A 44,294-nucleotide genomic window follows, 5' to 3' on the forward strand; every position below is an offset into this window, starting at 1 on the left:
CCACCATTGGGCCGCCCCGAAAGCAACTCGTCCGCCACCGGGATGACGTGGCCAGGCAGCGGGATGCGGCCTTCCATGCCAGTCTTGAACGTGACAGTCCGGTCCTGGTTGTTGCTCAGCAACGCCCACTTGCCGCGGCGCTGGGCCTCGCTGGCCCTGGTGCAGCCGATGGCCGAGATCTCGATGGGTCGATCCTGGTACCGACGCTGCAGCGCCAGGTCGGTGACCGGGATCACGTCGGTGTCGTAGTTGTTCCCCGGGTTGTCATAGCTCACCAGGGCACGGCTGTAGTGCGTGCTGCGCTCGGCGCCGCCGTAGGTGAACTCGCCGTCGATGACGTTCGCCCGGGTGAACACGTAGTCAAAGTCCTGCGCCCGGGGCATATCGGCCTGCATGAACAGCGCGCCCTGCGCCCAGTACACCATGCCCCGGTAGATGGCCGACAGGTCGCGCAGCAGCGTCCAGGCCTCCGCCTTGGCCTGCAGGTTCATGTCGCACAGGAACCGCGGCTCCTGGCTCCCTACCCCGTCCGGCACCAGCTGGTCGCAGTACTGGGCGATGCGGTACATCTCCCACTTGTCGACCATCCACGACTTAATGCGCTTGCCCAGGCCGAACCGGTCTTCGACGCACAGGCCATAGGTGACGAAAGCCGGGTTGTTGGTCCAGGCCTGCTTGAAGGTACCGTCCCAGGTGCCGCTGTAGGTGCGGGTGATCGGGTCGTAGTTGGTCGGCACCGGCCAGCGCCGGGCCTTGCACTTCACGGTCACCGACGGGATGTTCTGGAACTGCTCGGCGTCGAACTCAATGTAGAGCAGCGCGGTGTTCGGGTACCGCAGCTTCTGGTCGATAATCTCGGTGTAGGCCGCGATGGTCATCGTGTCGGCGATGGTGCCGGTGTTGGCGTTCGGCGTGAGGCGCCGGGCGCGGATCACCCAGCCCGAGGTCGCCGCCGGCAGGTCGACGCGCACAGAGCGCTGATAGCCGTTGCTAGTCTTGCCGCTGACCGCGTTCCGGTGTGCCTCGACGAAGGCGCCGCCGTCGGTGGCGATGTCGATCGCGTACTCGATGGTGTAGCCGGTCGTGTCGCCATTGGTTGGGTTTTGCTGGAGCAAGCGTGGCCAGCTGAAGCGCAGGCGCACAGCCGACAACTTGGTGTTGCTCAACGCACGCGTCCACGGCTGATCACTGCGCATCTCCACGCCGACAGATGTCTCGCTCTCGATAGATGGAATGCCCTGTATGTAGTCCTGCTCGACTGAGCCGCGGCGAAACTCCCACTTCACACCCGGGAAGTTCACGTTGCCGCTGACGTCCATGATTGGGGTGTTGTCGAGGTAGATATCGCGGTCAGTCGGGGTACCGTCGAACTCGCCCTCACCAACGGCCAGCAGAATCTTGGCGATGTTGGTCGACCGTAGGTTGTCCGGGGCCTCGTAGGGCGCCTTGGGCTTCTTCTCGCCGCCCTTGGCGCCAGTGACGGCAGGTTGAAGTGCTGCGCCCATGCTTTCCTCCGGGCAAAAAAAAGCCCGCAATCTGCGGGCTTGATTTAGTTTGTAATCGATATTTTGACTGATGATTCCGGAACCCCATAACTTGAGGCCAATCGGAGAGTTGCCTCTTTCAGGCTCAGGAAACCTGGCGACTCGCTGGGTGGGTTGCCCTCAGGAGAAGGAGCTCCGGCTTTTTGCCAGATTTCCTCCTTAAGCGTGGCGTAATACTTAGAGCCGACATAATCCAGCTCAATCAAAGACTGGAGTTCACGCGAAGTGCCAGTAAGTGCCCAATACCCATCTAGCTGAACCTCAACGGCCTCCACCCCTGGTTTTATACTGCAGCTGCTTACCCTCGCCAGCCACTTAAAGCGTTTCGGCGCTTCAAAAGGGTCAATGTCGGCCAAGAGCAGGAATGGAAAGTCCAATTTCTGCGGGACATAATCCAGCCTGACTATGCCAGACTTTACGTAGGACGCTGGAAATCCTTCATCTGATAGTACTATCGCGCGCATACTGCCTCCTTTTTAGAGCGCAACAGTACCTAGCTTTTATCCTCCGCGTAAATCGACGCCGAGATAATCGCCCCACCCCAGCGGCGCTCGCCAATGCAGATCGGCACCGGGTTGCCGGATGCCGTGGTGTTATTCGCGCTGCCGAAGGCATAGGACGGCCTGTTCTCCGGCGCTGCGCTCTGCGACAGCCCCTTAGCTTGCGGGCTGAGCATCTGGATGACGCCACCAAGCGCCATGGCCGCACCGATCTGCATCGCCCACGCCTGGCCGGTGACAGCGCCGGCAACCACCATGACCACGCCGACGATTGTCTGCAGCAGGCCGCCGCGCTTGCTTCCACCGATCACCGGCACGATCCGCAGCTCGCGGACACCGCCGCGCTCGAAGTCCTCTAGACCGACATTCTGCCGGTTCCGGAAGACCGCGAAGCGCAGGCCCATCCCGTCGAGACGACGTATCTCGTCTTCAAAGCCAGGTAACGTGGCCTTCAATGCGCTGAACGCCTCCCATGTGTCACGGCTCTCAAGTTGCCGGTGATGAGTGCGGCCAAATTTCTGTGCTAGGGAGCCCGAAAGTTTGATGATGGTCATTGGGGCATGCATGATTGACAACCCAGCCATGATTTTCTCCTGGCAATAAAAAACCGCCCTGAGGCGGTTTGGTTATAGGCAGCCTTTCACTGCCTCAATTCTTCGGTTCTTCCGCCATTCCATCAAACCTGACTGAAAGTACAAGCTGACTTTTGTTGCCCCCGCTGCCGCATTGAAGTCGGCGAACTCAATCTCGCCTGCGCTGATGACTGTCCTCCCGCCACCGGCTAAAGGCTGGATTGCGGCACCATAGTGAGCGCCAGCAAGCGATTGGTTCTGCCAAGCGAACAGGACGCACTCAGAAACCTGCTCAACAGATTTCGGGGTGCTGGCAGAAAAAGCCGGACCGTTAGCACGCTTTTCGTTCATCGAAGCGCATCCAGCAAGCAGCGCAAGACCCAACATCGCGAGCTTGAAACGCATGCCATTCCCTCCATTGAAATGACCGAATGTATCAGCCCATCTGGCCAGGCATCCAGTCTGGATGGAAAGCCAGTACCGGGCCAAGGCCTTGGCGTAGTAGCGTTGTGCCTTGAATGAACCGCTCGGCTTGGAGCCACTATGACTTCATTGCTTTTCTATACGGATGACAACGAAGCCACTGTCGTAACTGACACCCTGATAGCTACAAAGACGGAAGAATTGCTCGGGTTTGCGAACAAGGCTATTTACATTGAAAAGCTCAGACTAATCTGCGCGGGAACCGGCGCCGCAGAACTTTTCACTCGCTGGATCTCGTTCATGAATAAAGAGAGTCGTGCCTTTGATGTAGATTCTCTCAACCATCAAGCCACCAAGCGACTTCAATCCATCTGGAGCGAAATGCAGCGCGAGACCCCCGCCTTCGCGAATTACACAGCAACGGTCTACCTGTTCGGGCTGTCCAACGATACTGGCCTTATTCATAGTTATGTCTACCGATCTGAGAGTGGTTTCGTTTCATCCCGGCTAGCCCACGGCCTAGCAATGAAACCTGCAATCACGCCAGACCAGCTAGAAGGCGTGGAGTACAGAAATTTTCCAGCGTCTAGCAAAGAGATTATGCGTAGGCAGGCCGAGCTTGAATGCTTGAAGCCCAAAGGCGATCGGGTTCTCATAGGAGGTGACGCAAATGTCATCACTCTGACCCAAGCCGGATGTCAATTTTCTCATCTAGGGCCGCTGGGCATCGATTTGCCACATTGAAGAATGCGCACATGAAGCAGCAATGTCACCTCGCATCGCGATGACGCAGCACCAGGCGGCCCCGGTCATGCCATGGGCCGCCGTAGATGATGATCTCGGACGGCCTGCCGTACAGGTGGTGTAGCAGGAACGGGCCGGGGCCGTACAGGTCTGCTTGCTCGCCGGGCATCTTGGGATCGCCGCCGAGGTAGATGCCAGCATGGTTCGGGTGCACCGTCCGGCCAACGGCCATGACGATCATGTCGCCGCGCTCTGGCCGGTCGACCTGGTAGAACCCGGCAGCCTCGTAGGCCTGTTCGTACAAGCTTGGGCCGGCGGCCTGCTCCCACCAGCCGTCCTCGCGGGTGTAGGCCGGGAACTCCAGCCCCCACTCGCGCTGGTACCAATCGGCGCAGACCTGCCAGCAGTCCCAGGCACCGTGCACGAAGGGCCGGCCCAGCAGCGGCGTTTCGCCGGTCGGCGTGATCGTGCGCAGGTCACCCTCCGGCCAGGACAGGATGTGCCATGGCAGTCCGGTGGCTTCACACATGGCCAGGTCACGCGGCGAAGGCCTGCTGGTGGCGTCCGGGTGCGAGTGCACGATGCCGATCACCTGGCCCTTGTCTTCCGCCTCGGCGTACTGCTCCGGCGCGATGCGGAATTCCTCGGTCGGTTCGGTGGCCACGTTGATGCAGGGGAAGTACACCTGCTTGCGGCCCACGGCCAATATCAGCCCGCAACACTCGCGTGGGTACTCCGCCGCGGCGTGCTGCTGCACGGCGGCGAGGATATGTTTCAGCATGATCAGCTCCTGGCGATCAGGGAGACGGCTGGGAAGCCGCCGAAAGGCAGCTGGTTGCCCTGGCCAAAGCGCGCAACACACCCGGTATCCAGGCAGCCGTTGCACTGGTCCTTTGCGGGGTCGTCCGTGGGGTTGCCGTCGAAGTCGAAGTACGGCCCCATGTACTGGCAATTCCCGCCCCTATAACCGCCTGTCATGGCCCAATGGCACAACTGGGTCATCTGGCGGCCGATACTCTCGCCGCCGACGTCGCCCGGGCTGGCCAGCTCCCACGACACCGTCGCGCCGTTCTCCGACACCTTCTGGTCGATGTACCAGACCTCTGTGCTCTCCTGGGTAGGATCAGCCTCAGGGTTGCCGGCGGGGAAGTTCACCGGGTCCAGGTACCGCTTCAGGGTCTGCCGGATCGTCAGCTTGAACTCGAGCAGGTTGTCGAAGGCCAGGCAGAGGGCGGTGATCCGGCCATTGACGTTGCCGACCGAGATCGTCGGCCGCACTGCGGTACCGTCCGAGTTCGCCTCGATGCCCTCGATCTGCATCGGCCAGGCGTCGTACTCGTTGCCCTGCCACCAGATCGACTTGGCCGACAGCTGGTCGGCATCCACGCCGGCCGCTGCCAGCTCTGCGGGCGAGTGTGGGATCGCGTGCCCGTGGAAGCGCAGGATGTCGGCGCCCCAGTCCGAGCCGTCGAGCTCGAACAGCAGCACCTCGCTGCCCGGCTGGAGCAGCTGGATGTCTTTGATCAGGGTCATGGTGATTCCTTACGGGTGGAAGGCCCGCTGGAAGGTGGCGGTGACCTTGAACTGCTCGCCGCCCATCGGGGTCGGCTTGGGATCGACGCAGGTGAACAGGCCAAGCTCGCCGAGCGGGGTGCTCCAGAGGAACGCCTTCGCGCCGGCGTGCCGGTCGAAGAAGGCCATGACCTCCAGCACCCGCGACTTCCTGCCAGTGATGGTCACCGGGTAGCTGTCTTCCTTGTTGTTCGGGCCGTCGCCAACGACCTGGCGGTATCCACCGCCGAAGCGAGACTCCCGCACCCGGTACTGGATATCGGGGGTCTCGCCGCGTTCAGTAGCCCAGCGAAAGGTTTCAATCGACATAGAGATCTCGGTAAGATTCTGACTTTCAGCCAAGGAATGAGGTGCTACATGAAACTGACGCTTAAGAGCTTCAGCCTCTACGACGTCGATTCACCGAACGAACCGACCAAGATTGGAGCGGAGCTTGATGTGAACTTCGACCGCAGCCACGGTCAGATAGGCGGCCGAATCGGCCTCACTTTCCCCCATGAAGGCGCTGAGCTCTTGACCTTCAAAGAGGTGGAAAAGCTGGCAACGGAAAAGGTGCTGGCCGCACTCTGACATTATCGACGCTGCATGGTCCTGCCAATGGCGCCATCAGGACGCAGGTCCATGCTCAAGAGCTTCCGGTACTTTGCCTCTACGAGTGCGCCGATCTCCTTGCCAAACTGGTCCATCATCGGCGCCTTCGATTCGACCTGAGTAGATCCGTCACTGTTGATCGTGATCGATACGCTGACCGGCGCCGCTACAGCGGCCGCTGAGTCGCCACCAGCTCTTCCCAGGGCGCGCACCCCAAGGTTTCCATCCGGCGCCCGGGTCAGCGGCATGATCGCCTCCGGCCCCGCTTCACCGAACACGCCTGCCCCCTTCGCGAACGCGAAGAACTGAGGCGTGCTGTGCACCTGGTTGCTGAAGTGCGACAGGCTCGGCGAGTCGTACACCCCGCCCTTGGCATTGGGCACAAAGGAGCCCTCGCTGAATCCGGTCATGGTCCCCTCACCCACCGCCGAAGCCCCACCGCCGAAGAACCCGCCAATGGCCGACCCAAACAGGCTGCCGGCAATGCCGGTGATCGCCTGCCTCGTCGCAATCCTGGCCATGTCCGCCAGCACCGACTTGGTGAAGTCGGAGAACGACAGCTTGCCGGTGATGGCGAAGTTCGCCACCGCGTCCTCCATGCTGGAGAAAGCGTTGCTGAACAGCGTGCGGGTTTGGCCGGCGACATCTCGGGCCTGTTCCAGGTAACTGCTGAACGCAGACGATGCCCCGTTGCGCCAGTCACCCTGCGCCGCCGTCATGGCGTCGTAGTTGGCGACTGTAGTTTCCTGTAGTTCCCGCTCAGTCTTCTTCAGGGCTGCCAGCTTCTGGTTGTACTCGTCGAGGCTCATTCCGCGTGAGCCGTCGCCGTACTGGTTGGCCAGGTCCAGGCGCTGCTGGTTCATGCGGTCGGTGATGCCGTTCTGCTGGTCCTGCAAGGCGCGCTGGCGGTCGCCAAGGCCCAGGCCATCGGCAGCTCGCTGCCCTTGAAGCCTCAGGGCCTTGACCTGCTGATCAAGGGCATCGGTATAGGTCTGCACCGCCCTCGCCTGCTTGGCCAGGCGGCCCTGCTCATTGGTGGCGAGCACGGCTAATTCCGAATCCGCATCCTTCTGCGCCTTGACCATGGCGGCCCGGGCATCGGCGATCTTCTGGTCAAGCTGAATGCGCTGCTGAGCGTTGGTGCTGCTCCGACCTTTGGCGTTCTCCAGGGCCTTGATTTCAGATTCGTAGGCGTTGGTGATCTCGGCCTTCTGCTGCTCGATGATCGCGGCGCGCTGAGAGGCGTACGACTCCTGCGAGATGATCCCGGCCTTCTGCGCCGCATCCAGCTCCTTCTGGTGGTTCTTGTACTCAGCCAGGATGGCGCTCAGCGCGTTTTTCTGGTCGTTGAACCCGGAAAGGTCGAGCGATGCTGTTCGGCCGGCAGGGTCCTTGAACTGCTTGGCAATGTTCGCTTCCGTCCTAGCGATCCGGTCAGGTGCGAGCCTTTCATCGTCAGGATGTTTTTTGCGGATGTCGTCGAGTTCTTTCCTGTACTCCTTGAGGGCATCGGCGCGCTTCTCAGCGTTGGTTCTGGAGGACTTCTCCCTAGCATCGACCTTGTCCATGGCAAGTGTTGCCGCCCTCTGTTGCCTGACGTCCAGCTCACGGGCCTTCGCAATCGCATCCAGGGTGTCCCGCTGCTGAATCAGCCCTTTCAGCTCAAGGCTGGCGTTAGTGAGTTTCTTCTGGGCATCGGTATCGTCAGCGTCGGCATTCACAGCGCTCTGCGCTGCAGCGACCCGTCGCTGCATGTCGACGATCCGACTCGCGATGTCCTGATCCCGGCCAACATCTCTGAGCGCGTCGACAGTTGCGGCGACCTCGCCTTTCAGCGACTTCCACCCGCGCTCCCACAGAGACAGGCTCTCTGTGACCTCTTTGCTGCGGTTCTTGATGGTGTCGACGTAGGTGTCGGTCAGCAGCTTGGCTGCCCCAATGGTGTCGCCTTGCTCTTTCAATGCCAGGATCTGCGAGTAAGTCGCCGCAGTCAGGAAGCTGTATTGGTCGTTTAGATCCTTCGCGGCGGCCACTGGGTCCTTGCCGATTTTGACGAACTCAGCGACGGTTTCCTCGACCGCCCGACCAGTCGCCGAACGCCACTCGAGAGCGGCCTCTGTGATCCCGACGAAACTCTCGGAAGCGACTTTGCCGCTGTCCGCCAGCTTGGTAAGCACTTCGGACGCAGCAGCAGTGGTTCCAACAGTCGCCGCAACCTCGCGTGCCATGCCGGAAAGCCGGTCGGAGGTTGTGCCAGCGGCATTACCGGTCGTGATCAGCGCTTTCTGGAACCTGACAGCCTCCTCACTCCCCGAGTAATAAGCGTATCCCAGTGCACCAGCCGCTGCTGCTGCTACGGTGAACGGGTTCACCAATCCCAAGACATAGCCGCCGAGAGCTTTAACGGCGGGACCAATGCCGCCAAAGCTGTCCCGCAATTGGCTACCCTGCTGAAGCAAAACCTGCATGGGCGCCTGGCCGGCCTGCAATGACACCACGATGTCACTGAACTGCATCGGGACCATGCGCAGTGCTGCAGCGGTCTGCTTGGCCGTCATGCCGGTTCTGTTCAGTGCAGCATCAGCGCCGCCCAAGGCTGTGCGCGCCTGATCGATCTTCGCCTGGTACTCGCCGAACGTCTCCGCATCAAGCGCACCACTGGTGCGGAAGCCCTTCAGCTTCTGCTCCATCTGGTCCAGCCGGCTCATGGCAGCCACGGTCGGGTCGATCTTGCCGAGCAGTTCCTCAAGCGCCTGGCCTTCTTCCCGATGCGCGCCAGCGGCCTTCTTCGCCGCCTCCGCCTGGCGCTCCTCCGTGGCGATGAGGGCCTGGGACCGGCTGTTGATGGCTGCCTGACGGCTGGCACTGTCCGACAGCACAGCATTCGCCTTGGCGGTGACTTCGGCGCTTTGCTCGGTCGCCCGGTTAAGTGACTGGACGTATTGGCTGGCCTCCAGCGAGGCCTTGGCCACGGATAAAATCCTAGCCTGCTGCTCATCGGCAGACTCGGCGGCGCGCCGACCAGCCTGGGCGCCGGCATCCGTTGCACTGGTGAGCGCCTCCTGCACCTTGCCCGCCTGCGCGGCCTCGGTCCGGAACGACCCCATGTTCGCTGCGGCACTGCTGAACGCCGTGGAGGCGCTGGTGACAGCGCGCCCCACGGTGGCCATCTGCTGCGCCAGTTCGGTCTGCTTGGCGTTAAGAGCCTGCAGCTCCTGAACGATCTGCCGGGTGTCACCCTGCAGACTGCCGAGCGCTGCCTCCCAGGCGCGCCCAGTTCGTCCAGCTGACTCCTCGCTGCGCTTGCCGGCGTCCGTTAGCTGATCGAGGTTGTCTTTCGCCTCAACGGCATCGCCGGAGTCGATCTGTAGGCCAAGGGAGGCGATGGTGGTCATGTTTTTCTCCGGGCAACAAAAAACCGCCCGAAGGCGGTTTAATTATTCATGCTGCACTCTGCTACCCCGTCTGGAGGTCGCTGCCGCAGTGCTTGCATTTGATGGCAACTGCCAAGATTTCTTCGCCGCAGAGCGGGCAATCTTTTTTAGGTTTCGTCCCGCTCAAGCTCTCTGAAGCCGTTACAGATTCTGACCGAGGAAAACCTGAAGCTTCAGCACGCTCTAAAGGAGTGGGTCTCTTGAACGCCCATACCAGAGCAGCTACCCAGCCGAGCAAGCTCCATCCCAAAAAGAAATTTAATGCAGCGATGGCTGGTAGATTGTTGCTTTTGCGCAGCCAGGCCTCGATCGTCGGAAGCATATAGAAAGCGGGTATGAACACCGCTCCACTGAACGCCACGAGAGTACCAAAAGCATTCAATCCTCCACGCTCCGTTCCCATTGCGTAGCTATAGAAGGCTAGAAAGCCCAGAACGAGTAGTCGGACGACAAACATTCGAACCCCTTATACGCTGACCATGGCCTATCCATGGCTAATGACAGGATGCTATCACCATCCGCATGACCTAGGACAAGCCAGCACCAAAACCCCGCGCTGGCGGGGTTCGGCTTTGATCGAATGATTACCGCGAGAGACCGTGCGCCACGACCTCTGGCATTTCAGCCTGGAGCTTCTCGGCCAAGCGCTTCAGCGGCTTTGCCACTGACTCCTTCCAGAGGATCTGCTGCACAGGCTTGCCGTCGCTGTGCTTCTTGCCAGTGTCGGTGATGACGGCGTGCTCCTTGCCATCCGGCGTGACCTCCCAGCGTTTCTTTCCGGGCTTGTAGATCACATGATACTGCAACCCACACTGCGCCAGCAGCTTGTTCATGCTGGCAGCGCTCATGCCGAACTTCGCGCCAAGTTCGGTCGGGGTGTAGTTCAGTTCCTGGGTTTCGTTGACCAGGCGCTTCACACCGGCCATTTCCATCAGGTCCACCCCAATAGCGGCGCGCACCATGCTGTTGGCGCTCAGAATTGCCTGGTTGCCCTCAAGGCCCAGGCTCTCGGCGATACGCTTGGCGGCGTCAAAGTTGTCAGCAGCGACCGGAAGGCGCCGCTCCTGAGGAATCTCGGCATCATTGGCGGCAACAGAGTCGAATGTGCGAATCACGCGCAGGCTGAATGTTGGGCTGACCCACATTGCGTAGGCGTAAACCAGCTCCTTGCAAGCATACGTTCCTGGCGACCGCCCGCCCCGGACAATCCTCAAAGCAGGAATTCCTGCTTTGCCAATTTCCTCAATCAGCTCTTGAGCCTGCTGGTTCTCGGTCCACAGCGATGGCTTGTGCCGATTCTCGCCGCCGGCCGCCCGATGGAAGTCGTTCAGGCTGAATCGGCCATCATAGTCTTGGTGAATCTCGATACCCGCGATCATCAGCGCGCTCATGCTGCAGCCCTCCCTTTCGGCGCATCCACCGCGTAACGCTGAGGCTCTTCCATCACCCGGCCCAGGCCTTTCACAAACGAGGTGATCTCCCGCAGCTTGTTGCGGTAGGTGCGAAACTCCCACCAGGCGCCACGGATGTCGAAGCCTGCCTTCTCCAGATCCCACAACAGGCTCTCAAGAGGCGTGGTGCCGTCACGCGTATCGCGGATGTCGTCGAGTATCACGTTCAGCCATGCCTGCTTTTCGTTGCGAACGGTCAGCATGCCATCGCGCAAAGCTGCCAGGGCCTCGATTGGGTAATGGATGTTTAGCGGCAGCTGGAGCTGGGGTGGCTCCTTGGCGATAAACTCGCCCTCCAGCACGTTGTAAGCCGCTATGAAGTTACAGGCAGCCTCGAACTGTCCAGCCGGGATCAACTCGGTGCGCGGCACGTTGAAGCGGGTGTGCAATCGGTTATGCATGGTCAGCGCGAAGCTTTGACGCTTGTCTGCGGCGATCGCTTTGCCCTTGTCCCTGATGAGGCCCTTAATGACGCTCAGTTCGCTCATGCCGATCAGCTCGTCAATGAGGGTTGGCATCTTGGCCTGGGCGTCTTCGTAGCGGCCAGTCTTACGGATAGCTGGCAGCACATCACCGGCAAGCCAGATCTGGAAAGGGAGGGCTTTGGGCTTGTCGGATCGCCCAAGCACAAAATACAGGCCTTGCTCGGAAATCATCAGTGTTTGCTGAGTGCCGCCAGGGGTGTGCAACCGATGAACACCCTTCCAGGCATCAGGTACGTGCGACATAGCACGAGAAGGCTTGTAGGTTTCTGCATACTCCAAGGAGTCGAGAACATCCTGCGCGGCAAACCAAGGCTCGCCGGCGATCAGTAGCGTGCGAACCTGATGCTTGCCGAAATTGAACGGGACCACGTTTGTGCTATTATTCGCCATGACGATTTCTTCTCCGAAGTTGATCTCGTTTACCGAAGCCCTGACGACTCTCACCTCGTCGGGGCTTCTTCGTTTCAGGCTGCTGCCTGCTTGCTCTGCATTTCTCGCCACCTCAGCCCCTCCTCTATCAACAAGCCCAGCTCAGCATTGAGACTTCGGCGATTTGCTCCAGCCTCCCGCTTTGCCTTTTCTTTGAGCTCATCCGCAATCCGCAAGCTGTATGGTGCGACCTGGTGTGCGTCTCTCATGATCTCCTCCTTGGTATGTGGATTCATGTTGACGTCACAGAAAGATGACGTCAAGTGGATTCTTGAATCTTTTTGAATGCACGAACAGAATCTCTGTTCAAATCATTGCGCCTTGGAAAACCATGACTGACCGCCACATCCTTCCCCCATACTCATTGCGGATGCCGGCAGACCTGCGTGAAAAGCTGGAATCCTCCGCATCAGAGGGCAAGCGCAGCCTTAACGCAGAGATCGTCGCTCGACTGGAGGCGAGCTACGAGTACGTGCCGCATTCTCGCGCTATCTCACTGGAAGATGGGGTGAGCGAATTACAGGCTATGGACCACCAGCGGGTGATTCTTGGCCAAATGAAACTGGCAAAATTCCAAGTCAGATCCACTCTGCTGAATGAGATTGAAATCGCTGAGAGCCCCGAGGACAAAACCGCTCTCCAAGCCGCACTAACTGCTACAAAGGCCGAGCTGGATGCGATATGGGAGCAGGAGCGCGAACTTGCAGAGAAATATTATGAGCTGCGAGCCCAGCTAACTATGAATTCTAAGGCCCCGAAAGACGAGTAACCCCAAGCCCGGCCAAGCGCCGGGCTTTTCGTTTCCGCTCTCCGACAAGCGCCACCGGCCCCCATTTGGTCTACCCTTACCCTCCCCAACCACTCACATGAAGGGTGCGAAGATGCCCGACGATGAGAAGCGGAGATTTGCCGAGGCGCTGGAGCACTGGGCGGAAGCTGTGGATGCGATCCGCGCCCGGGATCGGGCCGAGGCCATTGCCAAGATCGAAGAGCTACGGAGCATGCATCTGATGCGGGCTTTCCACACCAGCGCGCTATGGGAGCACTATGCGTGGAAGCGCCGGGGCCCGGGGTGACCACAAACACGGACCGAAGCCAAGCGCCAGCCGTCGGGCATTTGTTTTCCCTTCCGCACCACCTGCAGGGCGTATAGTCCCCAGAGATATGGGGCGCAGTAACGTGCTTCGTAAAAGGAAGGAGTACGAAGCATGAGCGCCGAGTCCAAGCGTATCGCCGCCTTAGAACAAGCGTTGTATGCCGCACTCTCAGCATCTGAACAATACGGGATCAGCGCTGACGATATGCGCCTGAAAGCAATTGCGGGGCTGTCACTGAGCCCAACCTGGGGTTGGGTAGCCGATGACTCCACGGCCGATGCCGAGGTAGAGCTCACCAGCGCAGTCAGAATGGTCCGTGAAAAAAACAGTGGCCCAAATTAAAAGCTCTGTACATGGCAGTGCATCGCTGATGACCCAAACAATGAAGCGGACTGTCAAGCTTTGCCTAAGCGGCAATTTCGCGAATGCGCGATAATGCTTCTGTGGCAGGTGGGATAACGGCCAAATAGCCACAGCGGCGGACGGTAAACGACGACTGTCTCTACCCAAAGGTGACTTCCAGGGCGCCGAAACGCCCCGGCGTCGTCAGCCCGAACTTCAATCAGCGCTGCTGAATTTTTTCGTATCGATAGCGGGTGCGACAAACTCCGGGCCATCACCAGCTGCCCGCCACCGCACATTAGTAATTCCGTAACGCTCAGCCATAGGACGGCTGACCTTCTTGATCTTGTGCTGACCAAAGCGCGGGATTATACCCACTCCAGCATCACAGCTCGCCCAGTGCCACGCCTCAACATTGTCCATCCGTTCAAGTCGGATTATGAAGGTGCGGTACTCACCGCGGATCTCATACTCGATCACATACAACTGCTGCCCTGCCATCAAGCCATCTCCTTTCTCAGTCCACGGCTGATGGAGTACAAATTGAACCAAAAAATTCATTCGGAATTGGTGATCCCTGGGGGGTGAAACAGCGGCACCGATTAGCTATACGCTGGCGTGCTAAACCGTGATCTGTCACAGCAATCATTCGTAGAGGATGGGCACATCCATAATGAGCAATTTTGTCATCATTTCCGGCTGCTCAGGCGGAGGCAAATCCACGCTTCTCTCCGAGCTTCAGCGACGCGGATACGCCGTGATCGAAGAGCCGGGGCGGCGCGTCGTGCAAGAGCAAATACATACTGGAGGACAAGCGTTGCCATGGCTCGACATGGAGGCCTTTTTGCGGCGCGCAATCAATGTAGCTCTGGATGACTATGCCAATGCACCAGCCTGCGGTTCTCACTGGGTGTTCTTCGATCGGGGTCTAGTTGATGCAGCTGCGGCCCTTCAAGCGCTGACCGATGAGCCCCTACTCGACAAATTACGTCAGCAGAATCGCTACCATCCACACGTTTTCCTGACGCCGCCATGGCCCGAAATCTACGTGCAGGACGATGAGCGTCGCCACGACATGACTGCCGCTCTGCGTGAATATGAACGGCTCCAGACAACTTATCCTTCTCTAGGCTATTCGGTATCGCTGGTGCCCAAAGTTTGCGTGGCCGAGCGTGCTGACTTCGTGTTGGCCTCTTTAGGGCTCACTGACCAGCCGGCTGGCTACTGACTACCTTCGGACGTGAAAAGCCCAGCGCATGGCTGGGCTTAATTTCTTGCCCTCGGCTGTCAAACACAGGCCGCGACTTTCTTAGTCGGACCTTCAACGGCGATCTGCCTGGCGCGACCTACGCCCCAGGCAAGAGCTCGAGTCATAGTCTCACCAGGTCGAGAATCAAAGGCTTCCTCGTGCACCGCTTGCCCGGTGGGGCCATAAACTCCGAAAAACAACTGTGTGCTACCCGTTCGCGACAGCCGTACCTCAACTTCTATTGAGGTTCCATCGTCGAGCGTTTCATCGTGATCCCGGTGGTGCAAGGTGGGATCAGCCCATTTCCAAAACACGTCCCCACGTATCTTCATGCCGTCCTCCTTTGACTTTGGTCTATGCGTGAGTGCTCTCCCACCATAGCGGTGTGAGGTACGTACACAAGACTTTGGCGCCAAAAAATCTCAGCAACCCGACAGTCGGAACGGCTTCCTCTAGTGCTGCTCATGCTTCCACTGGAGGCCGCTAATGCAAGCGAAGCGGATTGTTCCTGTCCGCCGTCCGCTCTGCAAAGGACGCCTAGTCCGGATCTTTAGCGCCTCCTCTGGAGGTTTTTGCATTGTTGCTCTGGATAAGGTTCCCGCCCACATGGTTTTGGTGTTCACGACTGATCGCCGAGATCTTTCAGTGAAGGTCGGGCCGAGAAGTTGGTCAATTGACCAAGTTGGTGGCACAATGTCGCGGAGCACGTCTACTTCGCGTGCTTCGCGTCACTTTGAAGAAACGCTAGTTGTCTCCCGTAATGGTCGTAATGGCGCGCCTCCCTGCTCCTCTTAGGGCGTCTACTGATCGTCCTTGCGTTCCCGCTACCGGTAGTTCGTGTGACTGTTGTGATGCTCCGTCGTCGCGATAAAAAACGCAAAATCGCTTCGACTAAGGGGCTGGGGAATCTGGGGGTTGCTTTCTGAAACTAGATGGTGCTTTCGAATACAGCATGCACAGTACTAACTGATGAGGAGTCGAATTTTGACCATCCAACCCGTAAACGTACAAGCCAGCTACACGCCTGCCATCACTTTGACCGCTTGCTCGGGGCCTTTCGGTATCTTTTGGGAGGTCAAGGGACCTAGCCATCAAGGCCATATCGTGATCGAGACGTGGGCTCATGATGATGGGATGCCACCTCGCGGCAATGCACTGGCTCACCTCAACCGTTTCATGAATCTGCATCGGGAGGACTTTGGGCACGGGGAGGCTTGGGCAATGGTCCCCTTCGACTATCAAGACAACGCTTTCGTAGCCGTGAGAACGGATGATGATCTTGGGCCAATACTCGGGCTGTGATAACCAGCGGTGGTACGGGCCATCATCTTTGATGGCTGCCAGCCCACTGCGCAGCGCTTGAGCAATAGGGTTGCTGAGCTTATTGGCTTCATAGCGAAATGTCCTGCAGATGGACGGCAGGATCTCTTCTGTGACCTGTCGGAAGAGACAGGGTGACGGAGCGTAGCCGGTGCACTTGCAACTCAGTGAACAGCCACGAGTTGAATTCTAGAGTGAGCCCCTTCCTTAAACGATATCCAAGAAACGCTTCACAAATTCCATGGTCCTCCGAAGCACCCACACTCAGTGAGGCCTGAGGATCTTCCAGGCCAGCGGCCTTAGCGGCCTCAGCTACCGAACCACCAAGATCAGCTTCATGCTCAGCGTGCCTAGCCAGAACATCTAGCTCGGCGCCCATGAACTCGTTCTTTTCAAACTTCATTTCAGCGGTAAATGGATCGCCCTACGAACACAAGGCAATTATGACAATTATCACCAGCACCTCTGACCTTGCCCGAGCGATCCCGGGAAGGCGACACAATGAGCTGCGTTCTACCTTCGTTAAGGTGTTTTCCGACTTGGTCGCTAAGGGCGTTTTGAGGATAGACCGCAACGGACCTGACGCTTTGGCTAACTGGCATAGCATCATTCCCCCAGGCGAAGTGTTGGCACAGGAGACTGCCTACCGTGACGGCAAGGGTCGCCCAGGGGTTCACATTGAACTGACGTACTTGGCATGTCTGATCCTACTGGCCCGCTCACAGTCCCCAACGGATAGCGAAGCGTTGGCTGAGGCGGTTTCCCAAGCGAAGGAGGCCGCGATATAGCTACACGAGAGCTCCAGACCTGGGAGTCGCCGCTGAGCGGGACGCGATCAACCTCCTTGTCGGCCACCCATGATGGGGATTATCGCCTCACCGCCATACCCACCTTGCACACAAGTGGCGCTGCTTCATACTGTTTTCATGCGGATGAACGTGGCAGTCTTTGCCCTAATCCGCCGCTTCAGCCATCACGGCCAGTGCTTCGTGTTCCATGATGCGGAGATCGGGAAAAATGTCAGTGAGTTCCCGGCGCTTGATTCCAAGCATCGACGCGACCGCGGGGATGGCTGTGTAGTCCAGACCCGAAGGCCCGCCCTGACCCAGGCGCCACTGTGTGCCCAGTGCCTCGAATACTCGGATGGCCGGCCAGGCATCTGACCAAACCTCCAACTCTTCCTCGGGGAGGTCGGCCAGGGTCAGGCCAATGGCCGCCAGCTGCTCGGCGGACGGGCCGCGCTCATACAGCGCCCGAGCCGCCGCCCTCAGTTTCCCAAGCGGGCCGGGTTGTAGGCCGCCTGGTAGGCATCGGTCACTGCCTTAGGCGCGCCGGTGCAGGTGCGCACCAGTTCGACGATCGCCTCCTGGCTGAACTCGTCCTCCAGATCCCACCCGGTGATGATCTCGCCCAGCTGCTCGGCCTGCAGGGTGATTTCACCAGCGGTGACTTCCTCCCAGCTCGCACCATCCTTCTGGGCCTTTTCTGCCCAGGTGTCGCGCGCTTTGTTCCAGCGGTCGAACATGCTGGCCAGGGTGACGCGATCCATGTAGCGGAACTGAAACTCCACTGGCGCCGGCTCGCCTCCAATGCGCGGAACCTGAACCACGGCGGTGAACGTCGGATTCTGCGCGATCTTGATCTTCGACATGGGCTCTCCTTAGGCGCTGTAACGGGTCGGACGGCCAGACAGGCCGACGCTGATGGTGCGGGTCATCAGCTGGTTGCGCTCCATGGTCGGGGTGCTGGTGATGCTGACGTAGCCAGGCATCAGGATCTGACCGCCGCCGGGAAGCTTGAGGCGGATCACCGTCAGTTCCTTGGAGTCGTCGTAGCCCTCCACCACCGGCACGTACAGCGCAGTCGGCTGGTCCTCGACCGTCACCGACACACTGATCGGGTTGCGGTTGGTCGGGAACTGCAGGTCATCGTCGTTCTCGAGGTATCCGACCGTGAGGAACTGCTGCTCGCCGCCGGATACGGTGAAGCCGGTCACTTTCGAGATCTGCGTCCAGCCCGACACCGGGACAACCGAGCCAACGCCGGCACCAGCGGTGTACCGGTCGGTGTTGGTGGTGTCCAGACCAGCCAGCGAGAACGCGTCGGTAGTGACGTTGGTGGCCTTGGCGGTCCGGTCGTTGATGAGGGCCCAGCCGGAGCTGATCAGCAGAATGTCGTCGGCAACGATGCTGTGACCTACCGCGCTCGCCACTGGCGGCTTGGTATTGGTCAGAGCAGTGAAAGGCACGGCGGTGCCCAGGGTGCTGGCAATCTCCAGCACAGAACCGTTCGGCAGCGGGATGCGTGCGGCCATGTGTATTTCCTCTTGGTAGCCCGCCGTGCGGCGGTGTTATGCCCCAGCGGGCGGTTGGTCCGCGATGCCGCGGTAGGTGAAGCTGACCGGGACTGTGTAAGTCGCCGGCTCGGGGATGGTGGGGCCCTGCTCTACCGGCTCGACGACCAAGCCTTCGAAGCCGTTGCGGCTCAGCTCGCTGTCGACACGGAAGACACTACTGAGCTCGTCAATCACGGCCTCGGCAGTCGCCAGCGCCTGTCCGGCCGGAGACACGATGCTGACCTGGTAGATCCCGGCGTACTCGTAGGCCTCACCGCCCAAGTAGCGGCAGGTGGCGCTGGCCGGGAGCAGAAAGGCGCGCAGGTAGGTTTCGTCGGGGCCTGGCTCGAAAGCCTGCTCGAAGTTCGCCACCCTTATGGGTCGGGCAAAAGCCCAGGCCGCCAGTTTGATCTCGATGGCCTGACGGGCACGTGCATGGCTCATACGCTGTTGTTCCTGATGGCTTCGTCAACGATCCGTTGGAAGTTGGCCAGGGTAACCCTGACCATGCCGGCCGGGGCCTGGGTTGAGTGGCCGTATTCCAGCGGCACCGCGTACGCCAGGTTGTTCACGATGTAGGCGGTCTGGCCGATGGTTAGCGCCTGCACCTGAGTGATGAGCGCGGTAATGGCTTCACTGCCCGATGGGTCGATACGGTCTAGCTCTTCGGTCGCAGGCGAGTCGATGGAGAACTGCCAGTTACCCCGGAACCGCCCACCGACATAGCCCTGGCCTGCTACCAGGCCATTGGTGGCGAAGTTCTGCTCGCGCTCGGTCTTGGTGAGGGGCTTGGCATACTTCACGCCTTTGCGCAGATTGCCGGCCTTGGTGAAGTTTTCCTGGTTCAAGTTGATCAGTGTGTTGCGTACCGCGACCTTGAAGTCGTAGTCATCGGCAGCCCTAGTCGCCTTTGCCCGGTGTGCAACGTTGGCCGCCCAGAGCTCGGGATTGCCTACCGGCGACATGCGGATGACGCTACTGCCGATTTCGATCACGATCTCGCGGAAGGTGGCGTCCAAGGCTTGCTCCGCCTGCTCGGCGAATGCCCGAATTGCCTCAGCGAAGACACCCTGCTGGCCACCGTATCGCTGGGCCATATGTGAGCCGCGCGCCATATCATTTCCTCAGCTGGACGGTCCAAGTCGCTTGGGCAGGGTCCTGAGACACGTTAAGTGCGCGGTAGCCGCTCACCTGGTCGCCGATCTTGGGCAGCGCTGGGACATCGGTTACAGCGCCTGCCTGGACCTCGAACAGTTCGTTCTGGAGGACCAGGAGCTTCACGTCCTCGGTCTGGATGCGCGTGCCATCGATTTCCTTGGCCAGGTAGCTGCCGAACACGGCTCGACCGGCGTAGTAAGTGGTAGAGGCCGGGACGGTGCCGCCGATCTCGGGGTCATATCCGCCCTTAACCGTGCGGCTCCCGGCTACGGGCTTCACCGCGTCGGCAAGGCCGTCTGGATCATCGAACGCTTCCGCCAGCTCGGTCTGAAGTTCTTCACGCATGCCCATGGGTCAGATCCTCTTGAGCATTATGGTGCCGGCGCGACGAGTCCATGGTGCGATGAGGTCGAGAGCGAAGTTCTCGCCGGTCGAGCGATCGACAGACCCCGCAACGTAGGTCTTGCTGGTCGAAGTACCTGACTGGGCCGACACGGTCTTGCTCTGCACCTCGCGTTGGGTGTCCTTGTAGAGCTGGCCAGCCGCAGCCAGCTTGGCCACCTGCGCGCCGGCACTCACGATGGCGTCAGGCACCGGGCTGGGCACCGGCCGCTTGATCTTGGCCGTGAGCCAGGCGTTGGCCATGGCCACAGCAAGGACCGCATCACCGGCATCAGCCCAGCCCTGGCCAAGCTTTTCGTCAACGTCAGCGACAGTGATGAAGTCGGTCATCGGCTATTCCTGCGGGATCAGGGCTTGCAGGTCGGGCTTCTTCGCGCTTGCATCGAAGTCGATGCCCTTGGCGGTGAGCCAATTCTTCAGTTCTGGCACGTTCATCTTGTGAGGGTCAGTCTCGGGGTCACCGCCGCCCTCCTCCTCGATCGCCTTGTCGATCTCCGCTTGGCTGCTGACCGAGACGTAGCCGTTCGGCGGATAGGCCGACGCCTTGTAACCCTCTGCCACCCACTGGGAGATGGTCGGCCCGTCCAGGCGCAGACCTTCCTCGATCTCACTCACGCTGATGCCCTGGCGCTGGTAGGCCTCGCTGATGTGTGGGGCATCGCCCTGCACTGACACCGAGGTAGCGCCGTCGATCACGCCGAAGAATTGGTCCAGGCGGCGATAGCAGGTGCCTCGCTCGCTGCCCGGGGTGTTGGTGTAGATGACTTTCATGCTGATCTCCTGCGCAGGGCGCCAGGCCGGCGCCCCGCATCATGGGGTCAAGGGGTGGCGGTGCCGCTGATGACCGCAGCGAACGGAACCTGCTTACGGTCGAAGACGCGCTTCCAGTTCGCTGCTGCGGCGTACTGGGCGGCGGTCGGGCTGAGGTTGCGGTTCTCGCTGCCCTGCCAGCTGAAGCCGGCCGGCTGGAGGATGTAGGTCTTGCGCTCCCACAGTACTTCGGCACCGCCACCGTTGCCGCCATCGGCTTTGCGCTGCATCTCGACCGGCATGTGCGGGTCGCCCTCGCCGTAGCCGAAGGCGCCTTGGCCGAAGAACAGCGAGAGGTACTGGCCCGGGGCGTAGGTCAGTGCGTCATCCATGAACACCGGCTTGCCCAAGTAGGTGGCCAGGATGATCTTGCCCTGCGAGTCGCGCAGGTACTCGATCATGTCCTGCTTGACCATCTGGTTCATGACGACCGAGTGCACGCCGATGGCGCCGAACATGTCGGCGGCGTCGCCGGCGGTGAAGGCGGCATCTTGGAAGGCGTTAGCACTGATCGAGGCGCCCGCATCCTTGACCATGTCGCCACCGTTCTGGGCGATGTTGGCAGCGATGATGCCTCGACCCGCGCCCATCAGGTAACGCTGCCACTGGCGGGTCCAGTAGGTGCCGAAGCGGTTGCGGATGTGCTGCATCGGCTCGGAGTTGGCCAGCTCAGCAGTCAGGTCGGAGACTCCGTAGCCTTTGTTGAGGTACAGGGTCCGGGCGCGCATGCTGCCCTGCTCGGCCTTGCCGACGGCGCCAAGATCGTCAGGGTCATCGTTGGAAATGTTCGGCGCCTCGTCGGCGTCGAGATCCTGCCAGTAGCTGATCTCAGAGGTGCCCTGGCCGTTCTTGGCGATGTTGTCCAGGGTGGCTGAGCGGGTGATGATGCCCGACTCGTAGACGGCGGTCTTTTCTGGAGAGTTCACCGGCTCCAGAGTGCCGTAGTAGTCGGCGACAAAGATGTCCGACAGTTGGGTAGATGCCATGGGTTAGGTTCCTCGGGTGGCTTGGAGTTTCTTGAACGCTTCGGGGTTGTCACGAGCCATCGCTGCACGCTCGGTCTCGGTGTACTCGCCCCATTTCTTCGTGGCCTTGCCACCGTTGTCGCCGGTCTGCCCGGCACCCTGAGCCCTTGGCCACAGGTGAGTAGCGGTTTCGCGCAGCGATTCCGCCCATTCGAGAGGAGACAGCGGGGTCTTGCCGTCCTTCCCGTACACGACTTCGCCGGCACGGTCAGTGGCGACAGGCTCGCCGTCTTCGCTCAGTTTGAAGGTGCCGCGGGCGCGAAGAATGATGTCCTCAGCGGCCTCGGGCAGCGCACCGGCCTTGATGGCGGCAGCACGGATGGAGTCAGCCAGCACCTTGTCGCTGTACTTGGCAGCGAAGGCCTCGGCCTTCTCCGCGCGCTCGTTGGCGGCCTTGACCTGCTTATCCAGGTCGGTGCGCAGGCGCTCGGTACGTCGGCTGATGACCTCGTCCAGCTTGCCCTCGGCGATCAGCTTGGTCTCTTCGTCCTGGCCAACCTTTGCCAGCAGGCCCTTGACGGCTTCGATATCCAGGCCTTCGAATTGACCCTTCAGTCTGTCCAGCTCGGTCTTGATGGTCTTGTTGGAGCCGATCAGCTCCTGGTTCTTGGTCTTGAGGCCAGAGACCTCGCCGTCCAGGAATTTCTGCACCTCGCCGCCAAGGGCTGCCTTCAGCGCGGCGGTTTGGGTTTCGTCGAGGGTCAGGCCGTGAGCGGCCGGATCGAAGTCAAAAGGCATATGGCTATCCCCTGGGGATTGATTGGCCCGCCTGGCGGGCATAAAAAAACCCGGCGCCTGGCCGGGTTCAGAATGAGGGTTATCGCTTGGGTATTCGCTCGGAGTCGGGCACTAGCACGTTCATCCGTTTGAGCATGGACATAAGACCTCCATGCAGCCCTGTTTTGGTTGCTTTCCGACGAACCAACTGAGCTTTGATCAAATGTCCAGGTCCGTTGTAGATCTCCTCGAATGTGCCATCGCGATTCATGCGAATACCGAGGTAGTAGTCGGGGACATGATGGACCGGAAATGTGAGGCTGGTCCCGAACGTCGTTTTAATCTGGACATTGCGGCCATCCTCAGTGACTGCATCGTGATGCTTGGTCAGGCCTTCATTCAGACTCAAACGGTAGGCCAGACTTGCTACAACCTCACCGATGTCTCCAACCAAGCGCCCATCAGGAGTGAAGGGCTTGCCCGGATAGGCCTCTTGAAGCATAGAGACGGCGGTGAACAGCCCCTTGAGGGCCTCTTCGATCTTCAATTGGATGGCTTGATCCATGTTAGCTCCTTGAGAAGAACCAAGATGCTACCTCAGATCCCCGCCCGCTCGAACGCTAGCGGCTCCAGTTCTTTGAGCTGCTCCAGCGTCAGAGGTTTGAAGTTCTTGTCCAGTTGCAGCGCGGCAAAACGCTCGGCCGTCAGGCCGCCATCGCGGAAGAGCTTGCCGCGCACCGGCCCAAGCGCGGCATCCTGGAAGGCCGCTGGCTGCGTTTTGAGCCACTGGTAGTAGCTGAGGCTTGCCGATACCTGCCCGCCACCATCAGCACCCACGGCTGCCCTCGTGGCAGCCTGCCCGAACAGCGCTGATAACCTGGTGATCGGCGTGATGGTCGTCCGGCAGTGAATGTGGAACGGGGGCACAGGCCCCTTGCCCATCTCGTACTCTCTGCCATCGAGGCTGCGGCACTGCACGCTGGTCTTCCGGTCCAGCGTGGCGACGATCCGATATCCAGGCACCACCTCGGTATTCGCCCTGAGCGTTTCCATGCGCGCCGTGGCGGCCACATGCTGGACTGCGGTCTGAACGACTGCCCGAGCACTCCGGTTCGTGACGGCCAGCACACCGTCCGTGAAGTTCTGCGCGGCGGTGCCGCGCACGGCCTGGGTGATCTCGGCGTTGGTCTGGCCCTGGACGACACCCATCCGGATGGCGTTGGTGACCCTGTCAGCTTCGGTTCGGGTCCATCCGTTCAGGAACGGCTTGAGCAGCTTGCCGCCATCGACGCCGGCCACCTGCAGCGGCTGCGTGTTTATCGCCGCCCTGAGAAGCGAGTCCGCCGGCATGACCGCATCGATAAGCAGCGCCTTGGCCAAGCTTCGGCCCTCGAACGCTGCTTCGTACTGCGCGATGTCCACCAGGTCGGACTGCATCCGATCGCTGAAGGCCCTGTAGATCTCCAGCAGCTTGCCGCCCACCCGCCCCAGGAACTCTTCCAGCCGGCTCCGGCCGTAGGTGGTCAGCTCCTTGCGGGTGAGCTGGTCACGAACATGGCTGTCAGCCCGGCGCAGGTAGGTCTCGAACTTCTTGACCTCGCCAGCCTTGAGCCGCTCAAGCAGTACCGAGTGTCGGCTGACCTGCTCCAGCAGCTTCTCGTCCGCCGTTTGCTCCGGTTTCGTCGCCATCGTCTTTGTCCAAGTTAACGCCGCCTGCGCCGTGGTCGTCGCCGATCAGTTCGGCCTCTTCGTCGTAGGGGTGCTCGGGAAGCTTCCCAGTAGTGAGGTATTGCCAGTAGGTCTCGGCGCTGATGGTGCCGGCCATGACGCTCTTTTGCAGTTCAGCCAGCACCTGGGCGTTGACCTCAGGGGTCACGAACTCAGGCTTGACCGTGAAGACCACCTCGTCCGGGTTGAAACCGGTCCACTCTGCGGCGTACCGAAGGGCCTGTTCGATCGCCTCTGCGGCGGTGATGACGATGCTGTGCAGGGTGGCGTGCTGGTCGTTCTGCCTGGTCTTGCGAGCCTCGCCCGATTCGGTGCCTGAGATGTCCATGACCTTGGCGCCCGCTTCGAGAGCGGCGTTCTTCTGGTCTTCCATCGCTTTGCGGACAGCTTCGATGCCGGCGCCCTGGAACTCCAAGTAGCCACACTGGCCTTTCGGGCCGAGATCCCATGCCGCAGAGGGCCCGGTCACGCTGAGCTCCACGCTCTCGTCCAAGCCGGATACCCACGGCTGCGGGTGGCTGGTCTGATGCAGGGCAGTGAAGTAGTCGGCGCTCAGCTGGTAGGACTTCAGCGCGGCCCTGGCCATGGTCAGCAACGGGATCTCGTCCACGTCGGGCGAGTTGTCGGTGGAGCCGCAGTAGATGACGGGGATGTAGCCCAGGCCGCGCACCAGGTTGTTGTTGCCGTCTACTGTGCCCAGGGGGCGATCCTCCTCGATCAGCTCGCCAGCCTCGTTGCGCACGCCTGTGCGGCAGACCACGCCATCCATGTAGAACTCGCGGTACACCGTCTCGCACTCGTGGCTGTAGCGATCCTGCTCCTTGCGCCGGAACTCACGGAACACCGACAGCACCAGGTCCTGGCGCCCACCTTGATCGGCGGTGTCCCAGTTGATGGCGTTGCGCACCGCGTAGGTGGCGAAGTACGGCTGGCCCTGGTCATCGATATTGACCACCAGCGGCACTCGCCCATGGGAGATGGTCTGGCGCACGATCCGCAGGAACAGCTGGGTCAGGCCGAAGCCATCCGCCGTGGCGTTGTCCTCCAGCCCCTTCAGGCCCGAGGGCAACTTCACCTCGGGAATCAGCCGGGAGACTAGGCCCATCATCGAGCGCAGCGAATCTCGCACCCAGTGCTCGTACTGGGCCCGGTCGGTGTAGTTCCGGTAAAGGTAGGCATTGCCGGCGCCGTCCAGCTTCTCGGCCTCGATCATGCCGCTAGGCTTGGGCAGATTGCGCGGGCTGCGCTTGATGGCGCCTTCGCCCTCCAGGGCGTCGTCCATCATCCGCCACTCTTCGATGTGAGCGTCGTAGTCTGGGTTGGTGGATTGAACAGGCATTACGCCAAACCTCCGATGCGGCGGGTGCCGGCGGACTGAGTCTTGATCGGGAACCGCTTGGCGATGAAGTAGCCGGCAGCGTCGTTCATGTGGTCGTGCCCCTTCTTGGGGTCCTTGTCCGGCTCACCTTTGTCGGTGTAGGTCTGCCGTTCCAGACACTGAGTCAGTTGCGGGCACTGGTCGATGTTGACCTTCATGCGCCGCTCCCCGTAGGTGTTGAGAAACATGGCGTTGACCGCATTGATACGGTCCTTCACGCCGGGGTTCTGTGAGTCGACCACGACGGTGAAGCCGGCCTTCTTAAGCAGCGACAGGTCCGACTCGCTGGCGTTCTTGCTGCTGGTGTTCTGGCCGCTGGCGTCCGGGTACACGGAAACGCTGTGCCCGGAAAAGCGGACCTTGATCTTCTCGATCATCTCGGGCGTGTCGCGCACTGAGTGGAACTCGTCCAGCGCCAGCGGCAACCCTTCACGAACCACGTACACAACCGCGGCCATCTTCATGACGTTGAAGTCCATACCGATGTGGATAGCCTCGCCTGGCTTGATGCGCTCGCTGGTGCGGCACTCAACCCGGTCGAACGTGTAGTAGACGACCCCGGCATAGTTCTCGAACCCGGCCTCATATTCCTGGCGGAACGTGCGCGGGTCCATCTTGCGTCGAGCGGCGTCCAGCTCATCGGCTGGGACGTTACCACCCTGCAGTGAGGTGTATTGCCAGCTCTTATGGTCCGGCTCCCCGCCCGGCTGCCCGTCGCGGTAGGTGTCGTAGCAGTGGTTGAACCCCTTCGGAGTGCCGATTCGCAGCGCATGCCCGCCTTTGCGCGACTCTCCGGTCTGGGGAATCGTGTACTGGCAGGTCGAGAGCATCGGCCTGAGCACTTCTTCCCAAGCTGCCCACGGACAGTCCGCCCATTCGTCCACCAAGACGAAGAACAGGCCCGAGCCCCGCAGATTGTCGTAATTGTCCAGGCCGACCACGCGCATGATGTGGCCGGACTTGAGGGTGATCGAGCACTCGGTCTCGTTCGGTCGGGCAGCGCGCCAGGCCTCAGGGATGGCCTGCTTCAGGCGCCGCCAGAAGACCCGCTTGGCCTGCTTAAACGTCGGCGCGCCATACCAGATCTCGTCCTCGACGCTCACTCCCCATTCCGCAGCCAGTCGGGCCGCGCGGCGCATCTCAGCCTTGCCGAGGAAGGTCTTGCCAAACCGCCTCCCGCACACCGCGTCACGGAAGCGGGCCTGGGGCTGGAAACCCCAGCAGTAGATGTTCGCCTGCTTCGGAGTCAGCTTTACCGGCGGGTCATAGGTACGGGGTAGTCGGGACACCTTCGTCTGGCTCCAGCTTGTACTCAGCAACGGCGTGCTGCTGGTCCGCCTGGGAGCCCAGGGGCTTGTCGGGTTCGATCTTGCGGTTGACGTACATGTCGCCGCACTCCTTGGCCGCCTGCTCGTACAGTTGCGCCGTCAGTGCCAGGTTCCGCATTCCTTCGGCTTTGTCAGCCATCCGATTGAGGCCGCGCAGACGGTAGGCCTTGTTGGCGATGGGAATTTCAGTGATGTCTTCGCGGAAGCGCTTGCGAGTGTCTTCGAACAGCTGCTTCCACTTGGCGGCTAACCCCTTCCCAGAAACCTTCGTGGGGTCGTGCGACTCGATTTGCTGTCGGGTGATGGTCAAGCCGAATTCCTTTTGGACCGACTCGGCCACCTGGGAGGGCGTATCGAAGCAGGCCAAGGCCTGAATTACGAAGACCTTCACCTCACTTGATAGGGCTGCCATAGGCGATCATCCGTCCAAACCTGTCCAAAAATCAGGCCGACTTCAGTAGACAGGTTCCGCAGGCCCTTGAAATGTTGATCTTGGCCACCTCAGGCGGCCGGCTTGCAGCGTCTATTAGCTGCTGGACTTCTTCGCTGGCACCGTAGCGCCTCACCACGCCGACGAACTCTTCGACGTCGTGTGACCGTAGATAGAGCTTCGGCAGCCCGTCCTGGGTGAACTTGGGCGCGCCGTACTCATCGGTCGCCTGGGCGATGTGGTAGAGCTCGTGCTCGACCAAGGCGCAGAACTCGGCGTCAGTGCACTGGGCGCAGTAGTCGGCAGCCAGGGTGATGAGGTAGTCCGGCTCCTCGCCGAACCACTCGCGCATCTGCTGCTCTTGTCGGGCCTTCTGCCATCCGCCAGCGCGGAACATAAGCTGCTCAGCCTGGCCAAGGACGACCCGCCCCTGCTTGGCGAACCCGCTGGACGCCCACAGCACGCCGATGTTGGCATCGATCAGGTGGGCGTGATCTGGATTGTGGATGCTGCCGGTGTCGGCGAGGATTTCGCTCTGCACCCAATCCCAAACATCGGCGGCCGGGCTCAGACTCAGCCAAAGCGATTTGAGCAGATCACCTGGCGGCATTGGTCTGCTCATTGGGCACCTAAATCTTGAAATGATGGCGTGTTGCCGGTATTTGTAGCGCCCCTATCAGAAAGGACGCTCCCTCATGCTCTTCGCTAAAGCCATTCCCCTCGCCATTTCCGCTATTGGCGTATCACTTCTCGCGGGCTGCGCCATGCGGCCTCCGGCAACCTGGACCGATAAAGGTACCGGTGCCATAGCGACGCAAAAGGGGTTCATTAACTGCTACACAGACGCAAATCTGATCGATGGCAAGCGTACAGAGGGAACAATCTGCGCTACTCCAGCCACTGGTTTCTTAAGTGATGGCGAGCCTGGGGTCTTTGCTGGAGTTGGATACGGCCAACCGTTCAAGCTTGAAATCAGCAAAACCTTTCAAGGTTTCAAACTGCCTTTCGGTGATCGGACCGGGCTGCTGAAATGCGCTCCATTGAAAACCGAGCCAGGCAAGATCATTCCTGAATCCGTCTGTACGCTGACCCTAAACGATCAGAAACTGGTGAGTGCCAAGATCATCTTTGACGGCATGAACTGAACAAGAAGATTGCACCGCGACACACCTACCCAGCGACACAAAACGTCACGATCTGGCCGCCGGTGTAGATGTCGCGCTTCATGGCGGCGCGCACCGCTTCTTCGGCACTTGCGCCCATATCCATTGCGGCCAGGGCGTATGCTGATCCGCTGCCGATAGCGTCAGGGTTGGCCGGGTCGAGGTCCTGCTTCCAGACTCCGGTCTTGTCGTCGTGACCGACCATGATGAGCCTGCCGCCATCAACGACATAGCCGGAGCACTCGACAGGCACCGGCGACGGAGTGCCGAAGTAGGCCGCAATCAGGGCCTTCTCGTCGCACACGGCGCCGGACAGGAAGAACCTGACGCCATCCACGACCTGGTACTTCACCACGTCATCCGACACGATGGCGCCGCCGCGGGTCTGACGGGAGTCGCAGGCGATCACGCCGTCCTTGTATGCGATGGCGGTCATTCACCCATCCTGTGCCGACTTGGTGCATTGTTGAAATAGCCACCAGTGGCGAAGACCTTGATGGTGCCGCGCAGGCGCCTGGTGTACACCGTGTCTCGCCCTGGGCGCTTTGCCTTGATCGGCCTTGGCGCATACACGCAGACGCCAGCATCGGTATCACACCAGATCACGTTGTCGATCTTGATCCCATTGACGAAAACGTCGCGGGATCCTCTACCGTCAGCGTGGCTATGGAAACTCGCTGGCGCAGGCATTTGAACTCCTCGCGCCACGAAACGGCGCATCTCTGTTTTGTGGCGCGGATTACTCCGCCGGCTTGCAGCGCTCGCAGTCCAAGTGCCGACAGATCCAGCGCTTGACCCGTGGCCACCAGGTGACCATGAAGATGTGCCGGACGCCAGCCATGGCCAGGGTCGTGTGCAAGGTGAGCACCGCAGTGGTCTGGCCGAAGAATAGGCTCTGGTTGCGGGCGGTGACGACGAATCCGCTGATGGCGATCGCTGAATAGATCAGCTTGCCGATCACCCCGTCGCGCACCCTTCCGCTCAGCACGCACCAGATTGCCCAGAAGGCGATCAGGCCGCAGGCGATGGTGTTGATGGTTTCAAGGCTCATGGCTGGTTGCCTCCCCCGAACCTCTGGCGGATGAGCGCCCAAAGGTCAGCGGCTTTGATTGCTCGGTTGATGGCGGCAAGTAGGGAGCCACCGAAGGTGCCGAGCAGGAAGCCAACACCAGCGACGGTATTCGGCTCGGTGACGCCCAGGTATGAACTGACCATCCCCGTCAGGTATAGCGCGCATGCCACACCGGTGATCAGGAAGATCATCCATGCGCGCCAGTCGGTCAGGTCGTCTTTGTGCCACCAACTGGCGACGATAACCCCGAATAGGCCCGCAATTAGCAGATCAAGCCTGTCGAGCAGGCGATGAAAATTCTCCATGCGCTCGACTCCGGGGGCATGATTAGAATGGGTAGCCTAGGCAGCACTCCCTGCTCAGAGCGAAGAGTGCGGCGGGACCGAAAAGAAAAGGCCCAGCGCGATGGCAAGACCTGGAAGTTTTACTTGAGCTAGAGTCGCACTTTTCTGCCAAGAGCCCCCACGCTATGGGGGCCCAAAGCATTCAGCAGAGCTTACGCAACAGTGCCATCAGGGTTCAGAAAGTCCCAGCGAATGAGAGCCGGAATGTTGTAGGTCTGGGTGAGCTGCATATAAACCCCAAGCCCGGCAGGAATGATGATGGGCTGAAAGTCCGCCTCACCCTGAGAAATGATAGGCAGATCCCTGGACGAGGTAGTCGTCGGGGCTGTCACGCCAACGCTTACGATGTTATTGGCCCAGGTACGCAGATCGTATAGCACAATGCCGTTAACATTTTCTTCTGGCGTAAACAGCGTGCCAACTTTGGCGGCCATACCGTTGAAAGACAGATTTTTGAAGTGCTTGCCGAGGACTCGTACAGTCATTTTGTCACCTATTGAGTTGAATGATTAATCGCGGAGAATTCCGCTTTCATGTCGCTCAAAGGCGATTGCTCGAAGCTCAGGGCCTTCACTCGTTCCACCAGGTCAGCAATACCAGCTGGCTCTCACTGCCTTGTACACGAGGAGTGGAATGACTATCTCAGCAAAATACTGGATATGCAACCAGTAACCGCTCTAGCCACCCGCATCCACGGTCAGAAGGCCTCACCCGACCGGCCCGGTCTCGTCATCGACAGTCCAGAAACGAAAAAGCCCCAGCGGATGCCAGGGCCCGGGAGCAAAATACGCGCACAAGGCGGGCATTTCGGGAAATTGCTGATTCAGATCTGATGGCTGTAGAAGAGTGAGTACGACTCGATACCGTCGTTGGGCTGCTTGATGCCAGCGTTGGAGTAGTGAATGGCACGAATGCCGACCTTCTGAGTCTCGCCGATCTTCAGGCCGGCACCGATCCGGTCTTCGAAGTTGAACGCCGAACCGAATTCCTGATCGCCTGCGGATGTGCCGGAGAACACCGCCACGCCGATGCCCGCTTCAACGAATGGCTTTACGTTGCCGCTGCCGAATTCGTAAACGAAGACCGGGGAGAAGGACAGCGAATGCGCACCACCAGAAGCATCGCCTGCCTCCCAGTAGGTGTAACCCGCATCCCAGTAGCCAGTGAGGCGCCCGGTGCTCGACTCGAACCAGGACTTATCCCAGTTGAAGCCAAGGCCGACGCGGGCGGTGATACCACCTTGGCTCGTTGCGCCGATGGCACCGGAGAGCTCGGCAGCGCCAGCTGACACGGCAAAGAGGCTGAACACCGCCGCAGCGATGAATGTTTTCATAATCACGGTCTTCCATGGTTGTTTGTAAGCAAACTATCAGAAGCAAAGTGACATCAAAACGTTCAACACCTTGAAACATTTTTTTTGGCGTCTATGGCGCGAAGCTTGGCCGAAATGACGATCTGCGCTTTAGATGCGTGAAAGACCCGTGCTAGACGAGTCCAAGCGCTTCGCTACTGGTAACAAAAAGCCCGACACGATGGCCGGGCTTTGTGCGTCACTCCTCAACACGCGCAGGAATGACAGGATGGATCAAATTTACGACATGGCGACATGACATTGCAAGCCCTTTTGAGGGCCTTTTCACGCGGCCTCGTCGAATAGCACTCCAATCGCTTCGAGCATGTGCTGGGCCTCGACCAGCGCCTCGTTCACCATCGCCTCCAGAGCGCCCTTGATGGCCCGGTTCCAGCGCTGGTAAGTGCGCTCGGTAAGGCCTTGGGAGTCCCAGTTGGTCATGTCGTAGTTCGACTCAGCCAAGACGATCATTTCCCCCGGCTTAACCTCGGCCACGGCACGGGCGTGCTTGTTGGCGCGCTCAGCAGCGGCAGCAGCAGCCTTGTTGCGCCAGTCCCACTGCCCCTCCCGTTCGTTCTCGCGCGGTTCAGGCGCCTTGAACTGGGGCACCTTGCGCTGAATCCCCTTCGTTTGCTGCGGAACCGCCCAGACAAGCACTGCTTGCTGCGTGAAGCGCTTCGGCGCTGGGGTTGTCACGATTGCAACCAGGCGGCCAATTGAATCGACCTTGCGCCCCTTATGCGTGCTGTACTTCGCCACCAGAGCATTCCAGTGCCGCGGGGAAAGCTGGGCATGGAGCAGGCGGTGGACGATCGAGTCAGCAAGCAAAGCTGCATCCTTCCCGGAGATCTCTCCCTTCAGCTTGCCTGCCTGCACTCTGGGCTCGACGCTGCACCCGCCAGCGCTGTTGATCGTCTCTGCCGCCAGAGCCCGCACCACCGCCGATACCACGTTTTGATAAATCATCATCCTTGCTCCTTCTTCCGGCGGTTCGCGATGAACTGGCCGCGCACTACGCACCAGGTGGAACTGATGAACATGGCCAGCAGGAGCAGGCCGACGATTTGTTCGATGGTCCAGGTCATGCTGCTGCCTCCATTGGCTTGATGCGGATGCGCACGGCGCCGCCCTTGATCGTTTCCTTGCTCACCCTGATCTGGGTGGCGAACACGTTGTCGTCGATGCCCAAGGCATCCGCCAGGCCGTCACGACCCGCCTTGAACATCGCCAGCAGGTTGTCGTCGTCGCGCCGACGGCGATCTGGCGGCACGAACTCGAGCATGAGCAGTGCGTCGCCCTCTGGTGCCTGGATACCCGCTTGCCTGGCCAGGAGAAAGCAGGCGTAGCGATAGGTCTTCGCCGCCTTGCTCTTCCTGGTCCAGTGCACCCTGGCGTTCGGGCTGCATGCGGCCGGCGGCCAGGGCAGTATGAGTTCGGTCATGCGGCCCCCTTCACGGTCAGAATCCCAGCCCGGATCAGGGCCTCATGAGTCTCAGCGATTGCCCGGGGCATATCGGACCAGTCCACCTCGCCTTTCCCTCGGCCGTCGAGCACGTCATGGCAGGCGCTGCAGGCGTAAACCGCCACGGTGTCGAATCCCTTCATGCCCATACCCTTCTGCCCGCAAGGCAGGTGGGCCAGCACGGTCGTTTCGGGGTTGAAGTTGCAGGCTCCTGGAATGCGCACGGTGCAGTCCTGGCCGCGGGCGCTATCGCGCACCTTCTTGGATACGACGCGCATCAGTACTGCCCTCCCCACCTATCCGGCTCAGTCCAGCGCACGCCGTGCTCGGCGCCGAAGGCATGCATCACCTCGAACAGGTCGCTGAACCACTTCTGCGACTGCTTGCGGGTCGAGACGCCCAGGACGACAAAGCCGCCGTCAATGCCCGGCACCGCATGCTGCTTCTGCACCGCCGCGCTGAAGATGTGCTTCCAGTCCTCGCCGGTGAGCTTGCGGCCGTACCACTCCACCTGCTGGGAGACGTCGCGGAGCATTGCCCACATCTTGCGGTTGCAGACGTCGGGGCGCTTCTCGTCCTTGATAACCACGACCTTGGGCTTGGTCAGGTCGATGGCGTGCAGGGCGCCGTAGAGGCGGTTGAGGTCCTGGATGCTGCGAATGGCGAACTCAGACATTCGCCACCTCCTGCAGCTGCTTCTCCGCGGCGCGCACCCTGGCGATCAGTTGGCTGATCTCATCCAGTAGGCCCAGCGCCACCTCCTCCACCGTCAAATCGCCGAGGAACTTGTCCAGGGCATCGGTGTGGCGTTCCAGGGCATCGCTGCCGGCGCGCCAGGAGGCGACTACCGACCACAGAAGGGGCTGGAGCTTTTGCTTGTCGATGGTCATGCGCGGCCTCCTTGCAAGCGAATGGTTAACTCAGCCATCCATCCCTCTTGATCAACACTTTTCGGATTTATAGAATCTCGCGCACCGGCCTCAAGCCCGCGTAAACCTTGCGGAAAAGTGTCATCGCGGGTGAGAGGCCGATCAGTTTTCCCGCTCAAGATTTCACTCTTCACACCCCCTCCCCGGCCGGCTGCCCGGCGCGCTTGATGTTCAACTTGGCCAGCAGGGCGGCGCGGCACTGGGAGGCGCTGGATGGGATCTGCTGGATCTCCAGCAGCCGCACCTGGCGCTGGGCGGCGTACTCGTCTGCGAGCTGGGCCAGGCCCTTCTGGCTGTCGTGGCCGATGCCGGTGGCGATGTCCCCCAGTGGCTCCCCGGCCACCAACATGCGAATGGTGATGTCGTAGGCCCGAGCGAACACCTTCTCCGCCCGCTCCACCTCCATCGACCCCAGGTTCTGCGTCTCGCACTGCAGGGCCGCGTGGCGCACCGCTGCGTGCGACCAGGTGCGGGAACCTGCCCTGCTAGGGTGGAAATTCTCCAGCGCCTCTGCCAGGGCCCTCGCAAGCGGCGGAATGCCCATCTCTTCCGGGGTCGGCTGGCACAGCTTGATGAACTTGCCGCTGCTCGGGGCGAAGTCGGTACCAAGAACCCGGCACTTCTGGATGCCGAAGCGGATCTGCTCGAGCGTGTTGATGCCCGCGGCGACGAAGGACTTGATCCAGCTGCGCTTGGCAGCCTTCAGCGCGTCATCGTCGGGCCAGGCCTGCTTCCACGCTGGGAAGATGGCCTGCAGCTCCTTGAACAGGGCGTTGACCACTTCGGTGGTGCCCGGGTCGAGTTGCTTGGCCGGGGCCTGCAACTCGGCGGGCAGATTGCGGGCCGTAGCCATGATCTGCGTGACGCTGTTAGGAGCGCTCGGCGTGCTCATAGCGCCCCCAAGTCATCGGCCCATGTCGTGTCGTTGAAGTCGGGACCATTGGCCTGTCGCCGGGGTGGGAACGGATGGACATTGCCTGGCGCCGGCAGCTCGTCATCCCAGCGCTTGCCGTTCAGCCAAGTGGCCGGGTGCGGGATGAATTGGCCGCCGTCCTTGGTCCAGTCCGGCGAAGCCGCCCAGGCAGCCAGCGCGCCAGCCATACGTTCGAACAGGTCGGCGTCAACTTTCAGCTTCGACCAAGCCTTCTCAGCATTGGCCTTGCCCACCTTCCGCGGATAGAGCTTCCAGAACCGAACAAACAGGTCGCCGTCATCGCCCGATGACGAAGTCTTTTGATCTTGTTCTTTATCTTCTCTTCTCTTCTCTTCTCTTCTCTGGTCCGCGTTCTGTCCGCATCGTCTGCGGACAAATTGCGGACAGAATCAGCCTTTCGAGAAACCCGCTTGCGCTCGCTATCGTTTGCTCGACGCTTCGCGCTGGCCCCGTTGTGCTCGTCAAAGCGAGGCATGACAAGGCTTCCCTCCTCATCGATATCTGCCCATTCGACATCAACCATGGCCTGGGTGAAGCCCGGCCAGCCGATCACGGCATCCATGGCATCGGTGGTGTACCCATGCAGCACTCCATCAGCTGAATGGGTGTCAAAGATGCTCCAAGCGACATGCAGTCCGCCGATCACCCGCAATCTGTCCGCACGCAATGCGGACACCATGCGGAAAACTTTCGGATGCGTCTGAAGATCTACGCGCATTTTGATCCAGTCTCCGGCCATTACTTGGCTCCCACGCCGACCAGGTCGACGAGTTCTTCGAAACGATCGATGTACCAGTGCGGCTGCGTTTCTCTCGGGCACTGAGGGCTGGTGATGTTCTTGCCGTAGCGCAGGCCCTTATCAGTCACGGACCAGAAGCACACAGGTTCGCGCTTGCTGTTCTGCCGGGTTCGAGCCTGGAGGAAGCCAAGCCCGGCCAGGGCACGGTTGAAGGCAGGGGCCGACGTGTTCACTCCGTGGCGCTTGAGCAGAGCTGTCACAGCCATGGTTGGCATTGAGCTCCCGCCGGTCGCATCTGGTGGGGAATCGATGGCATAGCTTGGTAGGAATTGCGGATCGAGCCCGTTGTTCTCGGCGATCTTGGCGAGCATCGCCAACTGGCTGGATGGAGCTGGCTTCAGCAATCGAGTGAAGCACTCCATGATGGCGATCTCGCCGATGACTTTCGTGCCGGTGGTTCCGGTAGCAGCCCTGGCCAGATCGCGCTCTTCCAATTCGCGCCAGCGACGGATCACCTTCATTCGCAGCGGCGCGCTGTAGCCTGCAAGCAGGCAATCGGTATGCTCGCGGTCCAAGAGGTACTGGGTTTGCCGGCGATTGCGGCCGTCCAGGTAAATGTCCTCAAACTTGAGGGCATCGGCCCCAAGGTCACTGAGCATCGCGAGGATGTCGCGCCTAACGTTGTCATGTCTCTTGCCGGTCAGGCTCGCAAGCTCTCTCGAAGACATCGTGCGCGCCACGAAATCACCGCCAGCATTTTGTGGCGCGGGCCTGGGCAGGGCCTGTACATCGTGTTGGTGGGTGTGCATAATCGACTCCAGTCATATGCAGTTGAAGAAGCCGGGCCGCAATCCCGGCTTTTTTGTGCCCGCAATTCGGGCTTATCAGGCCCTGGTCAGGGCCGTCGATGGAACGGCGTCACTGAACCCCGTGGATTTCGGGGTTTTGTTCGGATGGCCAGTTCTCGACGGATCAGCTCGGCCGCCAGCGCACCAGGGGTCATACCCCGTCGTTCCGCCTCTCGCTCGAGCTGCTCCATCAATCCCTGATCCAGGCCGACCTGTTCAGTAGGCATGGGCCCTCCTCCGGGCCTTCAGGCCACTTCTTGTTCAGCGGTAGTCTCCGAAGACAGGGCAGCCAGCTGCGCCTCCAGCAGCTCACGGCACAGCACAGCGCGCTGCGTGCGATGAAACGTCGCCAGCGCCTGGATCAGGTTGAAGGTGTCCTCGTCGACCCGGACCTTGATCTCGCGGTCATGCAGGTGCTTGGGGTTGGCGTACATGCGGGGATTGCTCCTTGCTGTTGAAGGTGGTTACGCGGCGCCTTTCAGCGCTTTTCTGGCGAATGGGATGAGGTCCGGGCGCAGGCCGGCGATGGTGATCTCGCCGTCCGAGGCGTCCTGCAGTCGTTCGGCGAGTTCCGTAGAGGCCTTCCGGTGACCACCTGCGAGCTGCCAGAGGTGGCCAACAGTGGTCTTCGCGTCGGCTGCGACCTGCTGCCGACGTTCATTCGTGGCCCTGCCCAACCAATCACGGAGGTGATCATTCATGAGGGTTCTCCTTACACATAGAACGAAATTTAGCTCATGGCTAATTTCAGAGCAAGGACAATTTAGCTTTGCGCACATTTAGCAGCCAGCTAAACACTGGCATTCTTCGCGTCATGGATATCTACGAGATTCGCAAGCACAACCTGGTCAAGCTGATTGGCAGCCAGAGAAAGGGCTCCTGCGCAGAACGCTGGGGGATGGCGCCTGCGCACCTGAGCCAGATCCTTTCGGACAAGACCGCGAAGAACCTGGGCGACGATGTTGCCCGGAGGATCGAGGGCATCGAAGGCCTTCCCCGCGGATGGTTCGACTCGATCCCTTCGGATGATGAGTCCCGCGCGACCGCCCCGGGCTCAGATGCCGGCGGGAAATCGGCCGCCGACCTGGTCAAGCAGATGCTGGCGAAGAGCGGTAAGGGGATTCCGGAGGAGACACGCCAGCGATTGCTGGCAGCGGCCGAGGAGCCGGCAGCCACAAACGTGATCACCGCCGATTTCTCACGTCCGGGTCTGGTTGGTGATGAGGTGTGGATCGCCCATTACGACATCCGCGCGGCGATGGGTGGCGGCCAGGCCGTCCAGGACTATCCGGAAATGCTCCAGGATGTGCGGGTCAGTCCGAGACACTTGCGCGAGCTCGGCGTGGAGTTCACCGAGCACTTCCATCTGAAGCTGGTCACCGGCTGGGGTCAGTCGATGGAGCCCACGATCAAGCACCGGGACCCGCTGATCGTCGACGTTAGCATTCGCGAGTTCGTCGGCGATGGGATCTACCTTTTCTCCTGGGGCGACCACGTCTACATCAAACGACTGCAGATCGCTGACGAGGATCACTTCGAGATGATCTCAGACAACAGTAAGCACAAGGATCGAATGATTCGGCGTGAGGAGACCTACATTCAGGCACGGGTTCTCCTGGTATGGAACGCGTACCTAGTCTAGCTCTAGCAGGTCTAGGCCTGCGTTCCCTTCACCATCGAGATTCTGCAAAGCCCCTTCTCCACGATCCGCGCGGACTATAGAGGAGACCGTCCGACGGAAAAAGTGATCTTGGCGGGGAAAATTCCTCGCCCCATCGAATCGACGTTGACAACCTTCCTCACTGGATCCATATTCAACGAAATTTCGTTGAAAACCTCTGAGTAACGTCAAGATGCTGCATTCCCTAACCTTCTCGAATTTCTACTCCTTTTTGGATGAGGTAGAGATCTCGTTCGCCATGGACGGCCGCGCAGCAGAGAATGAGAAGAGCTGCGCCTCCAGGGTAGCGGGCGGCAGAACAAGCAAAATCCTCGCAGTCATCGGCGCGAACGGCGCAGGCAAAACCAATGCGATCAAACCGTTTGCTTTTCTTTCTTGGTTTATTTGCAAGTCAGTTAATTTAAGGCCAGACTCTGGCACATATGTAAGACAACACTTCCTCAGAATGGACGAACCCACATCCATTCAGCTTAATTTCGAAGTAAAGGATAGACTCTTCCGGTACACTCTTAAGCTAGACTCCAAAAAAATACATGAGGAGGAGCTCCATGAAAAAACCAGCAGGCAATGGAGCAATGTCTTCTCTAGAGTGCTAGATTTCGAAACCGATGAATATACCTACAACCTTAAAGGTTTTGGTTTTGACAAGCGCACAGCCAGCAAGACCAAAAAGAACTCATCTTTGATCTCTTTCGCAGCCCAGCAAGATAATGAATTCGCATTATTTCTCACCAAGTATTTCTCTCATTTTCAATCCAACATAAATGCTAGCGGCAGAGCCATTAAAAACGAGTACCAAGCTCTGATAGATGGCACAGAATTCTACGAAACTCATGAGCATTATCGCGAACTCATGGTGTCGCGCTTAAAACGGTGGGACCTTGGTCTATCAGATGTTAAGTTGAGCAAGCTTAAACATGTTGATGAGAAGGGCGAAGAATTCGAAATGACCATGCCTTTCGGTGTTCACACTATCGGTGATGATATTTTCGAAATGCCCTTACTGGCCGAGTCTAGCGGTACGCAGTCAGCTTACGTGCTGCTAAGTAGGCTGCTCCCTGTGCTGATGGAAGGCGGCGTGGTTATCTACGATGAGCTTGAGTCTGACCTCCACCCCCACATGCTTGATAGCATTTTAGACCTATTCTTCAATCCCAAGACAAACCCCCATAATGCACAAATAATTTTCACCACCCATTCAGTTGAGATACTCAACGACCTGCAGAAGTGCCAGATCTTGCTAGTTGAGAAAATAGATGGCATTAGTGAAGCATGGAGACTTTGCGACATGAGCGGAGTGAGAAGCGATGACAACTTCTACGCCAAATACATGTCCGGCACCTATGGGGCTGTGCCGAATATCTAATCATGAAAAAACCAATCAGAAGAACCAATAACACTATCCTGATAGCTGTTGAGGGCTATACTGATGAGGCCTTCCTAAGGCATCTTAAATCGATTTACTGCGGGCGCGAATCTTTTGTTTCGCTCACCATTAAGAATGCGAAAGGCAAAGGCCCCGAAGGTATTGTAGACGCTATAAAATCCGCAAAAAGGACAGGCGATTATAATCTGGTTGGTGCGGTTTTTGATGGGGATCTTCCCGTCTCCGCAGACGTTGATAAATGGCTTCGATCGAACAAAGTATCTAGATTTATATCCACACCCTCCATCGAAGCCACTCTTCTTTCAGCGCGCTTTATAAAGCCTGGACATACAACAAAGGCATGTAAGGATCTTCTTTCGAGCACGTTAAATGGCGACGCAACTGAAGACTCCTTTTACTCTAAACATTTTTCTGAACAGACATTAGAGCGAGGGCGCCTTACTGCGTCATGTCTGAATGACTTGATTATATTTATTTCAAGAAAGTCGTAGCTACAGTCTACCTAAACCAAGCCCGCCTCAGCGGGCTTCTTTCTGAGCGTCAGAAAGGCGCCCCCTCCTCCGGTTGGCCATCTTCCTCACCTTCATCTCGCCTGGCCGCGCGCTCATCCTCCGGCTTCTCCCACTGCAAGATCACTGATCCATCATCGCAAAATGTCATGTCCAGCCCGTCGGTCTCAGCCAGCAGCTCCATGATCGCCTCCCAGTCCTGATCGCTGTCCGTGTCCAGTCGGTGGATCAGCACCCTCCTCCCCAACTGCGCCAGCGGCGAGTTGATCATCGCCGATACTCGCAAACCCAGGCGCTCCAGGCCGGTCAGCTCGGGGCGCGCGACCATTGAGGTGTCTTCGAATACTGCTGCCATTTCCTACCTCCAATACTGTATATCCGTACAGGTGTATCGGAATCATAGCTCAGTGCTAAACGAAGCGTAAAGACGTAGCCGCTGGCAAAACGGTTCAGCCGGCTGTTTGTCACCCGGCGAAATAATTTAGCTCTGAGCTATTGACGATATTTTAGCTTGAGGCTAAATTTCACCCCAAGCAGTCACCAACCAGGGACTGACCAGGCCCTCACAGGCCGCCGCTCTTTAACAGCCAGCGCAACAACCAACAGACCGCATTGCCTCTACCGGCGACCGGCGCCAGACAGCCCCGAAAGGCTGCCCACGACAGGGAGAACCCTGTACGGCTGACGAAGGCGAAATGCCTGAACCGAGCGAATGACCTGGCAAGCAATGCGCCCCGCTGAGCACGGCGGAAAACGTGCGATTCCACCCGATGCCCTTCTAGCGAGGGGCATCAGGGAAATCACCCCAACAGAAAGGAGCTCCCATGAGCGGATTCACGAAAGGCCAGGACGTAATCCTCACCAACCCGCGCGGCGCCGAGAAGTCGGGCAAGTACCTGCGCACCGAGAACCTTGGGCAAGGTCGCGGCATGGGCCTGTACCTGGTTGTCGATGTCGCCGGCAAGGAGCTGAGAGCGCGAGCCAGCAAGGTGCGCGCTGCCTGATTTCACTGGCTGGCCTTGGCGACAGGGCCAGACGGGAAATCAACCGCCCTGGAGGGCAAGACGATGCAGATTGAAATTGATCTTGAAGGTCGACCTGCTCCTCATCCTGCAATCGCCCAATGGCTGAAAGTGGCTGAAGAAGCAGAGCGCGCAGGCGTTTCTGGCTACGCAGCCCGCAGAGCCGCCCGAGCTATTGAGATCGAGCAGGAGACGGGGGTGGCAGTTTGCGCTTGCTGCTTCAAGCCATATGGCTGCGGCTCGCTGCAGCACTGAACAACCAGCGCCACGTCAGCCTGACGTTAACTGCCCGATCTACCTGGCTCCCCATCACCAGGCTGCATCGGAGTGTGATCTGTGAGACGTGGCCGCTGAAACCCAAGCGCCTAGATGGATGCGCCGAAACGCGGAAACGGGGCGCTCAATACCAGATCACACCCCGATGCATCCCGCATCCCCTTCCCCTCACCCAGACCGCATTGGCAGGCGCCAGGCCACCTTTCACGGTGGGTTTGGTCACCCGCGCCTGGCTCCTGGCCAATGCGGTTGGCTACAGAGGTTCACACGATGAGCAAAGACACAGGCGGACCGGCATTCCCGGTCTCGTATGACCATCAGACGTTCGAGCCATCCAGCATTGCAGAAGCCAAACGACTGATGTCCGGCATGACCCTGCGCGACTACTTCGCGGCCAAGGCCATGCATGCAGCAATCACCTCGAACGCCCGAGAGTTCGACGACATGGGCGATTCGGATGTCGCCGAGTACAGCTACGCACTTGCCGACGCCATGCTCGCCGCCCGGGTGAAGCCATGAGCGGCTGGATCAAGTGCTCTGAACAAATGCCTGAGCTGCCCAAGGGTGGCGGAAAGGCGTGGGTAATCGCCTACACACCAGCGCGAAAAGCGCAAAGCGCCTTCAACGGCGCCCGCTTCCTCTACTGGAATGGCATCGACTGGCGTTATGGCGATGGCTCACGTTTCGAGCACCGCGTGACGCACTGGCAGCCACACCTCATCCCACCCACCGAGTAACCCACCACCTGGAGGCGACCATGGCCAGGGAGCACGAGCTTTATGCGGACAGCGCCCAGGCCCGCGAAATGGATCGCCGGTTCACAGGCGATTCATGCTGGGTGGACATCGACTCGAAACAAGCCAAGGCCAACAACCAGGCCTGGCTGCAAATGATCCGCCGGCAAGACGAACACCACCGCAACCAGATGCGCGGCAAGATCGCCGCGGCGGTTGATCAGATCGGAAACCGATGGGGCTACATGGGCCCAAGGAGGCCGCAGTGAACAAAAAGACCAGGCAGGACGTTGTCGACATCATCGAATCGCGGTTCACGGCGATCTGTGCGTCGTTTAGCGACACCCTGCGCGGCGAGCTGGAAATGGCGATCGACTTGGCCGGGCTAACTGACGCCATCGGCATGGATCAGCAGCGCAACTACAAGGAGCGCCTGAACAGGATCATTGAGCGCAACAGCCAGCAGCTGCTAGAAGCGCTCGGGAGGGTGGCATGAGCACCGCACCGGTCAAATCCCTGATTGACGAACAGCTGGAGCAGATCGAACGCAGCCTGGCGATCATCGGCGTTGGCCTGCCGCGTGAACTGCCGGTGCAAAAGCTGCGTCCGGAGATCGTGGCGGCTCTTAAGGCTGGGCAGATCACTGTGAGGTCGCGGCCATGACCGCCTACCAGCGAGCACGCCGATTCGCCTTCTGGCGCGGCAGCCTGATCACCCTTTCTCTGTGCACCGCCTGGATGCTTGCCAGCGCCTACGCAGACCTCATCACCTCCTGAGGCAACCATGAACACAACACCCCGCCTGGCCGCCCAGCTCGACTGGATGACGGTCGGATCGTTCTCGCCCGAGCAGTACCAGGGCGATGAGCGAAAAGAGTACGAAGACGAAGCAGCGCGCATTCAGCGCCAGTGGGACAACCAACCGAACTGAGGTAACACCCATGTTCAAGAAAGCCGAACGCAAGCAGGCCAAGCTACGGCTGGCACTTGCTGGGCCATCGGGGTCTGGAAAGACCTTCTCCGCGCTTCTCATGGCCAAGGGCCTTGGCGGCCGGATCGCGGTGATCGACACCGAGCACGGCAGCGCATCGCTGTACGCCGACATTGCCGACTTCGACGTGCTCGAGCTACATGCACCCTACTCGCCTGAGCGCTACGCCGAAGCGATCACCGCCGCCGAGCAGGCCGGCTACAGCGTGCTGATCATCGACAGTTACTCGCATGAGTGGACCGGCTCCGGCGGATGCCTGGAGTCGAACGAGAAGCTCGCGCACCAGAAATTCAAGGGCAACACCTGGGCAGCTTGGAACGAAACCACGCCGCGCCATCGCAAGCTGACCGACAAGATCCTGACCAGTCCCCTGCACATCATCTGCACCATGCGCAGCAAGACCGAGACGGTCCAGGGCGAAGGCAAGAAGGTGATCAAGCTAGGCATGAAATCCGAGCAGCGCGACGGCACCGACTACGAGTTCACCGTGGTGCTCGACATCACCCACGACGGCCACGCCGCCATCGCCAGCAAAGATCGAACGAAGCTGTTCGACCAGCCCGAGGTGATCAGCGAGGACACTGGGCGCCGGCTGCTGGCTTGGCTCAACGATGGAAAGGCGCAGGACTGGCTGCAGGCCACAGCGCTGCAGGATGCCCTCTCGAAGATTCCGGTTACTGAGACCATGCAGGAGCTGCAAAGCGTGTACTCGGCTGCATACCGGATCCTTGAGCAATCACCCGATCACTTGGAGCAGTTGAATGTTGCCAAGGACAAACGCAAAGCAGAACTCGCGGAGAAAGCAGCATGAGGGGCGTAAACAAAGTCATCCTGGTTGGCACCTGCGGCCAGGACCCCGAGGTCCGCTACCTGCCAAACGGCAATGCGGTCACCAATCTGAGCCTGGCCACCAGTGAGGCCTGGACCGATAAGCAGACCGGCCAGAAGGTCGAGAAGACCGAATGGCACCGTGTCGTGCTTTTTGGCAAGGTCGCAGAGATCGCCGGCGAGTATCTGCGCAAAGGGTCGCAGTGCTACATCGAAGGCAAGCTCAAGACCCGCGAATGGGAAAAGGACGGCATCAAGCGGTACAGCACCGAGGTGCATGTCGACATCAACGGCACTATGCAGCTGCTCGGTGGCCGGCCGGATAACCAGGGCGGCGGCCAGCAGCAACAGCGGCACTCTCAGCAGCAGCGGCAGCAACCTCGCCAGCAGCACAACTACAACCAGAATCACAACTACGGGCAGCAGAACCAGCAGGCCGTGCCTCCGGAAAACTTCGACGACGACATCCCGTTCGCCCCGCTCCACCACCTCGCAGGTGCATAGCCATGCCGCTCGCAACCATCCTTGATCTGCTCCAGCGCCGAAAGGAACTGGAGCAGCACCTGCAGCTGCTGTTCAGCCGCAGCTGCCAATGGGGCCGTGCCGAACGAGTGCGCGGCGCTTCCACCATCGAGAACCTGACCCAGCAGCTGTTCGAGCTCACCGAGCAGATCGACGCGGCGCGCGCGGCATGAGACGGCTCAACAACCTGGTCCGCCATCGCCGGCGGCAAGAACAGTTCCACCTGCCGCCCAGCGGCCTACTGGAGCACAGACATGCAAAAAGCACCTTCTGGAGTGGTAACCCTTCCGGCCTGGATGAGTCGGCCGGTCAAGAAGCTTTACAACACCCGCAGCGGCGGCCGGTACCGTGCTGACGAGGTTGCCCTGGCCTTCGCGTTGAGCCTTCGGGTTCACGACAGCGCCGACCACCTGCGCCGGCTGGCCTGGCGTCTGGTCGA

At 59.9% G+C, this 44,294-nt stretch carries 65 protein-coding genes and 2 pseudogenes; 22 read left to right on the plus strand and 45 right to left on the minus strand.

Annotation, left to right across the window (positions count from 1 at the left end):
- The 4 genes from OH705_RS25390 to OH705_RS25405 form a co-directional block, all read right to left on the minus strand.
- Nucleotides 1-1,505 (minus strand): host specificity protein J (locus tag OH705_RS25390; RefSeq protein ID WP_267303232.1); only part of this gene is annotated, 1,505 nt, incomplete at its 3' end.
- Nucleotides 1,506-1,549: 44 nt separating this feature from the next.
- Nucleotides 1,550-2,008: a hypothetical protein gene (locus OH705_RS25395; RefSeq protein WP_267303233.1), complete on the minus strand. Its 459-nt coding sequence runs from the start codon at nt 2,006-2,008 to the stop codon at nt 1,550-1,552.
- 29 nt (nt 2,009-2,037) lie between these two features.
- Nucleotides 2,038-2,628, minus strand: coding sequence for a tail assembly protein (locus tag OH705_RS25400; RefSeq protein WP_267303234.1), 591 nt, complete (start codon nt 2,626-2,628; stop codon nt 2,038-2,040).
- A gap of 42 nt (nt 2,629-2,670) precedes the next feature.
- A complete protein-coding gene (locus OH705_RS25405; RefSeq protein ID WP_267303235.1) occupies nt 2,671-3,021 on the minus strand; it encodes a hypothetical protein in 351 nt (116 codons plus the stop codon).
- 138 nt (nt 3,022-3,159) lie between these two features.
- On the opposite strand from OH705_RS25405, the gene OH705_RS25410 reads away from it, so the two are divergent.
- The gene (locus OH705_RS25410) at nt 3,160-3,783 is read left to right on the plus strand and encodes a hypothetical protein (protein ID WP_267303236.1); all 624 of its coding nucleotides are present in this window, start codon (nt 3,160-3,162) and stop codon (nt 3,781-3,783) included.
- Between the two features lie 25 nt (nt 3,784-3,808).
- Here the strand turns inward: OH705_RS25410 and OH705_RS25415 are convergent, their stop codons facing one another.
- From OH705_RS25415 to OH705_RS25425, 3 genes are read right to left on the minus strand one after another with little or no spacing between them, the layout of a single operon-like run.
- The gene (locus tag OH705_RS25415; RefSeq protein ID WP_267303237.1) at nt 3,809-4,564 is read right to left on the minus strand and encodes a C40 family peptidase; all 756 of its coding nucleotides are present in this window, start codon (nt 4,562-4,564) and stop codon (nt 3,809-3,811) included.
- A gap of 2 nt (nt 4,565-4,566) precedes the next feature.
- Nucleotides 4,567-5,316 carry a phage minor tail protein L gene (locus OH705_RS25420; protein WP_267303238.1) on the minus strand — a complete coding sequence of 250 codons (750 nt, stop codon included), beginning with the start codon at nt 5,314-5,316 and terminating at the stop codon, nt 4,567-4,569.
- Nucleotides 5,317-5,325: 9 nt separating this feature from the next.
- Complete coding sequence (locus OH705_RS25425; protein WP_267303239.1) at nt 5,326-5,664, minus strand: phage tail protein; 339 nt, start codon at nt 5,662-5,664, stop codon at nt 5,326-5,328.
- Between the two features lie 48 nt (nt 5,665-5,712).
- On the opposite strand from OH705_RS25425, the gene OH705_RS25430 reads away from it, so the two are divergent.
- A complete protein-coding gene (locus OH705_RS25430) occupies nt 5,713-5,925 on the plus strand; it encodes a hypothetical protein (RefSeq protein WP_267303240.1) in 213 nt (70 codons plus the stop codon).
- A gap of 2 nt (nt 5,926-5,927) precedes the next feature.
- Here OH705_RS25430 and OH705_RS25435 read toward each other — a convergent pair whose 3' ends face one another.
- The 4 genes from OH705_RS25435 to OH705_RS25450 form a co-directional block, all read right to left on the minus strand.
- The gene (locus OH705_RS25435; protein WP_267303241.1) at nt 5,928-9,341 is read right to left on the minus strand and encodes a phage tail tape measure protein; all 3,414 of its coding nucleotides are present in this window, start codon (nt 9,339-9,341) and stop codon (nt 5,928-5,930) included.
- Between the two features lie 61 nt (nt 9,342-9,402).
- Nucleotides 9,403-9,837 (minus strand): superinfection immunity protein, encoded by a 435-nt coding sequence (locus OH705_RS25440; RefSeq protein WP_267303242.1) that lies wholly within the window; start codon nt 9,835-9,837, stop codon nt 9,403-9,405.
- A gap of 127 nt (nt 9,838-9,964) precedes the next feature.
- Complete coding sequence (locus OH705_RS25445) at nt 9,965-10,771, minus strand: KilA-N domain-containing protein (protein WP_267303243.1); 807 nt, start codon at nt 10,769-10,771, stop codon at nt 9,965-9,967.
- The gene (locus OH705_RS25450; RefSeq protein WP_267303244.1) at nt 10,768-11,817 is read right to left on the minus strand and encodes a Bro-N domain-containing protein; all 1,050 of its coding nucleotides are present in this window, start codon (nt 11,815-11,817) and stop codon (nt 10,768-10,770) included. The genes OH705_RS25445 and OH705_RS25450 overlap by 4 nt, the downstream gene beginning before the upstream one ends.
- A gap of 259 nt (nt 11,818-12,076) precedes the next feature.
- Between OH705_RS25450 and OH705_RS25455 the strand changes: the two genes are divergently transcribed.
- The 3 genes from OH705_RS25455 to OH705_RS25465 all read left to right on the plus strand — a co-directional run bounded on the left by OH705_RS25455 (nt 12,077) and on the right by OH705_RS25465 (nt 13,184).
- Nucleotides 12,077-12,514 (plus strand): Arc family DNA-binding protein, encoded by a 438-nt coding sequence (locus OH705_RS25455; RefSeq protein WP_267303245.1) that lies wholly within the window; start codon nt 12,077-12,079, stop codon nt 12,512-12,514.
- Between the two features lie 112 nt (nt 12,515-12,626).
- Nucleotides 12,627-12,821 (plus strand): hypothetical protein, encoded by a 195-nt coding sequence (locus OH705_RS25460; protein ID WP_267303246.1) that lies wholly within the window; start codon nt 12,627-12,629, stop codon nt 12,819-12,821.
- A 132-nt stretch (nt 12,822-12,953) separates the two neighbouring features.
- The gene (locus tag OH705_RS25465; RefSeq protein ID WP_267303247.1) at nt 12,954-13,184 is read left to right on the plus strand and encodes a hypothetical protein; all 231 of its coding nucleotides are present in this window, start codon (nt 12,954-12,956) and stop codon (nt 13,182-13,184) included.
- Between the two features lie 216 nt (nt 13,185-13,400).
- Here OH705_RS25465 and OH705_RS25470 read toward each other — a convergent pair whose 3' ends face one another.
- Nucleotides 13,401-13,685 carry a DUF6555 family protein gene (locus tag OH705_RS25470; RefSeq protein WP_023628576.1) on the minus strand — a complete coding sequence of 95 codons (285 nt, stop codon included), beginning with the start codon at nt 13,683-13,685 and terminating at the stop codon, nt 13,401-13,403.
- Nucleotides 13,686-13,857: 172 nt separating this feature from the next.
- Between OH705_RS25470 and OH705_RS25475 the strand changes: the two genes are divergently transcribed.
- Complete coding sequence (locus OH705_RS25475; protein WP_267303248.1) at nt 13,858-14,412, plus strand: AAA family ATPase; 555 nt, start codon at nt 13,858-13,860, stop codon at nt 14,410-14,412.
- Nucleotides 14,413-14,471: 59 nt separating this feature from the next.
- On the opposite strand, the gene OH705_RS25480 is transcribed toward OH705_RS25475, so the two are convergent.
- The 17 genes from OH705_RS25480 to OH705_RS25560 form a co-directional block, all read right to left on the minus strand.
- Entirely contained in the window at nt 14,472-14,765 is a 294-nt protein-coding gene (locus OH705_RS25480) for a hypothetical protein (protein WP_267303249.1), read from the minus strand.
- Between the two features lie 1,941 nt (nt 14,766-16,706).
- Nucleotides 16,707-17,024 carry a DUF1799 domain-containing protein gene (locus tag OH705_RS25485; protein WP_416383593.1) on the minus strand — a complete coding sequence of 106 codons (318 nt, stop codon included), beginning with the start codon at nt 17,022-17,024 and terminating at the stop codon, nt 16,707-16,709.
- Nucleotides 17,021-17,404 carry a phage tail assembly chaperone gene (locus tag OH705_RS25490; protein WP_267303250.1) on the minus strand — a complete coding sequence of 128 codons (384 nt, stop codon included), beginning with the start codon at nt 17,402-17,404 and terminating at the stop codon, nt 17,021-17,023. The genes OH705_RS25485 and OH705_RS25490 overlap by 4 nt, the downstream gene beginning before the upstream one ends.
- A 9-nt stretch (nt 17,405-17,413) precedes the next feature.
- Nucleotides 17,414-18,067 (minus strand): phage tail protein, encoded by a 654-nt coding sequence (locus tag OH705_RS25495; protein WP_267303251.1) that lies wholly within the window; start codon nt 18,065-18,067, stop codon nt 17,414-17,416.
- Nucleotides 18,068-18,103: 36 nt separating this feature from the next.
- A complete protein-coding gene (locus tag OH705_RS25500) occupies nt 18,104-18,532 on the minus strand; it encodes a phage tail terminator-like protein (RefSeq protein ID WP_023628585.1) in 429 nt (142 codons plus the stop codon).
- Nucleotides 18,529-19,203 (minus strand): hypothetical protein, encoded by a 675-nt coding sequence (locus OH705_RS25505; RefSeq protein WP_023628586.1) that lies wholly within the window; start codon nt 19,201-19,203, stop codon nt 18,529-18,531. The genes OH705_RS25500 and OH705_RS25505 overlap by 4 nt, the downstream gene beginning before the upstream one ends.
- 1 nt (nt 19,204) lies before the next feature.
- A complete protein-coding gene (locus OH705_RS25510) occupies nt 19,205-19,597 on the minus strand; it encodes a hypothetical protein (protein ID WP_267303252.1) in 393 nt (130 codons plus the stop codon).
- Nucleotides 19,598-19,600: 3 nt separating this feature from the next.
- Nucleotides 19,601-19,978 (minus strand): hypothetical protein, encoded by a 378-nt coding sequence (locus tag OH705_RS25515; protein WP_023628588.1) that lies wholly within the window; start codon nt 19,976-19,978, stop codon nt 19,601-19,603.
- A 3-nt stretch (nt 19,979-19,981) separates the two neighbouring features.
- Nucleotides 19,982-20,419 carry a HeH/LEM domain-containing protein gene (locus OH705_RS25520; RefSeq protein WP_023628589.1) on the minus strand — a complete coding sequence of 146 codons (438 nt, stop codon included), beginning with the start codon at nt 20,417-20,419 and terminating at the stop codon, nt 19,982-19,984.
- Between the two features lie 47 nt (nt 20,420-20,466).
- Nucleotides 20,467-21,444 carry a major capsid protein gene (locus OH705_RS25525; protein WP_023628590.1) on the minus strand — a complete coding sequence of 326 codons (978 nt, stop codon included), beginning with the start codon at nt 21,442-21,444 and terminating at the stop codon, nt 20,467-20,469.
- 3 nt (nt 21,445-21,447) lie between these two features.
- On the minus strand, nt 21,448-22,221 hold the full coding sequence (locus tag OH705_RS25530) for a hypothetical protein (RefSeq protein WP_267303253.1): 774 nt from the start codon (nt 22,219-22,221) through the stop codon (nt 21,448-21,450).
- Between the two features lie 79 nt (nt 22,222-22,300).
- Nucleotides 22,301-22,765 carry a DUF6998 domain-containing protein gene (locus OH705_RS25535; protein ID WP_267303254.1) on the minus strand — a complete coding sequence of 155 codons (465 nt, stop codon included), beginning with the start codon at nt 22,763-22,765 and terminating at the stop codon, nt 22,301-22,303.
- 32 nt (nt 22,766-22,797) lie between these two features.
- Entirely contained in the window at nt 22,798-23,889 is a 1,092-nt protein-coding gene (locus OH705_RS25540) for a minor capsid protein (protein WP_023628593.1), read from the minus strand.
- The gene (locus OH705_RS25545; RefSeq protein WP_267303255.1) at nt 23,816-25,267 is read right to left on the minus strand and encodes a DUF4055 domain-containing protein; all 1,452 of its coding nucleotides are present in this window, start codon (nt 25,265-25,267) and stop codon (nt 23,816-23,818) included. The genes OH705_RS25540 and OH705_RS25545 overlap by 74 nt, the downstream gene beginning before the upstream one ends.
- Nucleotides 25,267-26,595 carry a terminase large subunit gene (locus OH705_RS25550; protein ID WP_232888192.1) on the minus strand — a complete coding sequence of 443 codons (1,329 nt, stop codon included), beginning with the start codon at nt 26,593-26,595 and terminating at the stop codon, nt 25,267-25,269. The genes OH705_RS25545 and OH705_RS25550 overlap by 1 nt, the downstream gene beginning before the upstream one ends.
- Entirely contained in the window at nt 26,570-27,046 is a 477-nt protein-coding gene (locus tag OH705_RS25555) for a DUF2280 domain-containing protein (protein WP_096010282.1), read from the minus strand. The genes OH705_RS25550 and OH705_RS25555 overlap by 26 nt, the downstream gene beginning before the upstream one ends.
- 31 nt (nt 27,047-27,077) lie before the next feature.
- Nucleotides 27,078-27,674 carry a putative metallopeptidase gene (locus tag OH705_RS25560; protein ID WP_267303256.1) on the minus strand — a complete coding sequence of 199 codons (597 nt, stop codon included), beginning with the start codon at nt 27,672-27,674 and terminating at the stop codon, nt 27,078-27,080.
- A gap of 85 nt (nt 27,675-27,759) precedes the next feature.
- Between OH705_RS25560 and OH705_RS25565 the strand changes: the two genes are divergently transcribed.
- Entirely contained in the window at nt 27,760-28,209 is a 450-nt protein-coding gene (locus OH705_RS25565; RefSeq protein WP_023628597.1) for a hypothetical protein, read from the plus strand.
- A gap of 25 nt (nt 28,210-28,234) precedes the next feature.
- Here OH705_RS25565 and OH705_RS25570 read toward each other — a convergent pair whose 3' ends face one another.
- From OH705_RS25570 to OH705_RS25640, 15 genes and pseudogenes are all read right to left on the minus strand, one after another.
- On the minus strand, nt 28,235-28,663 hold the full coding sequence (locus OH705_RS25570) for a proteasome subunit beta (protein WP_267303257.1): 429 nt from the start codon (nt 28,661-28,663) through the stop codon (nt 28,235-28,237).
- A 303-nt stretch (nt 28,664-28,966) separates the two neighbouring features.
- On the minus strand, nt 28,967-29,278 hold the full coding sequence (locus OH705_RS25575; RefSeq protein WP_023628599.1) for a hypothetical protein: 312 nt from the start codon (nt 29,276-29,278) through the stop codon (nt 28,967-28,969).
- Complete coding sequence (locus tag OH705_RS25580) at nt 29,275-29,604, minus strand: hypothetical protein (RefSeq protein WP_023628600.1); 330 nt, start codon at nt 29,602-29,604, stop codon at nt 29,275-29,277. Before OH705_RS25580 ends, OH705_RS25575 begins: the two co-directional genes overlap by 4 nt.
- 191 nt (nt 29,605-29,795) lie before the next feature.
- The gene (locus OH705_RS25585) at nt 29,796-30,128 is read right to left on the minus strand and encodes a 3-methyladenine DNA glycosylase (RefSeq protein WP_267303258.1); all 333 of its coding nucleotides are present in this window, start codon (nt 30,126-30,128) and stop codon (nt 29,796-29,798) included.
- A gap of 338 nt (nt 30,129-30,466) precedes the next feature.
- Nucleotides 30,467-30,976: an acyloxyacyl hydrolase gene (locus OH705_RS25590; protein WP_267303259.1), complete on the minus strand. Its 510-nt coding sequence runs from the start codon at nt 30,974-30,976 to the stop codon at nt 30,467-30,469.
- Between the two features lie 303 nt (nt 30,977-31,279).
- On the minus strand, nt 31,280-31,960 hold the full coding sequence (locus tag OH705_RS25595) for a hypothetical protein (protein ID WP_376780475.1): 681 nt from the start codon (nt 31,958-31,960) through the stop codon (nt 31,280-31,282).
- Nucleotides 31,961-32,075: 115 nt separating this feature from the next.
- Nucleotides 32,076-32,435, minus strand: a complete 360-nt coding sequence (locus OH705_RS25600; protein ID WP_267303261.1) for an endodeoxyribonuclease RusA — start codon at nt 32,433-32,435, stop codon at nt 32,076-32,078.
- Nucleotides 32,432-32,734, minus strand: a complete 303-nt coding sequence (locus OH705_RS25605; RefSeq protein WP_267303262.1) for a nuclease domain-containing protein — start codon at nt 32,732-32,734, stop codon at nt 32,432-32,434. The genes OH705_RS25600 and OH705_RS25605 overlap by 4 nt, the downstream gene beginning before the upstream one ends.
- Nucleotides 32,734-33,132 (minus strand): recombination protein NinB, encoded by a 399-nt coding sequence (locus tag OH705_RS25610; RefSeq protein WP_267303263.1) that lies wholly within the window; start codon nt 33,130-33,132, stop codon nt 32,734-32,736. Before OH705_RS25610 ends, OH705_RS25605 begins: the two co-directional genes overlap by 1 nt.
- Nucleotides 33,125-33,346: a hypothetical protein gene (locus OH705_RS25615; protein WP_267303264.1), complete on the minus strand. Its 222-nt coding sequence runs from the start codon at nt 33,344-33,346 to the stop codon at nt 33,125-33,127. Before OH705_RS25615 ends, OH705_RS25610 begins: the two co-directional genes overlap by 8 nt.
- A gap of 169 nt (nt 33,347-33,515) precedes the next feature.
- Nucleotides 33,516-34,277: a replication protein P gene (locus OH705_RS25620; protein WP_267303265.1), complete on the minus strand. Its 762-nt coding sequence runs from the start codon at nt 34,275-34,277 to the stop codon at nt 33,516-33,518.
- Nucleotides 34,274-35,058 (minus strand): annotated as a pseudogene (locus OH705_RS25625) (Pyocin large subunit-like protein). Before OH705_RS25625 ends, OH705_RS25620 begins: the two are co-directional and overlap by 4 nt.
- Nucleotides 35,058-35,786 (minus strand): Rha family transcriptional regulator, encoded by a 729-nt coding sequence (locus OH705_RS25630; RefSeq protein ID WP_323873501.1) that lies wholly within the window; start codon nt 35,784-35,786, stop codon nt 35,058-35,060. The pseudogene OH705_RS25625 and the gene OH705_RS25630 overlap by 1 nt, the downstream one beginning before the upstream one ends.
- Nucleotides 35,787-36,151: 365 nt before the next feature.
- Nucleotides 36,152-36,340, minus strand: a complete 189-nt coding sequence (locus OH705_RS25635) for a hypothetical protein (protein ID WP_023628611.1) — start codon at nt 36,338-36,340, stop codon at nt 36,152-36,154.
- 30 nt (nt 36,341-36,370) lie between these two features.
- Nucleotides 36,371-36,607, minus strand: coding sequence for a hypothetical protein (locus OH705_RS25640; RefSeq protein WP_088851912.1), 237 nt, complete (start codon nt 36,605-36,607; stop codon nt 36,371-36,373).
- A gap of 113 nt (nt 36,608-36,720) precedes the next feature.
- Here OH705_RS25640 and OH705_RS25645 point away from each other — a divergent pair, with 113 nt between their 5' ends.
- The 3 genes from OH705_RS25645 to OH705_RS25655 all read left to right on the plus strand — a co-directional run bounded on the left by OH705_RS25645 (nt 36,721) and on the right by OH705_RS25655 (nt 39,465).
- A complete protein-coding gene (locus tag OH705_RS25645; protein ID WP_267303267.1) occupies nt 36,721-37,548 on the plus strand; it encodes a S24 family peptidase in 828 nt (275 codons plus the stop codon).
- 211 nt (nt 37,549-37,759) lie between these two features.
- Complete coding sequence (locus OH705_RS25650) at nt 37,760-38,953, plus strand: AAA family ATPase (RefSeq protein WP_267303268.1); 1,194 nt, start codon at nt 37,760-37,762, stop codon at nt 38,951-38,953.
- A 2-nt stretch (nt 38,954-38,955) separates the two neighbouring features.
- Nucleotides 38,956-39,465 carry a hypothetical protein gene (locus OH705_RS25655; protein WP_267303269.1) on the plus strand — a complete coding sequence of 170 codons (510 nt, stop codon included), beginning with the start codon at nt 38,956-38,958 and terminating at the stop codon, nt 39,463-39,465.
- 49 nt (nt 39,466-39,514) lie between these two features.
- Here OH705_RS25655 and OH705_RS25660 read toward each other — a convergent pair whose 3' ends face one another.
- Nucleotides 39,515-39,838, minus strand: coding sequence for a DUF1654 domain-containing protein (locus OH705_RS25660; RefSeq protein WP_267303271.1), 324 nt, complete (start codon nt 39,836-39,838; stop codon nt 39,515-39,517).
- 469 nt (nt 39,839-40,307) lie between these two features.
- On the opposite strand from OH705_RS25660, the gene OH705_RS25665 reads away from it, so the two are divergent.
- The 12 genes and pseudogenes from OH705_RS25665 to OH705_RS25720 all read left to right on the plus strand — a co-directional run.
- Nucleotides 40,308-40,487, plus strand: a complete 180-nt coding sequence (locus OH705_RS25665; protein ID WP_267303272.1) for a hypothetical protein — start codon at nt 40,308-40,310, stop codon at nt 40,485-40,487.
- A 63-nt stretch (nt 40,488-40,550) separates the two neighbouring features.
- A complete protein-coding gene (locus OH705_RS25670; RefSeq protein ID WP_267303273.1) occupies nt 40,551-40,760 on the plus strand; it encodes a hypothetical protein in 210 nt (69 codons plus the stop codon).
- Nucleotides 40,761-41,051: 291 nt separating this feature from the next.
- The gene (locus tag OH705_RS25675; RefSeq protein ID WP_267303274.1) at nt 41,052-41,300 is read left to right on the plus strand and encodes a hypothetical protein; all 249 of its coding nucleotides are present in this window, start codon (nt 41,052-41,054) and stop codon (nt 41,298-41,300) included.
- Nucleotides 41,297-41,518: a DUF551 domain-containing protein gene (locus OH705_RS25680; RefSeq protein WP_267303275.1), complete on the plus strand. Its 222-nt coding sequence runs from the start codon at nt 41,297-41,299 to the stop codon at nt 41,516-41,518. The genes OH705_RS25675 and OH705_RS25680 overlap by 4 nt, the downstream gene beginning before the upstream one ends.
- Nucleotides 41,519-41,538: 20 nt before the next feature.
- A complete protein-coding gene (locus OH705_RS25685) occupies nt 41,539-41,784 on the plus strand; it encodes a hypothetical protein (RefSeq protein WP_023628623.1) in 246 nt (81 codons plus the stop codon).
- A complete protein-coding gene (locus tag OH705_RS25690; RefSeq protein WP_023628624.1) occupies nt 41,781-42,011 on the plus strand; it encodes a hypothetical protein in 231 nt (76 codons plus the stop codon). Before OH705_RS25685 ends, OH705_RS25690 begins: the two co-directional genes overlap by 4 nt.
- Complete coding sequence (locus OH705_RS25695; RefSeq protein WP_023628625.1) at nt 42,008-42,178, plus strand: hypothetical protein; 171 nt, start codon at nt 42,008-42,010, stop codon at nt 42,176-42,178. Before OH705_RS25690 ends, OH705_RS25695 begins: the two co-directional genes overlap by 4 nt.
- 120 nt (nt 42,179-42,298) lie before the next feature.
- Complete coding sequence (locus OH705_RS25700) at nt 42,299-42,445, plus strand: hypothetical protein (protein WP_267303276.1); 147 nt, start codon at nt 42,299-42,301, stop codon at nt 42,443-42,445.
- 10 nt (nt 42,446-42,455) lie between these two features.
- Nucleotides 42,456-43,316 (plus strand): ATP-binding protein, encoded by an 861-nt coding sequence (locus OH705_RS25705; protein ID WP_267303277.1) that lies wholly within the window; start codon nt 42,456-42,458, stop codon nt 43,314-43,316.
- A complete protein-coding gene (locus OH705_RS25710; protein ID WP_267303278.1) occupies nt 43,313-43,837 on the plus strand; it encodes a single-stranded DNA-binding protein in 525 nt (174 codons plus the stop codon). Before OH705_RS25705 ends, OH705_RS25710 begins: the two co-directional genes overlap by 4 nt.
- A gap of 2 nt (nt 43,838-43,839) precedes the next feature.
- Nucleotides 43,840-44,028, plus strand: coding sequence for a hypothetical protein (locus OH705_RS25715; protein WP_267303279.1), 189 nt, complete (start codon nt 43,840-43,842; stop codon nt 44,026-44,028).
- Nucleotides 44,029-44,109: 81 nt separating this feature from the next.
- Nucleotides 44,110-44,294, plus strand: a pseudogene (locus tag OH705_RS25720) (hypothetical protein); the annotation flags it as partial.

The organism is Pseudomonas sp. BJa3 (assembly GCF_026343815.1).
Lineage (GTDB): Bacteria > Pseudomonadota > Gammaproteobacteria > Pseudomonadales > Pseudomonadaceae > Aquipseudomonas > Aquipseudomonas soli.

What these genes read in the sequence shown, in the direction of transcription:
- OH705_RS25395 (WP_267303233.1), bottom strand. Translation starts at nt 2,008, where the DNA reads ATGCGCGCGATAGTACTATCAGATGAAGGATTTCCAGCGTCCTACGTA.
- OH705_RS25400 (WP_267303234.1), bottom strand. Translation starts at nt 2,628, where the DNA reads ATGGCTGGGTTGTCAATCATGCATGCCCCAATGACCATCATCAAACTT.
- OH705_RS25405 (WP_267303235.1), bottom strand. Translation starts at nt 3,021, where the DNA reads ATGCGTTTCAAGCTCGCGATGTTGGGTCTTGCGCTGCTTGCTGGATGC.
- OH705_RS25410 (WP_267303236.1), top strand. Translation starts at nt 3,160, where the DNA reads ATGACTTCATTGCTTTTCTATACGGATGACAACGAAGCCACTGTCGTA.
- OH705_RS25415 (WP_267303237.1), bottom strand. Translation starts at nt 4,564, where the DNA reads ATGCTGAAACATATCCTCGCCGCCGTGCAGCAGCACGCCGCGGCGGAG.
- OH705_RS25420 (WP_267303238.1), bottom strand. Translation starts at nt 5,316, where the DNA reads ATGACCCTGATCAAAGACATCCAGCTGCTCCAGCCGGGCAGCGAGGTG.
- OH705_RS25425 (WP_267303239.1), bottom strand. Translation starts at nt 5,664, where the DNA reads ATGTCGATTGAAACCTTTCGCTGGGCTACTGAACGCGGCGAGACCCCC.
- OH705_RS25430 (WP_267303240.1), top strand. Translation starts at nt 5,713, where the DNA reads ATGAAACTGACGCTTAAGAGCTTCAGCCTCTACGACGTCGATTCACCG.
- OH705_RS25435 (WP_267303241.1), bottom strand. Translation starts at nt 9,341, where the DNA reads ATGACCACCATCGCCTCCCTTGGCCTACAGATCGACTCCGGCGATGCC.
- OH705_RS25440 (WP_267303242.1), bottom strand. Translation starts at nt 9,837, where the DNA reads ATGTTTGTCGTCCGACTACTCGTTCTGGGCTTTCTAGCCTTCTATAGC.
- OH705_RS25445 (WP_267303243.1), bottom strand. Translation starts at nt 10,771, where the DNA reads ATGAGCGCGCTGATGATCGCGGGTATCGAGATTCACCAAGACTATGAT.
- OH705_RS25455 (WP_267303245.1), top strand. Translation starts at nt 12,077, where the DNA reads ATGACTGACCGCCACATCCTTCCCCCATACTCATTGCGGATGCCGGCA.
- OH705_RS25460 (WP_267303246.1), top strand. Translation starts at nt 12,627, where the DNA reads ATGCCCGACGATGAGAAGCGGAGATTTGCCGAGGCGCTGGAGCACTGG.
- OH705_RS25465 (WP_267303247.1), top strand. Translation starts at nt 12,954, where the DNA reads ATGAGCGCCGAGTCCAAGCGTATCGCCGCCTTAGAACAAGCGTTGTAT.
- OH705_RS25470 (WP_023628576.1), bottom strand. Translation starts at nt 13,685, where the DNA reads ATGGCAGGGCAGCAGTTGTATGTGATCGAGTATGAGATCCGCGGTGAG.
- OH705_RS25475 (WP_267303248.1), top strand. Translation starts at nt 13,858, where the DNA reads ATGAGCAATTTTGTCATCATTTCCGGCTGCTCAGGCGGAGGCAAATCC.
- OH705_RS25480 (WP_267303249.1), bottom strand. Translation starts at nt 14,765, where the DNA reads ATGAAGATACGTGGGGACGTGTTTTGGAAATGGGCTGATCCCACCTTG.
- OH705_RS25490 (WP_267303250.1), bottom strand. Translation starts at nt 17,404, where the DNA reads ATGTCGAAGATCAAGATCGCGCAGAATCCGACGTTCACCGCCGTGGTT.
- OH705_RS25495 (WP_267303251.1), bottom strand. Translation starts at nt 18,067, where the DNA reads ATGGCCGCACGCATCCCGCTGCCGAACGGTTCTGTGCTGGAGATTGCC.
- OH705_RS25500 (WP_023628585.1), bottom strand. Translation starts at nt 18,532, where the DNA reads ATGAGCCATGCACGTGCCCGTCAGGCCATCGAGATCAAACTGGCGGCC.
- OH705_RS25505 (WP_023628586.1), bottom strand. Translation starts at nt 19,203, where the DNA reads ATGGCGCGCGGCTCACATATGGCCCAGCGATACGGTGGCCAGCAGGGT.
- OH705_RS25510 (WP_267303252.1), bottom strand. Translation starts at nt 19,597, where the DNA reads ATGGGCATGCGTGAAGAACTTCAGACCGAGCTGGCGGAAGCGTTCGAT.
- OH705_RS25515 (WP_023628588.1), bottom strand. Translation starts at nt 19,978, where the DNA reads ATGACCGACTTCATCACTGTCGCTGACGTTGACGAAAAGCTTGGCCAG.
- OH705_RS25520 (WP_023628589.1), bottom strand. Translation starts at nt 20,419, where the DNA reads ATGAAAGTCATCTACACCAACACCCCGGGCAGCGAGCGAGGCACCTGC.
- OH705_RS25525 (WP_023628590.1), bottom strand. Translation starts at nt 21,444, where the DNA reads ATGGCATCTACCCAACTGTCGGACATCTTTGTCGCCGACTACTACGGC.
- OH705_RS25530 (WP_267303253.1), bottom strand. Translation starts at nt 22,221, where the DNA reads ATGCCTTTTGACTTCGATCCGGCCGCTCACGGCCTGACCCTCGACGAA.
- OH705_RS25535 (WP_267303254.1), bottom strand. Translation starts at nt 22,765, where the DNA reads ATGGATCAAGCCATCCAATTGAAGATCGAAGAGGCCCTCAAGGGGCTG.
- OH705_RS25540 (WP_023628593.1), bottom strand. Translation starts at nt 23,889, where the DNA reads ATGGCGACGAAACCGGAGCAAACGGCGGACGAGAAGCTGCTGGAGCAG.
- OH705_RS25545 (WP_267303255.1), bottom strand. Translation starts at nt 25,267, where the DNA reads ATGCCTGTTCAATCCACCAACCCAGACTACGACGCTCACATCGAAGAG.
- OH705_RS25555 (WP_096010282.1), bottom strand. Translation starts at nt 27,046, where the DNA reads ATGGCAGCCCTATCAAGTGAGGTGAAGGTCTTCGTAATTCAGGCCTTG.
- OH705_RS25560 (WP_267303256.1), bottom strand. Translation starts at nt 27,674, where the DNA reads ATGCCGCCAGGTGATCTGCTCAAATCGCTTTGGCTGAGTCTGAGCCCG.
- OH705_RS25565 (WP_023628597.1), top strand. Translation starts at nt 27,760, where the DNA reads ATGCTCTTCGCTAAAGCCATTCCCCTCGCCATTTCCGCTATTGGCGTA.
- OH705_RS25570 (WP_267303257.1), bottom strand. Translation starts at nt 28,663, where the DNA reads ATGACCGCCATCGCATACAAGGACGGCGTGATCGCCTGCGACTCCCGT.
- OH705_RS25575 (WP_023628599.1), bottom strand. Translation starts at nt 29,278, where the DNA reads ATGAGCCTTGAAACCATCAACACCATCGCCTGCGGCCTGATCGCCTTC.
- OH705_RS25580 (WP_023628600.1), bottom strand. Translation starts at nt 29,604, where the DNA reads ATGGAGAATTTTCATCGCCTGCTCGACAGGCTTGATCTGCTAATTGCG.
- OH705_RS25585 (WP_267303258.1), bottom strand. Translation starts at nt 30,128, where the DNA reads ATGACTGTACGAGTCCTCGGCAAGCACTTCAAAAATCTGTCTTTCAAC.
- OH705_RS25590 (WP_267303259.1), bottom strand. Translation starts at nt 30,976, where the DNA reads ATGAAAACATTCATCGCTGCGGCGGTGTTCAGCCTCTTTGCCGTGTCA.
- OH705_RS25595 (WP_376780475.1), bottom strand. Translation starts at nt 31,960, where the DNA reads ATGATTTATCAAAACGTGGTATCGGCGGTGGTGCGGGCTCTGGCGGCA.
- OH705_RS25600 (WP_267303261.1), bottom strand. Translation starts at nt 32,435, where the DNA reads ATGACCGAACTCATACTGCCCTGGCCGCCGGCCGCATGCAGCCCGAAC.
- OH705_RS25605 (WP_267303262.1), bottom strand. Translation starts at nt 32,734, where the DNA reads ATGCGCGTCGTATCCAAGAAGGTGCGCGATAGCGCCCGCGGCCAGGAC.
- OH705_RS25610 (WP_267303263.1), bottom strand. Translation starts at nt 33,132, where the DNA reads ATGTCTGAGTTCGCCATTCGCAGCATCCAGGACCTCAACCGCCTCTAC.
- OH705_RS25615 (WP_267303264.1), bottom strand. Translation starts at nt 33,346, where the DNA reads ATGACCATCGACAAGCAAAAGCTCCAGCCCCTTCTGTGGTCGGTAGTC.
- OH705_RS25620 (WP_267303265.1), bottom strand. Translation starts at nt 34,277, where the DNA reads ATGAGCACGCCGAGCGCTCCTAACAGCGTCACGCAGATCATGGCTACG.
- OH705_RS25630 (WP_323873501.1), bottom strand. Translation starts at nt 35,786, where the DNA reads ATGTCTTCGAGAGAGCTTGCGAGCCTGACCGGCAAGAGACATGACAAC.
- OH705_RS25635 (WP_023628611.1), bottom strand. Translation starts at nt 36,340, where the DNA reads ATGTACGCCAACCCCAAGCACCTGCATGACCGCGAGATCAAGGTCCGG.
- OH705_RS25640 (WP_088851912.1), bottom strand. Translation starts at nt 36,607, where the DNA reads ATGAATGATCACCTCCGTGATTGGTTGGGCAGGGCCACGAATGAACGT.
- OH705_RS25645 (WP_267303267.1), top strand. Translation starts at nt 36,721, where the DNA reads ATGGATATCTACGAGATTCGCAAGCACAACCTGGTCAAGCTGATTGGC.
- OH705_RS25650 (WP_267303268.1), top strand. Translation starts at nt 37,760, where the DNA reads ATGCTGCATTCCCTAACCTTCTCGAATTTCTACTCCTTTTTGGATGAG.
- OH705_RS25655 (WP_267303269.1), top strand. Translation starts at nt 38,956, where the DNA reads ATGAAAAAACCAATCAGAAGAACCAATAACACTATCCTGATAGCTGTT.
- OH705_RS25660 (WP_267303271.1), bottom strand. Translation starts at nt 39,838, where the DNA reads ATGGCAGCAGTATTCGAAGACACCTCAATGGTCGCGCGCCCCGAGCTG.
- OH705_RS25665 (WP_267303272.1), top strand. Translation starts at nt 40,308, where the DNA reads ATGAGCGGATTCACGAAAGGCCAGGACGTAATCCTCACCAACCCGCGC.
- OH705_RS25670 (WP_267303273.1), top strand. Translation starts at nt 40,551, where the DNA reads ATGCAGATTGAAATTGATCTTGAAGGTCGACCTGCTCCTCATCCTGCA.
- OH705_RS25675 (WP_267303274.1), top strand. Translation starts at nt 41,052, where the DNA reads ATGAGCAAAGACACAGGCGGACCGGCATTCCCGGTCTCGTATGACCAT.
- OH705_RS25680 (WP_267303275.1), top strand. Translation starts at nt 41,297, where the DNA reads ATGAGCGGCTGGATCAAGTGCTCTGAACAAATGCCTGAGCTGCCCAAG.
- OH705_RS25685 (WP_023628623.1), top strand. Translation starts at nt 41,539, where the DNA reads ATGGCCAGGGAGCACGAGCTTTATGCGGACAGCGCCCAGGCCCGCGAA.
- OH705_RS25695 (WP_023628625.1), top strand. Translation starts at nt 42,008, where the DNA reads ATGAGCACCGCACCGGTCAAATCCCTGATTGACGAACAGCTGGAGCAG.
- OH705_RS25700 (WP_267303276.1), top strand. Translation starts at nt 42,299, where the DNA reads ATGAACACAACACCCCGCCTGGCCGCCCAGCTCGACTGGATGACGGTC.
- OH705_RS25705 (WP_267303277.1), top strand. Translation starts at nt 42,456, where the DNA reads ATGTTCAAGAAAGCCGAACGCAAGCAGGCCAAGCTACGGCTGGCACTT.
- OH705_RS25710 (WP_267303278.1), top strand. Translation starts at nt 43,313, where the DNA reads ATGAGGGGCGTAAACAAAGTCATCCTGGTTGGCACCTGCGGCCAGGAC.
- OH705_RS25715 (WP_267303279.1), top strand. Translation starts at nt 43,840, where the DNA reads ATGCCGCTCGCAACCATCCTTGATCTGCTCCAGCGCCGAAAGGAACTG.